Below are 48972 nucleotides of genomic sequence, written 5' to 3' on the forward strand. Positions count from 1 at the left end.
TCGGCGGGATCCGCCCGCCGATCGCGGTGCTGTCGGTGCTCCTGCTGTCGCTCGCCGGCATCACCGCACTGGTGCTGGGCCGCGTGGACAACGCCGGAGTGCCGAAGGCGGTGATGACCTCCCAGCAGCACTTCGCCGAGGACGGAGCCATCGCGCTGCGGGCCTCCATCGACGAGTCGGTCACCGACCTGACCCGGTCCGCCGCCCTGTTCAGCGCGGGGGAGCCGGTCTCCGGGGACGCCGTCCTCGACAAGCTCGGCAGCACCTACCAGAAGTGGGTGGGCACCGCCGTCGTCGAGGTGCGCAGCGGCAAGCTGGTCGCCGCCCGCGGCGAGACCGTCCCGCTGACCTCGCTGAACTCCGCCGCGCTCGGCGACGAGGGCGGACTCGCGCCCCGCATGGTCACGCTGAAGAACGGCGAGGTGCGCCTGCTGTCGCTGGCCCTGCTGTCCTGGCCGGGCAAGCCGCAGCTGCTGCTCGTCGCCTCCAGCAATCTGAAGTTCCCCGGCATCAGCATCGGTCAGTTCCGGTCCATCGCGGTCGTGGACGGCCGCGGCGCGATCCTGAGCAGCGACGGCATCGAACAGCCCGAGCAGGTGCGCACCAGCCTCGACCGCAAGGAGATCGCCGCCTCCAACAAGCAGCTCGCGGACTTCGCGCGGCGCGCGGCCCGGGCCGCCGGGCAGGACCCCCGCAGCAGCAAGGAGCCCGGCGCCGGCGGATACCAGGGCGTCAGCGGCAGCCTGGTCGGCGGCCGCCTGCTGAGCGACCGGTCCGTCGCCGGATACGCCACGCTCGCCGCGGCCGAGCCCGGCGAGGCCACCACCGCGACCGGCCTCGGCCTGTCCGTGGTGTCCATGGTCAAGGTCGCCGACGACCCCACCCGTACCACCTCACCCGTCTTCGGCCTGCTCGCCGGCAGCGCGCTGCTCCTGGTCGGCGGCATCGCGGTGGCGATGCTGCTGGGCACCGTGCAGCGCCCGCTGATCCGGCTGTTCCTGGAGTCCCGCCGCCTCACCCGCGGGGACCTGACCCGGCCCGTCACCGTCCCCGGCTACGGCGAGGCGCACCGCATCGGCCACGCCCTGGAGCGCCTGCGCCGCCAACTGCTCGGCGAGCCGGCCGACGCCACCGGCTCCGCGGCGCGCCCGCGCGGCCTGCGCCGGGTGGGCACCCGGGCCCTGCTCGCGATCTGCGCCGTGCTCCTGCTCGCCTGGGCCGCGCCGCTGATGCTGCTGCTCAACCGCGCCGACGGCACGGCCGTGGTGCCCCAGCAGCTCGTCAACGACCAGCGCGAACGCACCGACACCCTCAGCGACCGGGTGCGCCGCGCCCTGAACGAGGGCGAGGCCGACCTTCAGTCGGTGGCGTCCCTCATCGGCAACAAGACCACCGCCGCCGACATGGACAAGGTGCTGACGCGCACCTACGACGAGAGCCGCCGCTACCGCTCGCTCTACGTCGTCGACTCCACCGGCGAGGTCCTGGCCCGCGAGGGCAAGGGACCGCGCGTGGTGAAGTCCAAGCGCACCGCGGAGACCTCCATCCGGCTGATGGGCCAGGGCGGCAAGGAGCCCGTCGTCGTGGGCACCGCCGAGATCCCCGGCCGGGACGGCGCGGCCCTGGTCGGGGAGTTCCGGGTGGAGTTCCTCAACGCGCTGCTGACCCGGCCGGGCCTGGGTGTCGTCCGCCTCGTCGACGACAAGAGCAAGGTCATCGCCGGCAACACCGGCTTCCTCGCCTTCCAGTCCCTGCCCGACGACCACCTGAAGGATCTGGTCGCCGCCACCGGCCAGAAGCTCGGCAAGCGGGCGCGGGCGGGCGGCGTGCTCTACCGCGAGGGCGGGGTGCGCATCGCCGCCGCCGCGCCGTTCGCGGGCAGCGGACCGGCCGAGTCGCTGGGCTGGAGCGTGGTGAGCTGGCAGCGCGCGGACCGGCTGGCCATCCCGGAGTACGAGGAGCAGAACCGCACCGTGCTCGCGGGCCTGCTCGGCGCCGCCGCGGCCGCCGCCTGCCTCGGCTGGCTGCACATCGTGGTGGCCCGGCCGCTGCGCTCGCTCGCCGACCGGGCCGAGTCGCTGGCCGGCGGCGACCGCAAGGCGGTGCTGTTCCCGCAGCACCACGATGAGGTCGGCGCGGTCACCCGTTCCCTGGAGCTCATCCGCCAGCAGTTGCAGGACCAGCGCAGGCAGCAGCCGCCCCGGACGCCGTCCGACCGGCAGTACATAAGGAACTGATCTCCCGTGCTCTTCCTCTACACCGTGCTGCTGGTGTGCTGCGCGATCCTGCTCGTGGCGGGCATCGTCGAACAGCGGCGGCACTTCACCAACCTGGACAACATCCCCACCCGGGTGCTGGTCAACGGCATCCGCGGCAAGTCGTCGATCACCCGGCTGTGCGCGGGCGCGCTGCGCGGCGGTGACCTGGTCACGGTGGCCAAGACCACCGGAACCGCGGCCCGGTTCATCCACCCGGACGCCACCGAGGAGCCCGTCTACCGCAAGTTCGGCATCGCCAACGTGGTCGAGCAGATCGGCATCGTGCGCCGGGCGGCGGCGTACAACCCGGACGCCCTGGTCATCGAGTGCATGGCGGTCATGCCGGCCCTGCAGGAGATCAACCAGTCCAAGCTGATCCGCTCCACCATCGGCGTGCTGTGCAACGTCCGTGAGGACCACCTCGCCGAGATGGGCCCCACCCTGGACGACGTGGCCCGCTCGCTGTGCCGGTCGATGCCCGAGGACGGCATCTGCGTCACCGCCGAGAAGGACCGCTTCGACATCCTCCAGGAGGAGGCCGACGCCCGTAACTGCCGGCTGATCTACGCCGATCCGGAGACGGTCAGCGACGAGGAGCTGCGCGGCTTCAGCTGGTTCACCTTCAAGGAGAACGTCGCCATCGCGCTCACCGTCGCCGAACTCCTCGGCGTGGACCGGGAGACGGCGCTTCAGGGCATGTACGACGCCCCGCCGGACCCGGGTGTGCTGTCGGTGGAGCGCTACCTCACCCACGAGGACAAGAAGCTGCGCTTCGCCAACGTCTTCGCGGCCAACGACCCCGAGTCGACGCTGATGAACATCAACCAGCTGCTCGACCTCGGCGCGATCCACCGCCCGCTCAACGTCGTCATCAACTGCCGCCCCGACCGCGTCGAGCGCAACGGCCAGATGGGCGAGATCATCCCCGACCTCGACCCCGAGCACGTCTTCGTCATCGGTCACCCGGCCAAGTCCGCGATCGACGCGATCCCCGCCGAGTTCCGCTCGCGCGCCGTCGACCTCGGCGGCGACCGGCGCGACCCCGAGGAGTTCATGAACCGCATGCTCGGCATGCTCGGCCCCGACTCCTCCCTCGTCGCCATCGGCAACATCCACGGCCAGGGCGAGATCCTCCTCGAGCACCTCGCCGAACTCCCCGCGGACGACACCCCCGACGAGTCCGACCCGCCGGCCGCCCCGGCGCGCGCCGCCGCCCCGGCCGCCGCCGCGCCGGCCATGCCCGAACACGTCGAGACGATGCAGCTCTACGCGCCGCGCATCGACCCCTACCAGGGCTACTCCGAGGCCTACGAGGCCCGTTACGCCCACCCCCAGGTGCCACGGCAGGCGCGACGGCAGGACCACGACGACTGGCCGCAGCGGCAGGAGGTGCGGCAGGACGTGCGGCAGGGGGTGCGACAGCAGCCGCACCAGCCGCAGCAGCCGTACGGGACACGACCGCAGCAGCAGCCGTACGACGCACAGCCGCAGCGCGGACAGTTGCCGCGGCACCCGTCGCAGCCGCGGAACCAGAACCCGCAACAGCCGCGGCACGAGTCGCAGCAGCAGCACCAGCAGCAGCCGTCCGCCGCCCCTGAACAGGCGGCGCCGCGCGGCCTGTTCGAACCCCGCGTGCCGCCCACGCATCCCGCAGACGACGACCACCAGCAGTGGCACAGCCCAGGAGACCAGCGTTGATCCCCTCCGTCCTCACCCCCGAGATCGCCGCGATCGGCATCGGCCTGGGGCTGATGTTCTCCCTGATGTGCTACCTGACGACCAACCTGTCGCCGGGTGGCATGATCACCCCGGGCTGGCTGGCGCTGACCCTGATCGAGGACCTCCAGCGGGCGGCGCTCGTCGTCGGCGTGACCGTGCTGACGTACGTCACCACGCTGCTGCTGCAGAAGTTCGTGATCCTGTACGGCAAGCGTCTGTTCGCGGCCGTGGTGCTCAGCGGCGTGCTCATCCAGGCCACCGTGATCATCGTCCTCCAGATGGAGTTCCCGCTGCTCTACGCCAACCAGACCCTCGGCTTCATCGTGCCGGGCCTGATCGGCTACCAGCTGGTCCGCCAGCCCAAGGGCGCCACGCTGCTGTCCACCGGCTCGGTCACCCTCGCCACCTACGTCGTGCTGACCGCCGGCATCCTCCTCGGCGCCATGCCCACCGCCTGAACCCGCACGTCCCACCGCACACTGGAGTCCTCACATGCCGAAGCGCAAAGGCCGCCCCGTCCTCCACGCGGTGACGGTGCTGGCGCTGCTCACGGGCAGCGCGTACTTCACCTACGAACTGCGCAAGGACGAACAGGCGAAGGTCCCGGCCGCGCAGAGCGTCACCGACAACGCCGACCTGCAGAACTCGGGCGCCAAGGCCACCGGCAAGCAGACCTGGGAACGGCTGAACAACCCGGCGCGCTCGGTGCTGCGCGACGGCAAGGGCGCGGTCGTCGCCACCTTCACCGACGGCGCCCGCACCGCCACCCTCAAGGGCCCCTCGCGCACCTTCGCCGAGCCGGCCAACACCGCCTCCCGCGTCGTCACCGACGACTGGGTCCGCCTGATGCCCGAACCGTGGACCAAGGGATCCGAGAACGAGCAGTGGTTCAAGGACTGGTTCAAGCAGTACTACGGCAGCCAGGAGGACGACATCTTCGCGATCGCCTTCCAGTACGTCCAGGGTGCCCCGCTCAAGAAGGACTCCTCGGGCGTGCCGTACGCCGGTGACGCGGTGTTCGGTCCGTTCAAGGAGGACGGCGTGGACCGCCTGGAGCAGAACGACTTCTACGACTACCTCGGCATCCCCTACACCTTCCGCAACGGCACCACGCTGTACCCGCGCAAGGAGCGCTACCGCGCCCTGGACTGCTCGGGCTTCATGCGCATGGTGTGGGGCTACCGGGCCCGGTTCCCGCTGATGGCGTCCAACACCCTCGGCGACGGCCTGCCCCGGTCCGCCGACGGCATGGCCCGCTCGAAGACCGGCGTCGACATCATCAAGATCCAGGGGCCCTCGCCCTGGTACGTGCGCCCGGCGAACATCGACGTACTGCAGCCGGGCGACCTGCTGTTCTTCAAGATGGACCACCGCACCGGCAACCACATCGACCACGTGGGCCTCTACCTCGGCCTGGACACCGACGGCCACCGCGTCTTCATCTCCAGCCGCAAGGAGGTCAACGGACCCACGATGGGCGACAAGGGCGGCGCCTCCCGCATCGACGGCAACGGCTTCTACGCCCAGCTGTTCCGCAGCGCCAAGCGTCTGTGACGCGGCGGCCGTGGGAGCCGGGGACTTCTCGGCCGCCGGGCGCCTGTGACCAGGGGCCGGGCCGGGACGCGCGCCCGGCCCGGCTTACAGTGATCCGGTGAACGGCGACTGGCTCACCCGCGGCCGCGACGGCCGGCTCAGTGTCCACCTCCCCTCCTCCGACGCGGTGCTGTGCCGGGCGGAGCGGTGGCCCGGCGGCCCCTGGGACGCGCCGCGCCGGGTGGGCGGCGACCAGAAGCTGCACCCGGTGCTCGCCGTCGGCCAGGGCGCCGACCGCTACGCCCACCTCGTCTCCTGGCGGCCCACCGCGGCCGGCGAGTCGGGCCTGGTCCACTCCACGCACTTCCGTCCCCGGCTCGCGGCCCTGGACTGGAACCCGGTCGGCCACCCCGACAAGAAGGGCGACCGCACCGGCACGCCCGCCGTCGCGGTCGACGCGCAGGGACGCGCCCACGTCCTCGTCCGCAACAAGGGCGGCGGCGTGAGCATGCTGGCCCAGAAGGAGAAGGGCGGCTGGGACCCCTGGCGGGACCTGAAGGGGAGCGAGGTCCACGACGGCCTCGCGGCGGTCACGGGGGAGTCGGGTCTGGTCGAGGTGTACGCGACGGTCCCGGGCGGCCTGGTGCACTGGCGCCAGGAGGCCCCGGGCGCGGTGCCGGTGCTCGCGGAGGAGCGCGAGACCGGCGTGCGCCCCGGCACCCTGCACGCCCTGGCGACCTCCGCCGGACACACCACCCTCTTCTACACCGACGACTCCGGCGACCTGTGCGCCTGGCGCCCCGGCGGCGAGCCGGCCGTCCTGCTGCCCTCGGCGGGCCCCGGCCCGGTCACCGCCGTACGCTGCGAACTGGACGGCCACGACTGCACGTTGCTCGCCCAGCGCTCCGCCGCCGGCCGTGTCGCCTTCACCGCCTACCCCACCGAGGACGAGCCGGCCGGCGCCTGGTGGACCGAGTCCGGCCCCCAACTCCCGCTGGACGCCCGGGTGTTCCTGGCCACCGACGGCGAAGGCCGGGTAGTGGCGGCAACGTTGTCGCCCTCCACCGGCCGCCTCCTCCTCACCCGCCGCAAGGAGGAGCCGGGCCTGGCCCTCCAGGCGTGGCGCGAGGTCTGAGCCGGGCTCGCCGTGCCCGCTAGGAGTGCCCGCCGGTGGCCGGAGACTTCTTGGCGGACTCGGGGACGGGCGCATCCGCACGGATCGCCTTCCACAGCTCGGAGGCCTGCGGCTGGGCGGCGACCACCCGGTTGGGGTCCACCTTGTCGTAGCAGACCGGCATCATGATCGTCTCCATGGTGGCGGGGTCGATGCCGTCGAGGCTGCGGGAGAACTCGGCCAGCCTGCTGAGGGAGGCGAGGCCGGAGTCGGTGGTGAGCGACCTGGTGAGACTGTCGGCGACCCGGTACGCCTTGGCCGGACTGCCCAGCAGGTCCTGCTTCTTGATCTCGGAGAGCAGGGCGGTGAGGAACTTCTGCTGCAGGGTGATGCGGCCCAGGTCGCTGCCGTCGCCGTAGCCGTAGCGGGTCCGTACGAACCTCAGCGACTGGGCGCCGTCCAGCCGGTGCGTGCCCGCCTCCAACCGCAGCCCGCCCTTGCGGCCGTTGATCGGCTCGTCGAGGGTGACGGTCACCCCGCCGACCGCGTCCACCAGGTCCTTGAACCCGGCGAAGTCGATCTCGACGTAGTGGTCCATGCGAACCCCGGACATCCTCTCCACGGTCTTCACCGTGCACGCCGGACCGACCTGTGAGTACACGGAGTTGAACATCACCCGCTTCTCCGGGGCCACTTCACCCCCGTCCCGCCCGCTGCACGCCGGCCGGGTCACCAGCGTGTCCCGCGGAATGCTCACGGCGACCGCCTTGCGGCGGCCCTCGGGTATGTGGATCACCAGCGCGGTGTCGGAACGCGCCCCGGACACCTTCCCCGCGTCCAGCGCCGCGTTGGCGCCCGCCCTCGAGTCGGACCCCAGCACCAGGATGTTCTGCCCCGAGGTGGGCAACTTCTCCGGCCGGTCATCACCGATGGCCCTGTCGATGTCGACGCCCTTGATATTGGAGTCGAGCCCCCGGTAGAGCCAGTACCCGGCCCCACCCCCGGCCACCACCACGACCCCGATCCCCAACGCCACCCAACGCCACACCCGCCGACGCCGGGACGGCGGCACGGCCTCCGGAGCCTCGGCCGTTGCGTGGTCCGTCCCATTGTCGCCCGTCCCGGTGCGGGGTCGCGTCATGTCCCGGTCTTCTCTCTCAGTCAGTGGCGCGATGCCTTCGGCCGTACGAGGGGAGCAGGGCACGAGTGGGGGGAGAGACCGGGCCCGCGCGACGTGGAACGCCGCCGTGTGCCCGAACTATAGACCGATTACTGGACGATGGGGCAGATCCTGCCGGTTGGACGCACGACTGGGGCCCCCGCACGCGCGGGGGCCCCAGTCGTTGTGGGAACGATCAGGCGACTAGGCGGGGACCGAAGCCACGCCCGGCTGCAGGAATCGCTTGCCGTTCACTCGTTCCGAGACGCCCTCTCGGTCGAGGTACGGGGTGATTCCGCCGAGGTGGAAGGGCCAGCCGGCGCCGGTGATGAGGCAGAGGTCGATGTCCTGGGCCTCGGCGACGACGCCCTCGTCGAGCATCAGGCCGATCTCCTGGGCGACCGCGTCCAGGACGCGGGCGCGGACCTGCTCCTCCGTCAGGACCTTGTCGCCCTGCTTCAGGAGCGCGGCGACCTCCGGGTCCAGCTCGGGCTTGCCGCTGTCGTAGACGTAGAAGCCGCGCTTGCCGGCCTCGACGACCGCCTTGAGGTTGGGGGAGACCGTGAAGCGGTCCGGGAAGGCCCGGTTGAGGGTCTCCGAGACGTGCAGGCCGATGGCCGGGCCTACCAGTTCGAGCAGGACCAGCGGGGACATCGGCAGACCGAGCGGCTCGACCGCCTTCTCCGCGACCTCGACCGGGGTGCCCTCGTCGATGACGTTCTGGATCTCGCCCATGAAGCGGGTCAGGATGCGGTTGACCACGAACGCCGGGGCGTCCTTGACCAGCACCGCGGTCTTCTTCAGCTTCTTGGCCACCGCGAACGCGGTCGCCAGCGAGGCGTCGTCCGTCTGCTCGCCGCGGACGATCTCCAGCAGCGGCAGCACCGCGACCGGGTTGAAGAAGTGGAAGCCGACGACCCGCTCGGGGTGCTTCAGCTTCGAGGCCATCTCCGAGACGGAGAGGGAGGAGGTGTTGGTCGCCAGGATCGCGTGCGCGGGGGCAACCGCCTCGACCTCCGCGAAGACGTTCTGCTTGACGCCCATCTCCTCGAAGACCGCCTCGATGACGAAGTCGGCGTCCGCGAAGCCCTCGGCCTTGTCCAGCACACCGGAGACCAGCGCCTTCAGGCGGTTGGCCTTGTCCTGGTTGATGCGGCCCTTGCCGAGCAGCTTGTCGATCTCGGCGTGGACGTAGCCCACACCCTTGTCGACGCGCTCCTGGTCGATGTCCGTGAGGACGACCGGGACCTCCAGACGGCGCAGGAAGAGCAGGGCGAGCTGCGAGGCCATCAGGCCCGCGCCGACCACGCCGACCTTCGTCACGGGGCGCGCCAGGTTCTTGTCCGGGGCGCCCGCGGGGCGCTTGCCGCGCTTCTGGACGAGGTTGAACGCGTAGATGCCGGCGCGCAGTTCACCGCCCATGATCAGGTCCGCGAGGGCCTGGTCCTCGGCGTCGTAGCCCTGCTGCAGGTCGCCGTTCTTGGCGGCGGCGATGATGTCCAGGGCGCGGTAGGCGGCCGGGGCGGCGCCGTGCACCTTGGAGTCGGCGACGAAGCGGCCCTTGGCGACGGCCTGGTCCCAGGCCTCGCCGCGGTCGATCACCGGGCGCTCGACCTCGATCTCGCCCTTGAGGACGGCCGCGGTCCAGATCAGCGACTGCTCCAGGAAGTCGGCGCCCTCGAAGATCGCGTCCGCGATGCCGAGTTCGTAGACCTGCTTGCCCTTGAGCTGCTTGTTCTGGTTGAGGCTGTTCTCGATGATCACCGAGACGGCCTTGTCCGCGCCGATCAGGTTCGGCAGCAGGGTGCAGCCGCCCCAGCCGGGGACCAGGCCGAGGAAGACCTCGGGGAGGGAGAACGCCGGGATGGCCGCGGACACCGTGCGGTAGGTGCAGTGCAGGCCGACCTCGACGCCGCCGCCCATCGCCGCGCCGTTGTAGTACGCGAAGGTCGGCACGGCCAGCTTCGACAGCCGCTTGAAGACCTCGTGGCCGCCCTTGCCGATGGCCAGCGCGTGGTCGTGCTGCTTGAGCAGCTCCACGCCCTTGAGGTCGGCGCCGACCGCGAAGATGAACGGCTTGCCGGTGACGCCGGCACCGACGATCTCGCCGTCCGCGGCCTCCTTCTCCACCTGGTCGATCGCGGCGTTGAGGTTGGCGAGCGACTGGGGGCCGAAGGTGGTCGGCTTGGTGTGGTCCAGGCCGTTGTCGAGGGTGATGAGCGCGAAGCGCCCGGCGCCCAGCGGGAGGTCGAAGTGGCGTACGTGCGCCTGCGTGACGACCTCGTCCGGGAACAGCTCGGCCGCGCCCTTCAGGAGTTCAGCGGTGGTGCTCACTTGTCGCCTCCGTCGAAGTGCGGGTTCTCCCAGATGACCGTCGCGCCCATGCCGAAGCCGACGCACATGGTGGTCAGGCCGTAGCGGACCTGCGGCTGCTCCTCGAACTGGCGGGCCAGCTGCGTCATCAGGCGGACGCCGGAGGAGGCGAGCGGGTGACCGAAGGCGATCGCGCCGCCGTACTGGTTGACGCGCGCGTCGTCGTCGGCGATGCCGTAGTGCTCGAGGAAGGCCAGGACCTGGACGGCGAAGGCCTCGTTGATCTCGAACAGGCCGATGTCGGAGATGGACAGGCCGGCCTTGGCCAGCGCCTTCTCCGTGGCGGGGATCGGGCCGTAGCCCATGACCTCCGGCTCCACGCCCGCGAAGGCGTAGGAGACCAGGCGCATCTTGACCGGCAGGCCGTTCTCGCGGGCGAAGTCCTCGCTCGCGATGACGGAGGCGGTGGCGCCGTCGTTCAGACCGGCCGCGTTGCCCGCGGTGACCCGGCCGTGGACACGGAACGGCGTCTTGAGGTTCGCCAGGTTCTCCAGGGTGGTGCCCGGGCGCATCGGCTCGTCGGCCGTGACCAGGCCCCAGCCGGTCTCGCCGGCCTCCTCGTTGGTGCGGCGCACCGAGATCGGCACCAGATCCTGCTGGATCTTGCCGTTGGCGTACGCCTTGGCGGCCTTCTCCTGCGAGCGCACCGCGTACTCGTCGGCGCGCAGCTTGGTGATCTGCGGGTAGCGGTCGTGCAGGTTCTCCGCCGTCATGCCCATGAACAGCGCGGACTGGTCGACCAGCTTCTCGCTCACGAACCGCGGGTTGGGGTCGACGCCCTCGCCCATCGGGTGGCGGCCCATGTGCTCGACACCGCCCGCGATGGCGACGTCGTACGCGCCGAAGGCGATGGAGCCGGAGACCGAGGTGACCGCGGTGAGCGCGCCCGCGCACATGCGGTCGATGGAGTAGCCGGGGACCGAGGTGGGCAGGCCCGCGAGGATGCCGGCGGTGCGGCCGATGGTCAGGCCCTGGTCGCCGATCTGCGTGGTCGCGGCGACCGCGACCTCGTCGATCGTCTTCGGGTCCAGACCGGGGTTGCGGCGCAGCAGCTCCCGGATCGCCTTCACGACGAGGTCGTCGGCGCGGGTCTCGTGGTAGATGCCCTTCGGGCCCGCCTTGCCGAACGGGGTGCGGACGCCGTCGACGAAGACGACGTCCCTGACGGTACGAGGCACGATGGCTCTCCTCCAGGGTGCGGGATGGCACTGCTGCGTTGCGCTGAGCGCGCGCTCAGGCCCATGCTACTTACGAGTAACGTACCTGCCCAGTCCCTGCGCCTGGAGCGGCGAACGTCACACGGACGCAGTGCTGGATCTTGGCGCGATATCGCCGGGGGCGGGGGCGCCGGTTCGGGGGGCGGGGTGCCGGTTGGTTGGTGACGGTGGCGGTGGCGGGTGGCGGTGGCGGGTGGCCGTGGACGGTGGGTCGGCCGGTGCGTGGTCGTCCGGCCGTGCGGCCGGACCGGGTGCGCGTGGAGGTGCGCGGGTCGACGGCGCGTGCGGGAAGGCGGTGGCGCGCGCCGAGTGGGACGCGCCTGGAGTCGTCGGCGCGGCCGCGCCGGGATGCGGCGCGCGCCTCGGGACTCCTGTGCGGCAGTCGGTACGGGGCAGCGGTGCCGAAGGCGATGGCCCGCGGGCCCCGTGGGCTACGACGCGCCGGCCGCCGTTCCCGTCGTCAGCGCCGCCCAGGTGCGGTGCCCCGGGGCGGTCACGGTGTCTGGCCGTCGTCCCCCGCCGAGAGGGCCGCCACCAGGGTCGGGGTCACCTGTTCGACCTGCCACGGGCGTGCCCCGTAGGCGGTGAGTGCGGTTGCCACCGAGGTCGCGTCGGGGACCTTGGGGGGCTCCCAGCACAGCCGGCGCACAGTGTCCGGGGAGACGAGGTTCTCCTGGGGCATGCCGAGCTGCTCGGCGAGTGCGGAGACGCCGGCGCGGGCCGCGGACAGGCGGGCCGCGGCGGCCGGGTCCTTGTCGGCCCACGCCCGCGGCGGCGGGGGCCCCGTGACCGGCTGGCCGGGCTGGGGCAGCTGGGAGTCGGTGAGCGCCCTGGCGCGGTCCACGGCCGCCTGCCACTGCTCCAGCTGGCGCCGGCTCATCCGGTGCCCGAAGCCGTTCAGCGCGCCCAGCGCGTGCACGTTGACCGGGACGGCGAGCGCCGCCTCGACGATGGCCGCGTCGGAGAGCACCTTGCCCGGCGACACGTCCCGCCGCTGCGCGATGCGGTCCCGGGTCTGCCACAGCTCCCGTACGACGGCCAGCTGCCGCCGGCGCCGCACCTTGTGCATCCCGGAGGTGCGCCGCCAGGGGTCCTTGCGGGGCTCGGGCGGCGGCGCCGAGGCGATGGCGTCGAACTCCTGCAGGGCCCACTCCAGCTTGCCCTGCCGGTCCAGCTCCTTCTCCAGGGCGTCGCGCAGGTCGACGAGCAGTTCCACGTCCAGGGCCGCGTAGCGCAGCCACGGCTCGGGCAGCGGGCGGGTCGACCAGTCGACGGCCGAGTGGCCCTTCTCCAGTACGAAGCCGAGCACGCCCTCGACCATCGCGCCGAGCCCGACCCGGGGGAACCCGGCCAGCCGGCCGGCCAGCTCGGTGTCGAACAGCCGGGTGGGCACCATGCCTATCTCGCGCAGGCACGGCAGGTCCTGGGTGGCGGCGTGCAGCACCCACTCGACGCCCGAGAGCGCCTCCCCGAGGCCGGACAGGTCCGGACAGGCGACGGGGTCGATCAGCGCGGTACCGGCCCCTTCGCGGCGCAGCTGCACCAGATACGCGCGCTGGCCGTAGCGGTAGCCCGAGGCGCGTTCGGCGTCCACGGCGACCGGGCCGGAGCCGGCGGCGAACGCGGCGATCACCTCGGCGAGCGCCGAGGCGTCGGCGATCACGGGCGGAATGCCCTCGCGGGGCTCGAGCAATGGGATCGGCGTCCCCGTGTCAGACGATCCGCCGTCGTCCGGAGGGGCGCCTCCGGTGGTTCGCAGTGAGCTGTCTGCTGCGGTTTCGTGGGCGTCGGTCACCTGTCAAGGGTATCCGTGGATGGACGGCGCCCGTCGACGGAACGTTCCGTCGACGGGCGCCGGGGGGTCGTAAACCGGTCAGGCCGGTGACACGCCGGTTCACGACCGGTTGGGGGGACGGGGGCAAATGCGCTACGGGGGACAAGCGCTGCAGGGGTGGGACGCAGGCGGGGGGAAAGGGTGAGGGAGGGGAAGGGGCGTCAGTGGATGATGCCGGTGCGCAGGGCGACGGCGACCATGCCGGCGCGGTCGCCCGTGCCGAGCTTGCGGGCGATGCGGGCGAGGTGGCTCTTGACGGTCAGGGCGGACAGGCCCATCGAGACGCCGATCGCCTTGTTCGACTGGCCCTCGGCGACCAGCCGCAGCACCTCCACCTCGCGGCCGGACAGCTCGCGGTAGCCACCCGGGTGGCTCGGGGCACCCGGGGGACGGCGGTGGAGGCGGGCGGCGGCCGCGCCGATGGGGGCGGCGCCCGGCCGGGTGGGGAGCCCGACGTTGGTACGGGTGCCGGTCACGACGTAGCCCTTGACGCCGCCCGCGAGGGCGTTGCGCACGGCGCCGATGTCGTCGGCGGCCGACAGTGCCAGGCCGTTGGGCCAGCCGGCGGCGCGGGTCTCGGAGAGCAGGGTGAGCCCGGAGCCGTCGGGCAGGTGGACGTCGGCGACGCAGATGTCGCGCGGGTTGCCGATGCGGGGGCGGGCCTCCGCGACGGAGGACGCCTCGATGACGTCCCGGACTCCGAGCGCCCACAGATGACGGGTGACGGTGGAACGGACGCGCGGGTCCGCCACGACGACCATGGCGGTCGGCTTGTTCGGGCGGTAGGCGACCAGGCTTGCGGGCTGCTCGAGGAGAACGGACACCAGGCCTCCTGGGGGGTGGGGGTGGGGGGGACGGGGGCCGGCTTGTGGGGATCAAGCCGGGACGAACCGTGCTTGCAAGGTCACAGTCGTCTTCGGCACCAAACCCCGTGTCCTTTAGAGAATGATCACGATCTGGTGAGTTTTAATGCGTGCAATTCGGACATCTTGTCGACCGTCCGAAGGTCGAATCGGTTCGCTTGGGGCGGATCTGGGCCGTTCGAGGTCGGAACGTGCGCGAAAGTGGCCGTATCGACAAAGACACGGCAAGGAAGCGGTAAGTCGCCCGGACAGGTGTCCGCCCTTCGGTGTGCGCGTCCCGCGCGGGCGCCCGCCGGGCCGGGCTCAGCGCGCCGCCAGGTCCGGTCTCAGCGCGCCTGCGGGTCCCGCCGCTGCGGCAGCGTCACGACCGACGCGTCGCCCGGGCCGGCCGGCGGCAGCCCGGCCACCTGCGCCAGCAGATCGCACCAGGAGGCCAGATGGGCCGCCGTGTCCGGCACGCCGCCCAGGCCCTCGCGCGGCGTCCAGGAGGCGCGGATCTCGATCTGCGAGGCGGCCGGGCGCTCCGACAGGCCGCCGAAGTAGTGCGAACTCGCGCGCGTGACGGTGCCGCTCGGCTCGCCGTACGTCAGCCCGCGCGCCTGCAGCGCCCCCGTCAGCCACGACCAGCACACGTCCGGCAGCAGCGGATCGGCCGCCATCTCCGGCTCCAGCTCCGCGCGCACCAGCGTCACCAGCCGGAACGTGCCCCGCCAGGCGTCGTGCCCGGCCGGGTCGTGCAGCAGCACCAGCCGGCCGTCGGCGAGTTCCTGCTCGCCGTCGACGACCGTGGCCTCCAGCGCGTACGCGAAGGGGGCGAGACGTTTGGGCGGGGGCACCTGCTCGATCTCCACCTGCGGCCGCAGCCGCGCGGTCCGCAGCGCCTCGACGGCGGCCCGGAAGGGCAGCGGCGCCGGGTCCGCCCTGCTCGCATGCCCGTCCGCTCCCTTCGCGTCGTCCATTCCGCCAGCGCCGTCCGACAGTCGTCCCTGAGCCGCAGCCATGCCGGGAAGATTAAGGGGAAGCGGGCCTTCGTGCAGGGCAAGACACCCCGCCGTGGCCGGTGGCACCGCCCGGGGGCCGCACACCGGGGCCGCCGGGCCCGGCACGCCGTGCGAGACTTGCCACCGTGAGTGCCAACGAGACGCCCGCCAGCCACCAGCCGCCAGCCGCGACGCGCGACTCCGCCTTCCTCAGGGCATGCCGTCGCGAACCCGTGCCGCACACCCCCGTGTGGTTCATGCGGCAGGCCGGGCGCTCCCTGCCGGAGTACCGCAAGGTGCGCGAGGGCATCGGCATGCTCGACTCCTGCATGCGGCCCGACCTGGTCACCGAGATCACCCTGCAGCCGGTGCGCCGGCACGGCGTGGACGCGGCGATCTACTTCAGCGACATCGTCGTGCCGCTCAAGGCCATCGGCGTCGACCTCGACATCAAGCCCGGCGTCGGCCCGGTCGTCGAGCAGCCCGTCCGCTCCCGCGCGGACCTCGCCCGGCTGCGTGACCTCACACCCGAGGACGTCCCCTACGTCACCGAGGCGATCGGCCGGCTCACGAGCGAGCTCGGGCCGACCCCGCTGATCGGTTTCGCGGGCGCGCCGTTCACCCTCGCGAGCTACCTCGTCGAGGGCGGCCCGTCACGCACGTACGAGAACGCCAAGGCGATGATGTACGGCGACCCCGAGCTGTGGGCCGACCTGCTGGACCGCCTCGCCGGGATCACGGCCGCCTTCCTGAAGGTGCAGATCGAGGCGGGCGCGAGCGCCGTCCAGCTCTTCGACTCCTGGGCCGGCGCCCTCGCCCCCGCCGACTACCGCCGCTCGGTGCTGCCCGCCTCCGCGAAGGTCTTCGAGGCCGTCGCCGGGTACGGCGTGCCGCGCATCCACTTCGGCGTCGGCACCGGTGAGCTGCTCGGGCTGATGGGCGAGGCCGGCGCGGACGTCGTGGGCGTCGACTGGCGGGTCCCGCTGGACGAGGCCGCGCGCCGCGTCGGACCCGGCAAGGCGCTCCAGGGCAACCTCGACCCGACCGTGCTGTTCGCGCCCCGCGAGGCCGTCGAGGCCAAGACGCGCGAGGTGCTGGACTCGGCGGCGGGCCTTGAGGGCCACGTCTTCAACCTCGGCCACGGCGTCATGCCCGCCACCGACCCCGACGCGCTCACCCGGCTCGTCGAGTACGTCCACACCCGCACCGCCCGCTGAGCGCGGAGCCCGGCCGGGGCCCGGCAGGGCACCCCTTCCTCACCACGTGTGCCGGGGCCGGGCCTGCCTGCCGAACAGCAGGCGGCGCGGTTCCGGCGGCGGCGGGGTGCCCGGGCGCAGCGGCAGCGCGATCAGCATGCCCACGATGAAGCCGACGACATGGGCCGCGTACGCCACCGTGCCCGCCGACGAGACGCCCTCGCCCGCCGAGTAGAACGCCTGGAGCACGAACCAGAAGCCCAGCACCAGCCAGGCGGGCAGCCGCAGCGGCAGGAAGATCAGGAAGGGCACGAGGACCCAGACGCGTGCCCTCGGATACAGCACCAGATACGCGCCGAGGACGCCCGCGATCGCCCCCGAGGCGCCGATCAGGGGCTGGCCGGAGCCCGGGTTGAGCAGCGCGAAGCCGTACCCGGCCGCGTAGCCGCAGACCACGTAGAACAGCAGGTACCGCACGTGCCCCATGCGGTCCTCGATGTTGTTGCCGAAGATCCACAGGAACAGCATGTTGCCCAGCAGGTGCAGCCAGCCGCCGTGCAGGAACATCGCCGTGAACACCGACAGCGCGGGCGACTTGGCGTACGACGGCGGCGCGAGCACACAGCCCGGTCCGTGCGCGCCGAAGCCGGTCTCGCCCGTCGGCACCAGACGCGGCAGCTGATGGTGGATCAGCTCCCTGGGCACGAGCGCGTAGTGCTCGGTGAACGCCTGGAGGTGGCACAGCTGGGCGAGCGTGCCGCCGCCCGTCACCGAGCCGGTGACGCCGGGCGTGGACAGGAACACCACGAAGTTCGCGGCGATCAGGGCGTACGTCACCCAGGGGGTGCGCCGCGCCGGGTTCACGTCATGGACGGGGATGACCACAGGGAAGTACTGCCCCCGATGCGCCCGCCGAACCTGAGCGCCCGGGCCCGCGCCCGCCGGACCCATGCGCGCCGAACCGGCGCGCCCGCCGGATCCGCCGCGGGCTGAACGCGGCGGCGGGCGGCTGCGTATGTCTCCTCGACCGTCCGCGGCCCGGGCAAGGCGGGTCGCGGGGACGACGTGAGGATCAGGCGATGAACGAACGGGTTGCTCCGCCCATGCACGCCCTGCCCGACGGTGAGGCCGAGATATCCCTGGTGGTCCGGCTGCCCTGGGAGGACGTGGCCCGGCTCGGCCAGGAGGCCGGGCGGCTGGCCTCCCAGATGCAGCGCCCGGTGACGCTCGACGAGGCCGTCAGCCACCGCCTGCGCTCCACCCGCCCCTCCGCGGCCCACGCCAGACCGGCCGCCGAACAGCCGCCCGCGACGCCCACGTCGTCGACCAGCACCTCGGCCTCGGTCTCCTCCCTGCCCCGCCTGAACGGAACGGCGTAGCCGCCTGGCCGCCCCGTCGCACGGGCGCCGGAGCGGGCCGGCGCAGGGGCTATGTCGCCGTCGCGCGTACCTTCGCCGTGGCCTTGCGGGCCGCCACCAGGACCGGGTCCCAGACCGGGGAGAACGGCGGGGCGTAGCCGAGGTCCAGGGACGTCATCTGCTCGACCGTCATGCCGGCGGTCAGCGCGACCGCCGCGATGTCGACCCGCTTGGCCGCGCCCTCACGGCCGACGATCTGCACGCCCAGCAGTCGGCCCGTGCGGTGCTCGGCGAGCATCTTCACCGTCATGGGAGACGCCCCGGGGTAGTAGCCCGCGCGGCTGGTCGACTCGACGGTGACCGCCTCGTACCGCAGGCCGACCCGGCGGGCGTCCTTCTCGCGCAGGCCGGTGCGGGCGATCTCCAGGTCGCACACCTTGCTCACCGCGGTGCCGACGACGCCCGGGAAGGTGGCGTAACCGCCGCCCGCGTTGGTGCCGATCACCTGGCCGTGCTTGTTGGCGTGGGTGCCCAGCGGGACGTAGCGGTACAGCCCGGAGACCAGGTCGAGGACCTCGACGCAGTCGCCGCCGGCCCAGATGTTCTCGTGGCCGCGCACCCGCATCGCGCGGTCGGTGAGCAGGCCGCCGTGCGGGCCGATCGGCAGCCCGGCCGCCCGCGCGAGCGTCGTCTCGGGATGTACGCCGATGCCCAGCACCACCACGTCGGCCGGGTGCTCGGCGTCCTCGGTGGCCACCGCCCGCACCCGGCCGTCGTCACCGGTGAGCACCTTGGTGACCTCGGCGTCGTCCACCATGGTGATGCCCAGGCCCGTCATGGCCCGGTGCACCAGGCGGCCCATGTCCGGGTCGAGCGTCGACATGGGCTCCTTGCCGCGGTTGACGACCGTCACCTCGTAGCCGCGCTTGATCAGGGCCTCGGCCATCTCCACCCCGATGTAGCCCGCGCCCACGACCACCGCCCGGCTGCCACGCGCGCGTGCCAGGCTGCCGAGCAGCGCCTCCCCGTCGTCGAGGGTCTGCACGCCGTGCACCCCGGGCGCGTCGGCGCCGGGCATGTCCGGTCGAATGGGACGGGCCCCGGTGGCGATCACGAGTTTGTCGTACGACGTCCAGGACTCGGCCCCCGAGTCGACGTCCCGCGCGCGCACCCGGCCCGCGGCCACGTCGATCTCCGTGACCTCGGTACGCATGCGCAGATCGATGTCCCGCGCGCGGTGCTCCTCGGGCGTGCGCGCGATCAACCCGTCCCGTCCGGCGACGTCGCCGCCGACCCAGTACGGGATGCCGCACGCCGAGAACGAGGCGAAGTGGCCGCGCTCGAAGGCCACGATCTCCAACTCGTCCGGCCCGCGCAGCCGGCGCGCCTGCGACGCCGCGGACATCCCCGCGGCGTCGCCGCCGATGACGACCAGTCGTTCCCTGCCGCCCCGGTCCCCCGCACGCGCACGGCTCATGTCCATGTCCATGCGAACACGCTACGGCCTCAGGGCATTTCGGCTCAGTTCTCCGTCCCGGGCCCGCCGGCCGGCTGCTCGCCCTGCCCGGCGCCGCCCGTGGCCGGGTACGGGACGTGCGGGGCGCCCTGGAGCGGGCCGAGCGCGGTCATCACGGGCGCGCCGGCCGGCGTCCGGCGGCGCGGCAGCCGGGGCCGTACGACCCGGAGCCACACCACCGTGAGCAGCGCCGCCGTCGCGGCGAACGGCAGTACCGCGCCGAGGACCAGGACGATCCAGCGCAGGACGGCGACGAACACGTGCCAGCCGCCCGCCAGCGCGTCGGTGAACCCGGGCTCGTGGTGCGCGGCGGGCTCGGCCACCGGCTTCTCGGTCAGCGACAGGGTGATGGTGGCCAGGCTGGTGCGGTCCTTCAGGGACGCCTGCTGGGCCAGCAGCGCCTCGAGGTCGGACTCGCGGCGGCTCAGCTCGCCCTCCAGGGTCACCACGTCACCGAGCTTGGTCGCCTTGTCCATCAGGGCGCGGACCCGGGCCACGCTGGCGCGCTGCGACCTGATGCGGCTGTCCACGTCGACGACCTGGTCGGTGACGTCCTGCGCCTTCGCCGTCCGCTCGACCAGCTTGCCGGTGCCCGCGAGGCCGGTGAGCACCTCGTCGTACCGCGCGGAGGGCACGCGCAGGACGACCCGGGTCTCCTCGTGGCCGTCCTCGTCGCGGCTCGTGGTCTCGTCGCCGACGTAGCCGCCCGCGTTCTCGGCGGTGCCGCGGGCCGCGTCCAGGGCCTTGGGCACGTCCTTGACCTGCACGGTCAGCGAGGCGGTACGGATGATGCCGCTCGGGGTCGGCTTCGGCGCGCCGGTGGCCTTGGAGCCGGAGGCCGTGCCGCCCGCGCCCCGGGCGCTCTCGGCGCCGTCGGCGGCCCGGGCGCCGCCGCCCGCCTCCGCGCGCCTCGCGGTGTCGCCGGCCGCCTTGCCGGACGAGGAGGCGCCCGAGTCGCCGCCCGCGCCGCATCCGGTGAGCGCGAGCGCGGCGGCGAGCAGGAGCCCGGCCAGGGCCGGAACGGGTCGAACGGTACGTCGTACGCGCATGTGGGCCTGCTCCCGAGGGTGTCGTGTGGACTGACGCCACTTCGACGCCCGGACCCGGCGGGACGTTGGCCGAAAACGGTTCCGATGAGGTCACGGTCGGGACTCGCACCGGACACCGGGGTCCCGCCCGGCCTCGCGTGCCCCGCGCCGGGGCGGACGGGAGTGTCGGCGGGGTCTGAGAGAGTGGGGACATGAGCGCAACGGGCAGTGCGGGCAGGGGACACGTCGTCGTCGTGGGAGCCGGTATCGCGGGGCTGGCCGCCGCGCACCGATTGCTGCGGCGCGGGCTGCGGGTGACCGTCCTCGAGGCCTCCGAGCGGGTCGGCGGCAAGCTGCTGCCCGGCGAGATCGCGGGCGTCCGCGTCGACCTGGGCGCCGAGTCGATGCTGGCCCGCCGGCCCGAGGCGGTGGACCTGGCCCGCGAGGTGGGCCTCTCCGACGAGCTCCGGCCGCCCGCGACCGCGAGCGCCTCCCTGTGGACCCGCGGCGCGCTGCGTCCCATGCCCAAGGGCCACGTCATGGGGGTCCCCGGCAACGCCTCGGCGCTCGCCGGGGTCCTGTCCGACGAGGGCCTCGCGCGCATCGAGCGCGACGCCGAACTGCCCCGCACGGAGATCGGCGACGACGTGGCGGTCGGCGAGTACGTGGCGCGGCGCCTGGGCCGCGAGGTCGTCGACCGCCTGGTCGAACCGCTGCTCGGCGGGGTCTACGCCGGCGACGCCTACCGCATCTCGATGCGCGCCGCCGTCCCCCAGCTCTTCCAGGCCGCCCGCGCGCACGACTCCCTGACGGAGGCGGTCCGCGACATCCAGGCCAGGGCGGCCGCCGGCCAGGCCTCCGGACAGGCGGCCGGCCCGGTCTTCCTGGGCGTCGAGGGCGGCGTGGGCCGGCTCCCGCTCGCGGTCGCGGACGCGGTGCGGGCCCACGGCGGCGAGATCCTCACCGGCGCCCCGGTGACCGGGCTGCGCCGCGAGGACGACGGCGGCCGGACGGCCTGGCGCGTCACCACCGGGGACCGCGTGCTCCACGCCGACGCGGTGATCCTCGCCGCGCCGGCGCCCGTCGCCGCCCGCCTGCTGCGTGGCGAGTCCCCAGAGGCAGCGGCGGAGCTCGACGCCGTCGAGTACGCCTCCATGGCCCTGATCACCCTCGCCTACCGCCGCGCCGGCACCGCGCTTCCCCAGGGCAGCGGCTTCCTCGTGCCTCCCGTCGACGGCCGGACCATCAAGGCGTCCACCTTCGCCTCCCAGAAGTGGGGCTGGATCGCCGACGAGGACCCCGACGTGCTGGTGCTGCGCGCCTCCGTCGGGCGGTACGGCGAGACGGAGGTCCTCGGTCGCGAGGACGACGAACTCGTCGAGGTCGCCCGCGCCGACCTGCGCGAGGCCACCGGCCTCGCCGCCACCCCCGTCGCCACCCGCGTCACCCGCTGGACCGACGGCCTGCCGCAGTACCCGGTCGGCCACCACACGCGCGTGGCCCGCGTCCGCGAGCACCTCGGCAAGCTCCCCGGCCTCGCGGTGTGCGGGGCGGCCTACGACGGCGTGGGCATCCCGGCGTGCATCGCGAGCGCGTACGAGGCCGCGGACCGGGTCCAGGACCGACCCGGCACTGTGCAGGAACTCACCACGGGGCCGGTGCCGGGCCCGCATCGCGGAGCGGGAGAATAGCCCCATGAGTGACGACGCACCCACCACCGAGCCCGGCAGGATCCCCAACAAGGGCAAGCTGGCCAAGGACCTCAACGAGGTCATCCGCTACACCCTGTGGTCCGTCTTCCGGCTGAAGGACGCGCTGCCCGAGGACCGCGCGGGCTACGCCGACGAGGTCCAGGAGCTGTTCGACCAGCTCGCCGCCAAGGACGTCACCGTCCGCGGCACCTACGACCTGTCGGGCCTGCGCGCGGACGCCGACCTCATGATCTGGTGGCACGCCGAGAGCAGCGACCAGCTGCAGGAGGCGTACAACCTCTTCCGTCGCACGAAGCTCGGCCGCGCGCTGGAGCCGGTGTGGTCCAACATGGCGCTGCACCGCCCCGCCGAGTTCAACCGCTCGCACATCCCGGCGTTCCTCGCCGACGAGACGCCGCGCAACTACGTCAGCGTCTACCCCTTCGTGCGCTCCTACGAGTGGTATCTGCTGCCCGACGAGGACCGCCGCCGCATGCTCGCCGACCACGGCAAGATGGCCCGCGGCTACCCGGACGTGCGCGCCAACACCGTCGCCTCGTTCTCCCTCGGGGACTACGAGTGGCTGCTCGCGTTCGAGGCGGACGAGCTGCACCGCATCGTGGACCTCATGCGCCACCTGCGCGGCGCGGAGGCCCGCCGGCACGTGCGCGAGGAGATCCCGTTCTTCACGGGCCGCCGCAAGGAGATCGCCGACCTGGTCGCCGGACTGGCCTGACGGCGGCGCGGGTCCGGCACCCGCTCGCGGCCCGGTCAGCCCTTCAGGGCGTCCCGCAGCTGCTTGCGGCGGGCGTCCTGGAAGGAGGGGCCGTCCGGACGGGGCTCGGGGCGCGGCGCGCAGTCCGCGTCCCGCCCCGGCAGCCGCCCCTCGAGCAGATAGGCGTCCACGTAGGCGTTGACACACCGGTTCGGGCCGTAGGCGATGCCGTGCGTGCCCGCGCCCCGCTCGGTCACCAGCACCGCGCCGGCCAGCCGCCGCCGCAGCTCCAGGGCGCCGGAGTAGGGCGTCGCCGCGTCCCGCTCGGCGGCCAGCACCAGCGTGGGCGGCAGCGCGCCCGGCGCGGTCCGCACGTCCAGGGGCCGCTGCCGGGGCGCCGGCCAGTAGGCGCAGGGCAGGTTCGTCCACACGTTGTCCCAGGTCTCGAACGGCGCCACCCGCGCGAGGGACGTGTTGTCCCGGTCCCACACCCGGAAGTCCGTGGGCCACGGCGCGTCGTTGCACTCCACCGCCGTGTAGACCGCGGCGGCGTTCTCCGCCTCGGCGGCGCCCGCGCGGTACGGCGCGGCCAGCCCGGCCAGCGGCCCCTCGTCGCCCCTCAGATACGCCGACAGGGCCGCGGCGGCGCCCGGCCAGTACGCGTCGTCGTACCCGGCCGCCAGGAACACGCCCTGCAACTGCCCCGGCCCGACCGTGCCGCCCGCGGGCCGCGTGGCCAGCCGGTCGCGGGCCCTGTCGTACGAGGCCCGCACCGCCCGCGCCGTACGGCCGAGGTGGTACACGCCGTCGTAGCGGGCGATCCAGCGCCGCAGGTCCGCCCAGCGCTTCTCGAACGCGGCCGACTGGTCGAGGTTGTCGCGGTACCAGATCCGCGCCGGGTCGGGGTTCACCGCCGAGTCGAGGACCATCCGGCGCACGTGCGAGGGGAACAGCGTGGCGTACAGCGCGCCGAGGTACGTGCCGTAGGAGCCGCCCATGAACGTCAGCCGGTCCTCGCCGAGCGCCGCGCGCAGAACCTCCAGGTCACGGGCGTTGTTGAGGGAGTTGTAGTACCGCAGGGCGCCGCCCGCGCGCCGCGCGCAGCCGCTCGCGTAGGACCGCGCCTCGGCGGCGCGCTTCTTCTTGTACGCCGCCGAGGGGTTCACCGGGGCCGGCGTCGGCGCCTTGAAGAAGACCTTGGGGTCCTCGCAGGACAGCGGCGCCGAACGGCCCATCCCGCGCGGGGCGTAGCCGACGAGGTCGTAGGCGGCCGCGACCCGCTTCCACTCGGGCAGCAGGCCGATCAGCGGGAAGGACATGCCGTCGCCGCCCGGGCCACCCGGGTTGAAGACCAGGGCGCCCTTGCGCGGCACCCTGCGTTTGCTGTTGTGCGGGTCCTTGTGGGTGGCGGCCGCCCGGCTGACGGTGAGCCGGAGGCGCCGGCCGTCCGGGTGCGCGTAGTCGAGGGGCACCTCCACCGTGCCGCAGCGCATCGTGCCGGGCATGTCCCCCGCGTGCGGGCAGGCCCCGAAGTCGATGCCGGCCGCACGGGCCCGCGCGGCGGCCACGAGGGTGCCGCGCAGCTCGGCCGGCACGCCGGGCGCTCCCTCGGCGGTGGCCGCCGGGGCGGTGGTGCCGAGGGCGGTCAGGAGCAAGGACCCGGCAGCCGTCCAGACGGCGGCAGCTCTCATCGCGTATCCCTTCGGCGCGCGGCAGCGACAGAAGGGATGTTTCGTTCACGCCCGGGGGAAGGCAAGCACCGCCCGGCCGGTGTCGTCGCCGATGCGCCCGGCACGCCCCGCGCGGACGGCGTGTGCGGGTGCACGGCAGGCTGCCCGTGTGCCCTGCGGCGGCGCCCGTCAGTCGCGCCAGGGCTGGTCGCGGTGCGCGAAGGCGGCGCGCAGCTCCGGCTCACCGATCGCACGGATGCCGCGTACGGCCACGGAGGCCAGGTACGTACGGTCGTCCCCGTCACCGCCCCGGTCGCCGCCGGTGCCCCTGCCGTCGGCCCGCCGGGTCAGCGCGGTCAGCAGCCGCTGCCCGGCGGGGGAGGCCCAGCGCGCGTGGGGCGGGATCTCGACGCGGGCTATGGCCAGGCAGCTCAGGGTGAGCGCGAGGGGCAGCGAGAACCAGAGGGCGACGAGGTCGCGGGGCATACCGGTCGGGCCGGGCAGCAGCAGCGCGGTCGCGCCCAGCGCCGGCACCACGAGCGCGGCGGCGCGCACCTGGCGGACCCCGGCCGCGACCGTCGAACCGGTGCCGTCCGGCACCGCGAGTCCGGCGCTGACGAGGCGGTCGGCGAGGCCGCGCACCGCGTCGGCGGCGGCGGTCGCCGCCCGCACCGGCGCGATCCGGGACTGGCCCTCCGGGCCGATCGCCCCTATGACCGACCGTTCCATCTCGTCCCGCCCGCGCGGGTCGACGACCGTGGCCCAGCCCGTGTGAGCCAGCAGCAGACGGCGCTGGCGCGCCATGGAGACGAGGGTCACGTCGGCGACCCGCGCGGGGCCGCCCGAGAGGAACGCGGCCTCGTAGAGCGTCAGATCGTGTCCGCGGAGCGCGACCGCGTCTTTGGGCTCGGCGGCCGCCGCGCGTACGGCGGCCAGGCACAGCCGCGTGCAGGCGGCGCCGGCGACGGCCCAGGCCAGCAGCAGGAGGAGGACCCAGAACATGACGCGTTTGTATGCCAGGGGCCTGGGAAACGCCATGCCCTTTTCACATTGCGGACCTGGTGTGACCGGTATGTGACGTTCCGTTCGCCGCCGTGGTCAGGGGGTCCGCGGGGGCGGGCTGGACTCGGCCGGCGGCAGCGGGTACGTCGGGGAGGCGGACGGGGTCACCGGCACCACCTGGCCGGGGCCCGCCATCGGCCCGGTCGCCGCGGGGGAGTCGGTGGCCGTGGGGCCGCCGCTCGCGGCGAGGTCCCGGGCCAGGGCGGCGAAGTCGACGAACCCGGTCGCCTCCAGGACCTTGATGTGGTCCAGCACGGTGCTGCCGGCGTCGTCGGCCAGCGCGCGCACGAGCGAGTTCTGGGTGCCGGCGCGGACCTCGGCGGCCAGGGCGAAGACCTTTCCGTCCGCCAGCCGCAGGGTGCCGGCGAACTCGCGGTCGTAGTCCTCGCCCCGCGCCGCGTCCAGGGTGGCGAGCCACTGCTTCTGCCGGGCGCTCGGCTCGTTGGGCAGGTCCAGGCCGAGCTTGGCGGCCACGTCGCGGACCCGCTGGTCGAGGAAGGTGTGCCCCTGCACGAGGTGCTGCCCGGCCGTGCGTACGGCGTCGGTGGTGCCCTTCTCCTCCGCCTGCTGTCCTGCGGGCAGCTCCCACAGCCCGGCGAGCCGGACCCTCGTGATGAAGTCGCGGTCCAGTTCGGACAGCGGCCCGTACTGCGTCGCCACGGTGCGGGCGCTCAGCAGGTCCGCGTCCTGGGCCGGGCGGTGCACGGCGGACCAGATCGGGATGAGCAGAGCCACGACGGTCCCCGTCAGGACGGCGAGGATGATGCCGGTCCCGCTGAGGATGCCTCGGCCCTTGACGGGGGGTCGCGGTCGCGGTCGCAAGGGGTGCCTCCTGTCGCGGCACCGCACGTCAGTGCGTCTCTGGGTGCGTTCTGTGGTGCGTTGTGTGGTGCGTTCTGTGTGGGGGAGTTGGCATATTACTTCGGCGGGCACAAAGGTCACCGGCCCGCCTGCGGTGCCGCATAGCGCGCACAACGCACGCAAACGGGCATGCCCGGCGCGAGGTCACCCGGTAGAAACGCCAAGAAACCCGGACATGCCGACCCGTCGGCGCCCGCCGCGTGTTGAACGGGGCACATCGGCACCCCGGGGTCGAGCGGTGGGCGTGGGGCGGGCGTCAGCGGCGCAGCAACGCCCGGCGGGCCGCGTGGGCCGCCCGGGTCGCGCGGTGGCGGGGCCTCGGGGCGGGGCCCGAGCGGTCCAGCCACCAGTTCCGCAGTTCGCGCCGGGCCGCCGCGTCCTTCGGGGCGCCGGCGAGCAGCAGGGACGCCGCGAAGTCCAGGGCGTCGCGCCGGTAGCCGCCGCTCATGGGCCGCGCCTGCGCGTAGGCGAGGAACGCGGCCCGGTAACCCTCCCCGAGGATCACGGGCAGCTCCGGCGCCACCTTGGCCACGACATCCGCCCGCTTCGCCGCCAGGGCCCGCGCCTGCACCCCCACCCGCACCCGGTCGAACCCCTCCGGCACAGGCGTCCCGCCGACCAACGCCGACAACAACGCGGCCTGAGCAAGCCCGAGCCGCTGCCGAGCCGCCGCACACCCGGACACGGGCCGAGCGGGCCCGGCGTCCGGCGCCTGCGGGCCGGGCCCGGCGCCCGGGGCCCGCACGGCAGGCCCGGTGGCCGGGGTCTGCCGATTGCGGGTTGCGCGGCCCGTTGTCACCGCTTTGCGGATGGATTCCAATTCCCCTTCCAGCACGGCTGGTTCGGGGAAGTGGTCGTCTCGTTCCAGGAGTACTCCGGGTGGGGAGACACGGGAGGTGAGGTCGGTCAGGATGTCGAGGACAGGTCGCGGGACCGGGTGGGCGTGGCTGTCGTGCCACACGCCGTCCCGCTCGAAGCCGCCCGCGACATGGACGTAGGCGATGGCCTCCAGCGGCAGCTCGGCCAGGGCCGCGGCGGGGTCCTCGCCCCGGTTGACGTGGTTGGTGTGCAGGTTGGCCACGTCGATGAGCAGGCGTACGCCGGTGCGGTCGGCGAGCTCGTACAGGAACTGACCCTCGGTCATCTCCTCGCCGGGCCAGGACAGCAGCGCGGCGATGTTCTCCACGGCGAGCGGCACGGGCAGGGCGTCCTGGGCGATGCGCACGTTCTCGCACAGCACGTCGAGGGCGTCACGCGTGCGCGGCACCGGCAGCAGGTGCCCGGCCTCCAGCCCCGGGGAAGCGGTCAGCGCACCGCCCGCCCTGACGAACGCGATGTGCTCGGTGACCAGCGGCGAACCCAGCGCCTCGGCCCGCTCGGCGAGCGCGGCGAGCCGGCCCTCGTCGGGGCCTTCGGCCCCGCCGAGGCCGAGCGAGACCCCGTGCGGCACCACGGTCACCCCGCGTGCGCGCAGCCGCAGCAGCGACTCGGGGAGGTGCCCGGGGCACACGTTCTCGGCCACGACCTCGACCCAGTCGACGCCGGGCATGTGCTCCACGGCGTCCGCGATCTCCGGCCGCCAGCCGATCCCCGTCCCCAGCCGCTGCCCCCGTGGCTCTCGCTCTCCCGGTCCCGGCATCGTCTCCTCGCCCCCCTCTCGCGCCGTGCGTGGCGTGACGGGGGTATGGCCCCGGCGCCGGGCGCCGAACCCCGCGGCCCCCGGCTTCAGAGCAACATTTGAGGTTCGCCGCCAGGCTCCGGCCCGGCCCCGATCCCGGGACCGGCCTCGATCCCGGCCCCGGCCCTTCGGACCGGGCCTACCGCCGCCGCGCGCCCCTCACCGCAGCGCCGGATGGTCGGCGACCACCGTGCAGGAGCCGGGGGCGACCTCCGTGAACCCGGCGTCGCGGACCAACGGCAGCCCGCCGCGCACCAGTTCGCGCCAGTGGCCGGGCGGGGCGGTGCGCACGGCGAGCGGGAAGCAGGCCTCCCGCCAGGCGGCGCGGTCCGCGTCCGACAGCTCCCACCAGGCGAGCTGGGCGCCGTGCCCCGCCTGGGCCATGGCCTTGCCGGCCGACATCCCGACCTCCGGGCTCATCCACAGCACCGGGAGGTCCGAGCCGGCCTCCGCGGGCGGCTCCGGGTCGTCGAGGTCGGTGCCGGAGACCTGGAGCCTGGCCAGGTCCTTGGGCCAGTCGTCCACGGGGACCGGCGGGAAGACCCGTACCTCGGCCTCGCGGCCGGTGACCGTGATGCCGGGCAGCGCCTCCGCCCGCCGCCACTCGGCGCCGCGCGCCCGCCGCACCACCTTGCGGATCCGGGCGTCCTGCCAGTCGCGCACGGCCCGCGCCCACTCGCCGTCGTCGAGGGACCGCTCGTCGCCGAGCAGCACCAGCACCGCCCGGGCCGCCGTCTCCAGCGCGTCCGTACGGGCCGGGGGCGCGGCCCGCTCGATGCGCACCACCAGCGGCAGCACGAACTGCCGCGCCTGGTCGCGGGCGTCGTCCCGCGGCCGGAAGGGGCTGTCCTCGGGGGCGGTGTACGCGGTGCTCTCGTCGGTGCTCACGCCGTTCAGTCTGCCAGGCGCCCGCACACCGGCCTCAGCCCGAGCAGGCCGTGCGCTGGGCCTCCTGCCACTCGCAGACCGGGCACAGGGTGATCCCCTTGTACGACTCCGGGTACTCCGTGGGCTCCCGGCACAGCACGCACTCCGCGTACGGCGGCCCGTCGGCCTTGGGGAGCCTGGCGGTGTCGATCAGGCAGTAGTCGCCGTCGTCGTCGCTCATGGCTCCCAGGGTAGGCCGGTCAGGAGCGGCCGGTCGCGGCCCCGATCAGGTCGGACACCTTGACGAAGCGGTAGCCCTTGGCACGCAGCTGCGGCACGACCTGCCGCACCACCCGCTCCGTGGTCGGCGCGGCGCTGCGCGTGCAGTGCATGACCACGACCGAGCCCGGCTTCACCCCGTCCAGCACCTGCCGGGCCACGGCGTCCGCGTCCGTGGCGAACGCGTCGCCGCTCACCACGTCCCACTGCACCGCGGTGATCCCGAGCCCGCTGAGCGCCCGCAGCGCCTGCTTGTCGTAGCAGCCGCCGGGGAAGCGGAAGTACGGCATCGGACGGGGCACGCCCGCCTTGCGGAACGCCGTGTACGCGCGCTCCACGTCCGAGCGCATCCGGTCGGCGGAGACGGTCGGCAGGCCGTAGCAGTCGCCGGTGAAGGCGTAGTGGCTGTAGGAGTGGTTGGCCAGCTCGAACTGCGGGTCGGTGCCGATGGAGCGGGCCTCGTCCGGGTACTCGTCGGCCCACCGGCCGGTCATGAAGATGGTGGCCGGCACCTTCAGCGCGCGCAGGGTGGCGATGAGCGCCGGGTTGTCGAAGTGCTCGCCCGCCGCCGCGCGCGGTCCCTGGTCGGCGGTCATGTCGGCGTCGAAGGTGAACGCGACCGTCTTGCCCTTGGTCCGCGGTCCGTTGCTGAACACGGGGGTCAGGCCGCCGGGACCGGGGGTGAGGGTGGGCGGCCGGGACGGGGAGGGGCTCGCGGTGGCGGTCGTGGCGGCGGTCTTGGAGGGGGCCGGGTGTCCGGCGCGGGGAGCCTGGGCGGTGCCGCAGGCGGCGAGGCCGGCGAGGGCGGTGCCCAGGGCACAGGCGGCCGTGAATCGTCTGACAAGTCTGATCACCAGATGAACGTAGGCCGCGCCCCGGTCATTTGAACGGCGGCGCGGCCGCGTGATCACCCGGCCGGTGGCCGGGTGCGCCTCATTCCTCGACGGCGGGTACGGCGGGCCGGGCCGAGACCGCGTCCGCGGCGGACCGCACCGGGGTGAGAGCGGAGTCGTCCTGGGACTCCTCGGGCCCCTCGACGGCGGGCGCCGCCGTGTGCTCGGGGGAACGCCCGGGCACACCGGCCGGGGGCGGCGCCGGCGGCCCCGGCTGGGCCTTCTCCAGGAAGCGCAGCAGCTCCACCGGGAACGGCAGCACCAGCGTCGAGTTCTTCTCCGCGGCCACCGCCGTCACGGTCTGCAGCAGCCGCAGCTGGAGCGCGGCGGGCGTGTGCTCCATCTGCTGCGCCGCCTCCGCCAGCTTCCTGGAGGCCTGCAGCTCCGCGTCGGCGTTGATGATGCGGGCCCGCCGGTCCCGGTCGGCCTCCGCCTGCCGGGCCATGGAGCGCTTCATCGCGTCCGGCAGCGAGACGTCCTTGATCTCCACGCGGTCGATCTGGACGCCCCACCCGATGGCCGGACTGTCGATCATCAGCTCCAGGCCCTGGTTGAGCTTCTCGCGGTTGGACAGCAGGTCGTCCAGGTCGCTCTTGCCGATGATCGAGCGCAGCGACGTCTGCGCCATCTGGGAGACGGCGAAGCGGTAGTCCTCGACCGCGACGACCGCGTTCGCCGCGTCGACCACCTTGAAGTAGACGACCGCGTCCACGCGCACCGTCACGTTGTCCCGCGTGATGCCCTCCTGGGCCGGGATCGGCAGCGTGACGATCTGCATGTTGACCTTGTAGAGCCGGTCCACGAACGGGATGATCACCGCCATGCCCGGAGCGCGCACCTCGCCGGCCAGCCGTCCGAGCCGGAAGACCACACCGCGCTCGTACTGTTTGACGATCCGCACCGCCGCGGCGAGGTACACGAGCCCCGCGCAGCCCACGCCGATCAGAGCGCCCACCACTTCCTGCACCATGACGCGACCCCTCAGTCAGCCGCCCGTGCGCCCGTATGCGCCTGTTTCAACGATAGGCCGGTACGGGAGAAGGGTCGAGCCTCGCTACAGGGCGGTGAAGGTGTCCGTGTCCGGGTGGTGCGCGCGTACGGCGCCGGTGTGCACCTCGTAGTACCAGGCGTGCAGGTTCAGCCGGCCCTCGGCGAGCCTGCGCTCGACGCACGGGTACGAGCGCAGCCGCAGCACCTGCGCCAGGACGTGGCTCTGCACTCCCTCGGCGACCGAGGGGTCCTCCGGGGTGCCCTTGGGCCGGGGCGTCGCGCCCACCAGCCAGTCCCGCACGGCCGGCACGGCGTCGAGGTCGTCGCCGCGGACCAGGGCGCCCACGGCGCCGCAGTGCGAGTGGCCGCAGACGACGACGTCGCCGACGCCGAGCACCTCGACGGCGTACTCGATGGTGGCGGCCTCGCTGGTGGGGTGCACGGAGGCGTACGGCGGGACGATGTTGCCCGCGGTGCGCAGCTCGAAGAGCTCGCCGGGGCGGGCGCCGGTGATCAGGGCCGGGACGACCCGTGAGTCGGAGCAGGTGATGAACAGGACCTGCGGGGACTGCCCTTCGGCGTGCGCGGCGAAGTCCGCGGGGCGCTGTCCGAAGGCGCGGGCGTTGTCGATGAGGGGCTGCATGGTGACTCCTCCTGGCACGCGGTGGGGCGCGCCGGGTCTTCGGCTGGTGGGGGGACGAACGGCGTGTTCGCTCAGCAGCGGAAGACCTGGAGGGCGGCCGGGGTACGGCCCGGCTGGGGCCTCGGGGTGCGGGAGTCCGGGACGCCGGGTGCGGTGCCCGCGCGGGAGGCCGCGGGGTCGTGTCTCAGTGCCGAGCGCTCGGGGGCCTCGGGGCCGCAGTCGACGGCGCGGTGGCGGTCGCGGGTGCGCAGGGGCCCGGTCGGGTTCCCCGCCGGGCCGCAGTCCCGGAAGACGGCCCGCTCCACGCGCGGCACCGGGGCGGCGGGCACGGCTCCCGCCGGGCTCCTCACCTCGGTGTGACGCCCCGCGTGCGCGAACCGGGCGGCACGGACCGGTGCGGACGCCCGCGCGGACGCGGAGGGTCGGACCGGTGCGGGCGGCGGGGCGTAGGCGAGCGGACGGACCGGTGCGGGCGGCGGGGCGGGGACGAGCGGATGGACCGGTGCCAGTGCCGGGAGGGCGAGGAGGACGGTGGCGATGAGCGTGAGGACGGTTCCGGCCGTCTTGCCTCGTGACAACGCGCCTCCCTCCGCCCGTCCCGGCGATTGGTCAAGAGCCGGTCAAGCGACACGGTAGCCGAGAGGGGGCGTCCGTCGGCCGATCTTCGCGTCGCGTGGCGAAGAGAGAGGACGGCGTCAGCGGCTCTCGACGAGCCCCTTGGCGTCCCGGGCGAGCGCGGTGAGGCGGGATATCGCGCGGAAGTACTTCTTGCGGTAGCCGCCGTTCAGCATCTCCTCGCTGAACAGCCGGTCGAAGGGCAGCCCGGAGGCGAGCACCGGCACCTCGCGGTCGTAGAGCCGGTCCGCGAGCACGACCAGCCGCAGCGCGGTCGACTGGTCCGGCACCGGCCGCACGCCGGTGAGGCAGACGGCCGCGAGGCCGTCGGTCAGGGCGCCGTAGCGGCTGGGGTGCACCTTGGCCAGGTGCTCCAGCAGGTGCGGGAAGTCGTCCAGCGAGGCGTCCGGCGTCGCGTACGCCGCCTTCGTCACCTGCTCGTCGGAGTACGGCGCCGGCGCCTCGGGCAGGCCGCGGTGGCGGTAGTCCTCGCCGTCGATGCGCAGGGTGCGGAAGCGGGCGGACAGGCCCTGGATCTCGCGCAGGAAGTCGGCGGCCGCGAACCGGCCCTCGCCGAGCTTGCCCGGCAGGGTGTTGGAGGTGGCGGCGAGCGCCACGCCGTTGTCGACCAGCCGGCCCAGCAGGGTCGAGACCAGCACGGTGTCGCCCGGGTCGTCCAGCTCGAACTCGTCGATGCACAGCAGGCGGTGGCCGGAGAGGGTCTCGACGGTCTTCTGGAAGCCCAGGGCGCCGACCAGGTTGGTCAGCTCCACGAACGTGCCGAACGCCTTCAGCGCGGGCTCGGCCGGGGTGGCGTGCCACAGGGAGGCGAGCAGGTGGGTCTTGCCGACGCCGTAACCGCCGTCGAGGTAGACCCCGCGCGGGCCCGCGGGCGCCTTGGCGGCCCGGCTCCTGCCCTTGCCGAAGCCGAAGAGGCCCCGCCTGGCGCCGCCCGCCGCGTGCGCACCGCCGAGCCCGGCGGCGAAGTCCTCCAGGACGCCTACCGCCTCGGTCTGGCTGGGCTGCTTCGGGTCCGGTATGTAGGTCGCGAAGCGCACCGCGTCGAAGCGGGGCGGCGGCACCATCTCGGCGACCAGCCGGTCCGCCGGGACGTGCGGCTCGCGCTCGCACAGGGAGAGCGGTGCGGAGGCGGTCAGGGTGCTGAGCCCGGAGGCGGCTGTGGAGGACGACACGGTTCCCCATGGTAAGCGGCGTGGAACACTGCACGTCATGCGACGCCTGTTCCCTGTGACCGACGAAACAGCAGCCCAGGTCCCGGACGGGGCGGACGGGGCCGGTGGGGCGAGCGTGCCGGGTCCCCTCGTGGACCGGGAGTGGACCCTCGCCGAACTGGCCGCCGCCTACGCCTATCCCGAGCGCGGGCCGGGGGGCCGCGAGCCGTGGTTGCGCGCCAACATGGTGGCCACGCTGGACGGCGCCGCCCAGCACGAGGGCCGCTCCCAGCCCATCTCCAGCGCCACCGACATGCGCGTCTTCGGCACGCTGCGGGCGCTGGCGGACGTGGTGGTGGTCGGCGCCGAGACCGTACGGCAGGAGGGGTACCGGCCGGCGCGGGCGCGGGAGGAGTTCGCGGCGCTGCGCACGGCGGCCGGGCAGGGGCCGGCCCCCGCGATCGCGGTGGTCACCGCGAGCCTGGAGCTGGACTTCTCGCTGCCGCTGTTCACCTCGCCCCTGGTGCCCACGCTGATCCTCACCGGCGCGGCGGCGGCCCCGGACCGCGTGGCCGCCGCGGAGAAGGCGGGCGCGCGGGTGGTGGTCGCCGGTGACGGCATGGGCATCGACCCGCCGCGCGCGGTGCGGGCCCTGGCGGAGCTCGGCCACACCCGGCTGCTCACCGAGGGCGGGCCGCGCCTGCTCGGCCAGATGGTCGCCTCCGGCGTCCTCGACGAGCTCTGCCTGACCGTCTCCCCGATGCTCACCGCGGGCGACGCCCAGCGCATCGCCGGCGGCCCCTCGATCACCGTCCCGCAGCGCTTCGCCCTCGCCGGGCTGCTGGAGGACGAGGGCTTCCTGTTCAGCAGCTACCGGCGGCAATGAAGCGTGGGCGGCGGCGCCGTGGCGCGAGGCCCGTCGGCGCTGTGGTGCGAGGCCCGTCGACGCCGTGGCACGGGGCCCGATGACACCCTGCTGCGGGTGGCCGACGCCGTGGTGCGGGGGCCGTCGACGCCGTGGTGTGGGTGGCGGACGACCCCGTGGTGTGGGTGGCGGACGACGCCGTCGGGACGGGACCGGCGGCGGCCACCGGCGGGCACGAGGTCCCGGTGCGGGCGGCCGTCCGTCCCCGAAGTGGGGGCCGAGTGTCCCGACGTCGGCGGAATTGGTCATTCCGGCCGACTCGGCACGGGCACACTGAATCCCGGCGATAGCCGTTGCGATCACGGGGCAGGATGGTTTCCGCAGGGGCTGGTACGGCCCGCCGCGGCTAGGAGAGGGCTCGGGGCCCTCGGAGGAGAAAGGGCGCCTGGTGTTCACAAGCGTACTGATGATCGAGAAGGCCCTGACGTCCGCCGACGTGGAGTTCGTCACCACCTTGCACGGCGATGAGCAGGTCTTCTTCCACGTGCTGCTCCAGCCGCGCGGCGACCAGGCGGACCGGCTGCTGCGGGCCATCGACGACATCGCGCTCGGGGAGATCGACGAGGCCGCGCGCGAGGGGGAGACACCCGAGGGCGACGACGCCAAGAGCGCGGGCGAGCAGGCCCTGGACGTGTCCCTCAGGGCGCTGCACGCGGCCGGCAGCGAGGCGGAGGGACGGCTGGTCGAGAACCACCCGCTGGACGCCCTGAAGACCCTGGTCGCCGAGGTCGACGCCGACGAGGTGATCGTCCTGACCGACCCGCACTACGTGGAGGAGTTCTTCCACCGCGACTGGGCCTCCCGGGCCCGTCACAAGGTCGGCGTACCGGTGCTGAAGCTGTTCTCCCACAGCAAGGCATAGGCTTGGGCGGCGCCCCCGGCCGCGGGTGTGCGCAACCTCGTACGCCCGTCGCAGCACCTGGGGAGAAAAGCGCATGGCACCCGGCCTTCCTACCGCCATGGACCGACCGCACTTCATCGGCATCGGCGGAGCCGGAATGTCGGGCATCGCCAAGATCCTCGCGCAGCGCGGCGCCGAGGTGGCCGGCAGCGACGCCAAGGAGTCGGCGACCGCCGAGGCGCTGCGCGCGCTGGGTGCCACCGTGCACATCGGGCACGCGGCCGGACACCTGGCCGACGACGCCACCTGCGTGATCGTCTCCTCCGCCATCCGCGCCGACAACCCGGAGCTGGTGCGCGCCGCCGAGCTGGGCATCCCGGTCGTGCACCGCTCCGACGCGCTCGCCGCGCTGATGGAGGGCCTGCGCCCGATCGCGGTCGCCGGCACCCACGGCAAGACGACCACCACCTCGATGCTCGCCGTCTCCCTGTCCGAGCTGGGCCTGAACCCCTCGTACGCCATCGGTGGCGATCTGGACGCCCCCGGCTCCAACGCGCTGCACGGCGAGGGCGACATCTTCGTCGCCGAGGCCGACGAGTCCGACCGCTCCTTCCACAAGTACGCCCCCGAGGTCGCCATCGTCCTCAACGTGGAGCTGGACCACCACGCCAACTACGCCTCGATGGACGAGATCTACGAGTCCTTCGAGACCTTCGCCGGCCGGATCGTCCCCGGCGGCACACTGGTGATCTCCGCCGACCACGAGGGCGCGCGCGAGCTGGCCCGGCGGCTGGCCGGCTCGGTGCGGACGGTGACGTACGGCGAGGCGGAGGACGCCGACGTGCGGGTGCTGTCGGTCGTGGCGCAGGGCCTCAGGAGCGAGGTCACCGTGCTGCTGGACGGCGCCGAGCTGACCTTCACGGTCTCCGTGCCCGGCCGCCACTACGCCCACAACGCCGTCGCCGCGCTGGCCGCCGGCGCGGCCCTCGGCATCCCCGCCGCCGAACTCGCCCCCGCGCTGGCCGCGTACACCGGTGTCAAGCGCCGTCTCCAGCTCAAGGGCGAGGCGGCCGGCGTCCAGGTGATCGACTCCTACGCCCACCACCCCACCGAGATGACCGCCGACCTGGAGGCGATGCGCGCGGCCGCGGGCGACGCCCGGATCCTGGTCGTCTTCCAGCCGCACCTGTTCTCCCGCACCCAGGAGCTGGGCAAGGAGATGGGCCAGGCGCTGGCCCTAGCGGACGCCTCCGTGGTCCTCGACATCTACCCGGCCCGCGAGGACCCGATCCCCGGCGTCACCAGCGAGCTGATCATCGAGGCCGCGCGGGCCGCCGGCGCCGATGTCACCGCCGTCCACGACAAGGCGGAGGCGCCGGACGTGGCAGCGGGAATGGCGAAGGCGGGCGATCTCGTTCTCACCATGGGCGCGGGCGACGTCACCGACCTCGGACCGCGCATCCTGGACCGCCTGACCGAGAAGTGAGGGGCTGAGGGCTCATGTCGTACGACGTCGAGAAGCCGGACGAGCAATGGCGCGCGGAGCTGAACCCGGCCGAGTTCGCCGTGCTGCGCCAGGCCGCCACGGAGCCCGCCTTCACCGGTGAGTACACCGACACCAAGACCGAGGGCGTCTACTCCTGCCGGGCCTGCGGCGCGGAGCTGTTCACCTCCGAGACCAAGTTCGAGTCGCACTGCGGGTGGCCGTCCTTCTACGACCCGAAGCAGACCGACGCGGTGGAGCTGGTGGAGGACCGCTCCCACGGGATGGTGCGCACCGAGGTGCGGTGCGCCCGCTGCGGATCGCATCTCGGACACGTGTTCGAGGGTGAGGGCTACCCGACCCCCACCGACCAGCGGTACTGCATCAACAGCATCTCGCTGCGGCTGGCACCCGCCGGGGAGTAGGGCCCGGGGGCCGTCCGGGCGGGACCGCCCCGGCTCCTCCCTTTGCGGCGAACGTCGGGGGTGGGACACTGTGTGACACGGGTGGCGTTCAACGCGTCACCGGACAATCTTCACTTTCCTCGGTGGAGGTGGGTGGAAAACATGGTCATAGCGTCCTACACCGTCCTGGCCGCGTCCTCGCACCAGTGGGCCGTCCTCGGCGCCTTCATCATCGGATTCTGCGTCGTGGTGGGCGGCCTGGTGTGGGCCGTCTGGATGGGTATCAGGGTGATGCTCCGCGAATCCGACCGGCCCAAGGACACCGAGCAGCCGCATCTGCCGGTGACCGGGGCCGTGCACGAGATCAGCGAGAGGCGGGAGCCGGACGAGGTGCACTGCGAGGACGGTGAGCGGCTCATGCCCTACGAGCTGCACGCCGCGGGCAGCAGGCGCAGTGAGGACCAGCACCGGCAACGCTGGGCCCCGGGCAGCAGCGGCTCCTTCGGCAGCGGCGGCCCGGGCCGCACCTGAGCCGCGGGCCGCGAGGCCCGTGGGCCGCGCAGGAGGCAGTGGGCGGGCCGTGTCCGAAAGGACGCGGCCCGCCGCGCTCACCCGCCAAGGCCCGTCAGCGAACGGCGTCTAGACTCTCCCCGCAACGGCCCGTGCGACCGTGGCCGAGAGCGGGCAGCTACTGCCAGACCCGAAGGGCATTCGGCGTTTTGATACGGATAGATTCAGTCACGAAGCGGTATCCGGACGGCACGGTCGCGGTCGACCGGCTCTCGCTGGAGATACCGGACCGCTCGATCACCGTCCTCGTCGGGCCGTCGGGCTGCGGCAAGACCACCACCCTGCGCATGATCAACCGCATGGTCGAGCCGAGCGAGGGCCGCATCCTCCTCGACGGCACGGACATCCGCGAACAGCCCGTCAACACCCTTCGCCGCTCGATGGGTTACGTCATCCAGAACGCCGGGCTCTTCCAGCACCGCACCATCCTCGACAACATCGCGACCGTGCCCCGGCTGCTCGGCTGGAACCGGCAGCGCGCCCGGGCACGGGCGGCCGAGCTGATGGAGCGCGTCGGACTCGACTCCTCGCTCGCCAAGCGGTACCCCTACCAGCTCTCCGGCGGCCAGCAGCAGCGCGTCGGCGTGGCCCGGGCGCTCGCCGCGGACCCGCCCGTACTGCTGATGGACGAGCCGTTCTCCGCCGTCGACCCGGTCGTCCGCAAGGGACTCCAGGAAGAACTGCTGCGCATCCAGGACGAGTTGGGCAAGACCATCGTCTTCGTCACCCACGACATCGACGAGGCGATCAAACTCGGCACCATGGTCGCGGTGCTGCGCACCGGCGGCCGGCTCGCCCAGTACGCCCCGCCCGCCGAACTGCTCACCGCGCCCGCCGACGACTTCGTGGAGGACTTCCTCGGCACCGACCGCGGCATCCGGCGGCTGTCCTTCTTCGCCTCCTCCGCCCTGGAGTTGACGACCACCCCGATCGTCGCCGTCGACTCCACCGCCGAGCAGATCGCCACCCGCGGCGCGGGCGAGGCGCCCTACCTCCTCGTCACCGACCTCGACGGCCGGCCGCTCGGCTGGGGAGAACCGGGCGAGTTGACGGCGGGACGGATCGACCCCGGCCGACTGCTGCCGTACGGAAGGCCGTTCGAGCACGGGCGGGAGTCGCTGCGCGCCGCGCTCGACGGGGCCGTGCTGTCCCCGACCGGCTGGGCGGTCGGCGTGGACGGCACCGGCCGCGTGGTCGGCGTCGTCTCGCAGCAGACCATCGGCGAGGCCATCCGCAGCGCCCACGCCGAGGGCGGCGACGCGGGAGCCACCGCCGGGGCGGAGGCCAGGGTCTCCGGATGAACCGCTTCTTCGACCTCCCCAGCGACCTCCAGCACAGCTGGTTCGGACTCATCGGACTGCACCTGCGCGAGGCTCTGCTGCCGGTCCTGGCCGGCCTGCTGGTCTCCCTGCCCGTCGCCCAGCTGTGCGTGCGGTTCCGCTGGCTCTACCCGCCCGTGCTCGGCCTGACGACCGTCCTGTACGCCATCCCCTCGCTGGCCTTCTTCGTCGTCCTCATCGACTACACCGGCCAGACCGAGCTCACCGTGATGATCCCGCTCGCCGTCTACAGCCTGGTCGTGCTCGTCCCGGCCATCGTGGACGGCGTGCGCTCGGCGCCGCAGGAGACGCTCGCCGCCGCCACCGCCATGGGCTTCGGACCCGTACGGCGCTACTTCCAGGTGCAGTTGCCGATCGCCGTGCCCGCCATCGTCGCCGGCCTGCGCGTGGCCACCGTCTCCAGCATCAGCCTGGTCAGCGTCGGGATGCTCATCGGCAACCAGGGCGCGCTCGGCAACCTGCTCAACGACGCCAACATCTACCACCGGCCCGAACTCGCGGTGAACTCCGTCGTCACCACCGCCGCCCTCGCCATCCTCGCCGACGCCGCGCTCGTGCTCGTACGGCTCGTGCTGACCCCCTGGATGCCGCGCGGCACCCGCCGCGTCCGGCGGGCCAGGACCGCCACCGCCCGGCCCGAGCCGGCCGCGCAGCCCGTCCTGGAGGACGCCGTCCGGTGAACGTACTGAACTTCGTCAACGCGTTCTTCAGCGACGGCGCCCACTGGCACGGCTACGACGGCATCCCCACCCGGCTCGCCGAGCACATCCAGTACTCGCTGATCGCGCTCGCCATCGCGGCCGCCGTCGCCCTGCCGGTCGGACTGGTCACCGGCCACTACGGGCGCGGCGGCAACGCGCTCGCCTTCATCGCCACCGCCGGGCGCGCCCTGCCCAGCTTCGGCCTGCTGGTGCTCATGGTCATCCTGGTCGGCTTCGGCATGGTGCCGGTCATGGTGCCGCTGGTCGTCCTCGCCGTCCCGCCCATCCTGGTGACCACCTACGAGGCGCTGCGCTCGGTGGACCCCTCGCCCGTGGACGCCGCCCGGGGCATGGGCATGCACGAGTCGCGGATCCTGTTCCGGGTCGAACTGCCCGTCGCGCTCCCGCTGATCCTCAGCGGGCTGCGCTCGGCGGCCATCCAGATCGTCTCCACGGCCACCATCGCCGCGTACATCGGCATCGGCGGCCTGGGCCGCTACATCATCGACGGGCTCTACCAGCGCGACTACGAGAAGGTGGTGGGCGGCGCCACCCTGGTCGCGGTGCTCGCCCTGGCGACCCTCGGGCTCTTCTGGGGCGCGGCCCGGGTCGCGGTGTCACCGGGGGTGCGGCGCGGCGCCTGAGGGCGGCCCGCGCGCGGGCAGCGGGCCGGGACGGACGCTTCGTACCGTCAACCGGCCCGCAGCTGCGGGTATGTGACGCTGTGTCAGCCTTCGGTGCGGGCGAGGGCCAGTTCCAGTACGACGAGCAGCGCGTCGCGCACCGAGCCGCGCTCGCGGGCGTCGAAGACGACCACCGGGACGTGATCGGAGACGTCCAGCGCCCAGCGGACCTCCTCCAGCGAGTGCTCCACGCGGCCGTCGAAGGCGTTCAGGGCGACCGCGAAGGGGATCCGGCGGTGCTCGAAGTAGTCGACGGCCGCGTAGCAGTCGTCCAGGCGGCGGGTGTCGACGATGACCAGCCCGCCGACCGCGCCCTCGACGATGTCGTCCCACATGAAGCCGAAGCGTTCCTGCCCCGGTGTGCCGAACAGGTACAGCTTCAGGGTCGGGTCGATCGTGATGCAGCCGAAGTCCATCGCGACCGTGGTGGTGGTCTTGGCCGGGGTGTGGGTGAGGTCGTCCACGCCGGCCGCGACCTCGGTGATGGCGGCCTCGGTGGTCAGCGGCTCGATCTCGGAGATGGCGCCGACGGCGGTGGTCTTGCCCACGCCGAAGCCGCCCGCGATCACCATCTTGACCGGCAGCGGCGGTCGTACGGCGGGCTGCTCGGCCGCACCGCCGCGGACGAGAGGTTCAGTCGGTGTCACGGAGTACTCCCCGGGAGTCGGGGATGGCCCGCAGGCCATCGATAACCCTGCGCAGGACGGCCGCGTCGTGCGTGGCGCCGGAGTCGGGCACGTGCACGGTCAGCTGTCCGGCGGCGCGCAGGTCCTCGGCGAGGACCCGCACCACGTTCAGGTGCAGCCGCAGCCGGGCCGCGAGTTCCGCGATGGACTGCGGCCGGCGGCAGGCGGCGACGATGTCGTGCCGCTCGAAGGCGAGCCCGTCCAGCGCCTCCAGCCCCGCGGCGGTGGCCACCACCTGGGTCTCCACGGGCACCGGCCGGCCGGACGCGGTGGGCGCCACCCGGCCGGCGGTGACCAGGAACGGCCGTACGGCGGGGGCGGGGCGCACCGGATCGCCACCCGGAGGCGTGAGGCCGTCCGCCATGGGTGTGTCTCTTCCTTCCTCGACCGGCGGTGGCCGGTCAGCGCGCCGGCGTGGCGCCGACGCTGTTCTTCAGTTCGAGGACCAGCTGGGGGCTGAGCGCGGCGCCGGCGCGGTTGGCGAACAGCGTCATCTCGTAGGCGATGTTGCCGAGTTTGGCCTCCTTGTCGGCGACCACGCCGAGCACGGCGCCGTTGCCGATCGCAGAGACCAGGACGTGGCCGCCCTCCAGGTCGATGATGACCTTGTTGAGGCCGCCCAGGCCGTAGTTGCCGGAGGCGCCGGCGGCGAGGCTGGTGATGCCCGAGACGATGGCGGCCAGCCGCTCGGAGTCGGCGTGCTCGCGCAACTGCGAGACCGCGATGAGCAGTCCGTCGGAGGAGACGGCGATGGCGTCCACGACGCCGGCGGTCTCGGTCGCGAAACGGTTGAGCAGCCAGGTGAAGTCGGCTGCGGCGGCCTGCAGATCGGTCGGCGGGGTGCCTCCCGTCGGAGTGTCACCTGTCGACGTGCTCACTGCTCGGCTCCTTCCGGGAGGTCGTTCCGGTCGTTCCGGTCGTTTCGGTCGTTTCGGTCGTTGTTCCGGGGTGGTGCGGGGGTGCTGCTGGACGTGGTGGGCTCCGCGGGCTCCGCGGGGCGCTCGTGGGTGCCGGTGTCGCTGTCGCGCTGGGCCCGTGCCACGGCGGCCTCGAACTCCTCGAGCGCGGACCGCACCGCCTCGGCGTCGGCGGGCCCCACGGCACCCTGCCGCACCCCTTGCTGAGCGCCGGCCTCGCCGCTCGTACGCAGCGTGGCCCCTCGAACGCGCCGGCGCAGGGGACGGGGGGACGCGGGGGAGGGCGCGGGCTCGGGGGCGGGCGTCTCGGAGTCCGTGCGGGCCCGGGGGATGAACGGCTGCCCACCCGCACGGGACGGTGCACCGGTTTCCGGCGGGGCCGGGGAGTCCTCGGCGGTGGCGGGTGCGTCCCGGCGGGGAAGGCGCGGCAGCGTGGACGCGTCGTCCGTGGCGGATCGGTCCGATGCCGGGTGCGGCTCGGGGGCGGCGGCCGGGGTGTCCGCCTGGGGGGCGGGCGCGTCGGCCTCCGGTGAGGTCTCGGTCGCGGGTGCCTCCCGGCGCGGGAGGCGGCGGGGCAGCGCGGACGGCTCGTCCGTGGCGGGCCGGTCCGCCACCGGGCGCCGCCCGGAGTCGGCCGCCCTCGCGGCGGCCACGGCGTCCGTACGGTCCGGGCCCGCGCCGGCGTCCGAGCCGGTGCGGGAGGCCGCCTCCGAGTCCGGGCGGGCCGCCGGGCTCGGATCCGCCTCCGAGCCGGCGTGCGACGCCGTACCCGAGTCCGCGTGCGTGGCAGCGCTCTTGACGCGAGCCGTGTCCCCGGCGGTGGCGGCAGCCGTGCCCGCGTCCGGGGCGGGAGTCGTGCCCGCGCTGACGGTGGTGGTGGGCTGGGCGGGGGTGGTCATGGGGCTCATGGTCAGCAGGAGGGTGGAGGGGATGGTGACCTCCGCCGTGACGCCGCCGCCCGGGGTGCGGGAGAGGGCGGCGGTGATGTCCCAGCGGCGCGCAAGGGTGCCGACCACGAAGAGGCCCAGCACCTTCGTCGGGACCACGTCGAGGCGCTCGCGGCGGATCAGGCGGGCGTTCTCCTCGGCGAGGCGCTCCGCGCTCATGCCCAGACCGTGGTCGGCGACCACGATCGACGCCCCGTCGCCGCCCGCCCGCACGGACACCTCCACCGGGCTGCCCGCAGGCGAGAACGACACCGCGTTCTCCAGGAGTTCGGCCACCATCAGCGTGAGGTCGCCGATGATGTCCGGCTCGACCATGATCTCGGTCCCGGCGTACAGCTGGACCCGCTGGTAGCCCTCGATCTGGCCGAGCGCGGCGCGCACCACGTTGGTGAGCTCGGTGGGACCGGAGTCCAGGACGGTCTCGCGGATCCCGGCGAGCAGCATCAGGCTGTCGGCGTTGCGGCGCAGGCGTACGGCGATGTGGTCGATGGAGTACAGCCGCTCCAGCAGGGCCGGGTCGGTCTCGCCCCGCTCCACCGCGTCGATCAGAGCGAGCTGACGCGTCGTCAAGTTGCTGACGCGGCGGCCGACGTTGCCGAACATCTCGGCGACGTTGCGCCGGCTGAGCACCTGCCGCTCCAGCAGCGCGGCGGCCGTCGTCTGCACCTGGTTGAAGGCCTCGGCGAGGTCGCCGATCTCGTCCCGAGCGGTGACGGGCACGTCCCGCAGGCGCGGCGGCCCCGAGTCGTCGGCGTCGTCGTCGGCCACCCGGGCCAGTTCGCGGCTGGTGGCCGCCGACACCTCCTGCGCGGCCCCGGTGAGCGCCTGCACGGGCCGTACGACCGAGCGGCGCACCGCCACCGAGAAGCCGAGCCAGAGCAGGAAGCCGATCACGGCGGCGCCGAGCAGCGCGGCGGCCCGCCACCAGGCGTCGGAGGAGGCGCCGGCGGCGTGGCCGGCGATCTGGTCGATGAGCGAGGAGGCGATCCTCAGCCGCTCCGCGGCCTGCGCCGGGTAAGCGGGGTAGTCGTTCAGCGCGTCCCGGAACGCCTGCCGGACCTCGGCCGGGGTGCCGGCCTGCAGTCCGCTCGGGTCGATCTGCAGCTCGGCGTAGGCCTCGGCGATCTTGCGCTGCGCCGCGCTGTGCTCCATCTCCGCGAGCTGGTCGGCCTGCGCCTCGGTGGCGAACCGGGCGAAGCGGTCGGCGTGATAGGTGTAGAGCTGGTAGGAGCCGACCGCGGCGGTGAACTCGATCAGCGCGTTGCTGTCCCCGGTGGTCGCCGAGAACACGCTGGTCTCGAAGGAGCTGTGGGCGGCGTCGGCGCGCAGCAGCGAGTCGAGCAGGTTGCCGGTGAAGGTGGCCGCGAGGGCGGCGTTGCGGTCGAGGCCGAGACCGTCGATCAGGTTCTTGGCGGCGCCCGTGTAGGCGGGGTCGATGTTGTCGGCGGGCAGATAGCTCTGCTCGATCGTCTGGCGCAGGCTCGTCAGGCCCTCGATCTCCTTGAGCGCCTGCGCCTCGGTGTCCGGCAGCCGGTCGCCGAACGTTCGTCGCACACGGGCGACTTGGGCGTCCACCGCGGCCTGCGCCTTGCGGTAGGCGGTGAGCGGGGGACGGGCGCCGGGGCCCTGGGACTCGAAGCGCACGGAGAGCAGGATGGCCTGCTGGTGCTCCGCCTCCACCCGGTCGACCAGCGCGGCCACTTGCGCGCTGTCGCGCACCAGACGAGCCGCGGACGCCGCCTCGCGCGCCTGGCCCACCTGATCGGCGATCAGATAGGTGAGCAGCACGGCGACCACGGCCAGCGGCACGCCGACCAGGACGTTGAGCTTGCGCCGGAAGGGCCACCGGTCGGCGAACGCGCCGGGGCCGCCCGGTTCGGGCGACGAGGACGGCGGGGCCGGACGGGTGGACGCGTCCACCTCGTTCGTGGACACCGGGGCCTCCTTCTGAGGTGTCTCCACCCGGGAGTCTCCACCCGGGGACGGTCGTGACAACGGTGATGCGCAAGGACACCGAAGCGGCCCCCGTATACCGCTGTGGCCGACGCCAACTGCCCTGAAACCTACCGCTTCTTCACAGGTCCGTTCGCCACGACCAATGTCAAGAATGTGTTACGAAGCCGACCCTCCGCCTCCACAACTGGCCACTGATCGAAGCCAATCGGTGACCCAGGGCCTCTTGACTGACTGAGAAGCCGCTGGATTGGATCAGTAAAGTGCGGTGCCCGCGCCCCGTGCGCCCCTGCCACTGGCAGTGCTCCACCACCTGCCATCAACTTCCGAGCCCGGAACGGGAATTGTGACTTCTTACGCGAAGAGCACCAGGTCCAGTACGAGACACCCCGGCGCGGCCGCCGTCGCACTCGCCGCAACCGCGGCGCTCGTCGCCGGGTGTTCGTCGTCCTCCGACAACAAGTCCGACAACCCCCTCTCGGGCGGCGGCAAGGCGAGCGGCGGCACCGTCGTCGTCGGCTCCAACAACTTCGCCGAGAGCATCCTGATCGCCGACATCTACGGCGAGGCCCTCAAGGCCAAGGGCGTCAAGGTCACGTACAAGCCCAACATCGGCAGCCGCGAGACCACCTACGGCCTGCTCAAGAACGGGTCCGTCACCGTGCTGCCCGAGTACAACGGCGCGTTGCTGGCCTACCTCGACAAGAGCGCCGCCCCGAAGACGGTCGCCGCCACGACGGCCGCCATCAACGCCAAGCTCGACCCCAAGCTGACGCTGCTGGAGCCGGCGCCCGCGCAGAACAAGGACTCCGTCACCGTCAACCAGGAGACGGCGAAGAAGTACAACCTCACCGCCGAGTCCTCCGTCGCCGACCTCAAGGACGCGGCGAAGGACCTGGTCATCGGCGGCTCGCCGGAGTTCCAGACCCGCCAGCAGGGCCTGCTCGGCCTGAAGTCGGTCTACGGGCTCGAGTTCAAGTCCTTCAAGGCGCTGGACGCGGGCGGTCCGCTGACCCAGGCCGCGCTGAAGAAGAACACCGTGCAGGCCGCGGACATCTTCACCACGGACCCGACGATCCCCAAGGAGAAGTTCGTCGTCCTCCAGGACCCGAAGAACCTGTTCGGGTTCGAGAACGTCCAGCCGCTGGTCTACAAGAGCGGCCTCGACCAGAAGGGCGTGGACGCGCTCAACGCGGTCTCCGCCAAGCTGGACACCGCGACCCTGCTGGACCTGGACATCCAGGTGCAGTCGCAGAACAAGGACCCGTTGGACGTGGCCAAGGCCTGGCTGAAGTCCGCGGGTCTCGTCTGACCGACCGCAGTTGGACGGCACCACCAGCGAAGCGGCGCGGGTGTCCCAGGACGCCGGGGACACCCGTGTCGTGCTGGACGGGCGCGGTCTCGGTCTGGCCGACGTGGTCCGTCTCGCCGACGCGGACGCCGATCCGGCGGTGGCGCCGGAGGCGCTCGAGCGGGCCGATCGGTCCTGGCGGGCCGCGGCCCGGCTCGCCGTGGGCGGACGGCTCTACGGCCGGGGCACCGGCGTCGGCGCACACCGCTCGGTGCCGGTCGACAGCCACGACGAGACGGAGCACGGGCTGCGGCTGCTGCGCAGCCACGCGGGCGGCGCCGGGGCCCTGGTGCCCGTCCGGCAGGTCCGGGCGATGCTGGCGATCCGCGCCAACCAGCTGCTGGCCGGCGGCTCCGGCATCCAGCCCGCCTTCGTCACCGCCCTCGCCGAGGCACTCCGCCTGCGCGTCCACCCGGCGGTCAGCGAGTACGGCGGCCTCGGCACCGGCGACCTGACGGCTCTCGCCCAGACGGGTTTGACCCTGATGGGCGAACACCCCTGGCGCCCGGACGTGGGCGAACACCCCTGGCGCCCGGACGTGGGCGAACACCCCTGGCACCCGGACACGGACAACGCCCCGCGTCCGGCCCCGACTTCCACGAGACCTGGCGGTCCCACCGGGCCCGCGGTCATGCCCGGTCGGCGTCTGGGGGACGGTGACCGGCCGGAGAGGGAGGCCGCGCTCGCGGGCCTGCCCGCGCAGTGGCGTGGCGAACCCGGCGGGACCGGCGCGGACCGGGCGACTGCCGTCCTGCCCAGGCAGTGGCGCGGCGACGAGGGCGCGGCAGGCCCCGGGGCCGTACCGGCGGCCGGTCTCCCCGCCCAGTGGCGCGGCGCCGACAGCGAGGAGCCCCACCCGGCGACAGGACCTTCCGCGGCACCGGCGGACCGCCCCGGTCCGCAAGCAGGCGCCACCTCGTCCGGCCCGCCCGCACGGGTGATCGCCCACGAGCCGCCCGCGGCGCGCGAGCGCGGGCTGCCCGCACCCACCCCGAGCGACCCGCCGGCCCCCGGCGTCCCCGGGCTCCCCGCCCCCGTCCTCCCCGGCCCCGGCGACGCGCTGGCGTTGCTCAGCAGCAACGCGTTGACGCTCGGGCAGGCCGCCCTCGCCTGTCACGATCTCGATGTGCTGCTGCGGGCGGGGCACGCCGTGGCGGCCTTGTCGCTGGAGGCGGTCTCCGGGTCTGCGGACGCCTACGCCGCCGAGGTGCACGCGTTGCGGCCCTATCCCGGGGTCGCCCGCGCCGCCGCCGAGGTGAGGCGGCTGCTCGGCCCGGGGGAGCGGCCGGGCGCGCGCGTGCAGGACCCGTTCGGCTTCCGCGCCTTCCCGCAGGCCCACGGTCCCGCCCTCGACGCCGTCGACGCACTGCGCCGCATCGTCGAGGTGGAGGCCAACTGCCCCTCCGAGAACCCGCTCATCGCCCCCGACGGCACCGCCGCCTACCACCACGGCGGCTTCTACGCGGCCCCGCTGGGCCTCGCCCTGGACGCCCTGAACCTCGCCGTGCTGCAGACGGCCCAGCTCTCCGCCGCCCGCCTCGCCGCGCTGGGCCGCCCCGGGCTCACCGGCCTGCCGGCCTTCCTCGCGGCCGGCCCGGCCGGCAGCTCGGGCACGATGATCCTGGAGTACACCGCCAACTCCGCGCTCGCCGAGCTGCGTTCGTGCGCCGCGCCCGCCTCGGCAGGTCACGCGGTGCTCTCCCACGGCCTGGAGGAGGCGGCGAGCTTCGCCTCCCAGGCGGCCAGGCAGTCCCTGCGCGCGGTGGACGCCTACGCCACCGTACTGGCCTGTGAACTCGTCAGCGCCGTACGGGCGTTGCGGCTGCGCCCCGGCGAACCGGACGCCGTCGCCTTCGCCGTGGCGGACGCCGCGCTGCCCGCCGGGACCGAGGACCGGCCGCTGACGGCGGACGTCACGGCCGCGGCCGCACTGCTGCGGGTGCTGGCCGGGCTCTGAGGAAGCCGTCCGGCCCGCACCCGCGGACGCCCACGTCCTACAGGTCGAACTCGTGCGGCGGGAGGTCCAGCGTGTAGCAGGCCTCGCGGACCACGGCCTGCTCGGTCTTGTCGAAGTCGCCGTCCGCGCCGCCGATGACGATGCCGATCTGGACGACCGCGCGCGCCTCGGCCGGCTTCTTCTTCGCCTTGGCGATCTCCTGGAGCACGCTCACCTTGCCGAAGTCGAAGTCGGTGGTCAGCCTGTCCAGGTTCTCCTCGAAGCGGCGGCGCAGGTCGTCCGCCGGGAAGTTCTGCAGGACCTCGTTGGTGGCGATCAGCTGGGCGACGCGCTGCCGCTCGGACGGGTCGATGGTCCCGTCGGCGGCCGCCACGAGCGCGCACATCGCCATGCTCGCGTCCCGGAAGGCACCGCTCTTCAGATCGTTCTTCTTCGCCACCATCTGGGTCTGCATCTGCGTCGCGGACTCCTTGATGCGGTCCCACAGGGCCATGTGCTCTCCAAGTGTCGTGTCGGTCTCGTACGAGAACGCGATAGATCTACAGCAACGTAGAAACTACCGGGGCGGCGGAGAAGTTCCGGCGGCCTCGGGCCGTTCCGCGCCGCCTACACTGGTGCGGCCCGGACGAGGGCGCAGACCCCGCGCGGGGTGGCGGAACGAGGAGGACGACGACCGTGGCGGCAGCCGGCCGAGGCTTCGAGGACCCGCCCGCCGACGTGCTCGCGGAGGCGGCAGCGGCCTTCGGGCTGCTCGCCTCGCCCGCCCGCCTGCACATCGTGTGGGCGCTCGCCCAGGGCGAGAGCGACGTGAGCGGGCTCGCCGAACGCGTCGGCGGCGCGCTGCCCGCGGTCAGCCAGCACCTGACCAAGCTGAAACTCGCCGGCCTCGTCCGCTCCCGCCGCGAGGGCCGCCGGCAGGTCTACTTCGTC

General features: G+C 73.4%; 45 protein-coding genes. 20 read left to right on the forward strand and 25 right to left on the reverse strand.

The genetic code is table 11. The annotated features are described in order from the left end of the window. The 5 genes from IE249_RS13900 to IE249_RS13920 all read left to right on the forward strand — a co-directional run. The coding region (locus IE249_RS13900; RefSeq protein ID WP_189705117.1) for a HAMP domain-containing protein at window positions 1-2237 on the forward strand (2237 nt) is incomplete at its 5' end. Window positions 2238-2243: 6 nt separating this feature from the next. Then, a complete protein-coding gene (gene pgsB, locus IE249_RS13905; RefSeq protein ID WP_189705118.1) occupies window positions 2244-3956 on the forward strand; it encodes a poly-gamma-glutamate synthase PgsB in 1713 nt (570 codons plus the stop codon). Continuing rightward, window positions 3953-4435: a poly-gamma-glutamate biosynthesis protein PgsC/CapC gene (locus tag IE249_RS13910; RefSeq protein ID WP_189705119.1), complete on the forward strand. Its 483-nt coding sequence runs from the start codon at window positions 3953-3955 to the stop codon at window positions 4433-4435. The genes pgsB and IE249_RS13910 overlap by 4 nt, the downstream gene beginning before the upstream one ends. Window positions 4436-4469: 34 nt before the next feature. Further along, window positions 4470-5531, forward strand: a complete 1062-nt coding sequence (locus IE249_RS13915; RefSeq protein ID WP_189705120.1) for a C40 family peptidase — start codon at window positions 4470-4472, stop codon at window positions 5529-5531. Window positions 5532-5628: 97 nt separating this feature from the next. Further along, on the forward strand, window positions 5629-6645 hold the full coding sequence (locus tag IE249_RS13920) for a PLL family lectin (RefSeq protein WP_189705121.1): 1017 nt from the start codon (window positions 5629-5631) through the stop codon (window positions 6643-6645). A gap of 19 nt (window positions 6646-6664) precedes the next feature. Here the strand turns inward: IE249_RS13920 and IE249_RS13925 are convergent, their stop codons facing one another. From IE249_RS13925 to IE249_RS13950, 6 genes are all read right to left on the reverse strand, one after another. Next, window positions 6665-7765: an LCP family protein gene (locus IE249_RS13925; RefSeq protein ID WP_189705122.1), complete on the reverse strand. Its 1101-nt coding sequence runs from the start codon at window positions 7763-7765 to the stop codon at window positions 6665-6667. A 222-nt stretch (window positions 7766-7987) separates the two neighbouring features. After that, window positions 7988-10117, reverse strand: coding sequence for a 3-hydroxyacyl-CoA dehydrogenase NAD-binding domain-containing protein (locus IE249_RS13930; RefSeq protein ID WP_189705123.1), 2130 nt, complete (start codon window positions 10115-10117; stop codon window positions 7988-7990). Further along, entirely contained in the window at window positions 10114-11334 is a 1221-nt protein-coding gene (locus IE249_RS13935; RefSeq protein WP_189705124.1) for a thiolase family protein, read from the reverse strand. Before IE249_RS13935 ends, IE249_RS13930 begins: the two co-directional genes overlap by 4 nt. Window positions 11335-11866: 532 nt before the next feature. Next, window positions 11867-13168, reverse strand: coding sequence for a ribonuclease D (locus IE249_RS13940; protein ID WP_189705125.1), 1302 nt, complete (start codon window positions 13166-13168; stop codon window positions 11867-11869). A 200-nt stretch (window positions 13169-13368) separates the two neighbouring features. After that, window positions 13369-14031, reverse strand: a complete 663-nt coding sequence (locus IE249_RS13945) for a response regulator transcription factor (RefSeq protein ID WP_003972894.1) — start codon at window positions 14029-14031, stop codon at window positions 13369-13371. 365 nt (window positions 14032-14396) lie between these two features. Continuing rightward, complete coding sequence (locus tag IE249_RS13950) at window positions 14397-15071, reverse strand: DUF3000 domain-containing protein (protein ID WP_189705126.1); 675 nt, start codon at window positions 15069-15071, stop codon at window positions 14397-14399. Between the two features lie 125 nt (window positions 15072-15196). Here IE249_RS13950 and hemE point away from each other — a divergent pair, with 125 nt between their 5' ends. Further along, window positions 15197-16267, forward strand: a complete 1071-nt coding sequence (gene hemE / locus IE249_RS13955; RefSeq protein WP_189705127.1) for a uroporphyrinogen decarboxylase — start codon at window positions 15197-15199, stop codon at window positions 16265-16267. Window positions 16268-16306: 39 nt separating this feature from the next. Here the strand turns inward: hemE and IE249_RS13960 are convergent, their stop codons facing one another. Continuing rightward, window positions 16307-17131, reverse strand: coding sequence for a rhomboid family intramembrane serine protease (locus IE249_RS13960; RefSeq protein WP_189705128.1), 825 nt, complete (start codon window positions 17129-17131; stop codon window positions 16307-16309). Window positions 17132-17325: 194 nt separating this feature from the next. Between IE249_RS13960 and IE249_RS13965 the strand changes: the two genes are divergently transcribed. Then, window positions 17326-17625 carry a hypothetical protein gene (locus IE249_RS13965; RefSeq protein ID WP_189705129.1) on the forward strand — a complete coding sequence of 100 codons (300 nt, stop codon included), beginning with the start codon at window positions 17326-17328 and terminating at the stop codon, window positions 17623-17625. 49 nt (window positions 17626-17674) lie between these two features. On the opposite strand, the gene IE249_RS13970 is transcribed toward IE249_RS13965, so the two are convergent. Continuing rightward, a complete protein-coding gene (locus IE249_RS13970; RefSeq protein WP_189705219.1) occupies window positions 17675-19087 on the reverse strand; it encodes an FAD-dependent oxidoreductase in 1413 nt (470 codons plus the stop codon). 38 nt (window positions 19088-19125) lie between these two features. Then, window positions 19126-20169 carry a DUF4349 domain-containing protein gene (locus IE249_RS13975; protein ID WP_189705130.1) on the reverse strand — a complete coding sequence of 348 codons (1044 nt, stop codon included), beginning with the start codon at window positions 20167-20169 and terminating at the stop codon, window positions 19126-19128. A 191-nt stretch (window positions 20170-20360) separates the two neighbouring features. Between IE249_RS13975 and hemG the strand changes: the two genes are divergently transcribed. Together hemG and hemQ are read left to right on the forward strand one after the other, a co-directional pair. Then, a complete protein-coding gene (hemG, locus tag IE249_RS13980; RefSeq protein WP_189705131.1) occupies window positions 20361-21839 on the forward strand; it encodes a protoporphyrinogen oxidase in 1479 nt (492 codons plus the stop codon). 4 nt (window positions 21840-21843) lie between these two features. Beyond that, a complete protein-coding gene (gene hemQ, locus IE249_RS13985) occupies window positions 21844-22575 on the forward strand; it encodes a hydrogen peroxide-dependent heme synthase (protein ID WP_189705132.1) in 732 nt (243 codons plus the stop codon). Between the two features lie 35 nt (window positions 22576-22610). On the opposite strand, the gene IE249_RS13990 is transcribed toward hemQ, so the two are convergent. The 11 genes from IE249_RS13990 to zapE all read right to left on the reverse strand — a co-directional run bounded on the left by IE249_RS13990 (window position 22611) and on the right by zapE (window position 33305). After that, window positions 22611-24245, reverse strand: coding sequence for an alpha/beta hydrolase (locus tag IE249_RS13990; RefSeq protein WP_189705133.1), 1635 nt, complete (start codon window positions 24243-24245; stop codon window positions 22611-22613). A 168-nt stretch (window positions 24246-24413) separates the two neighbouring features. Beyond that, window positions 24414-25226, reverse strand: coding sequence for a TIGR04222 domain-containing membrane protein (locus tag IE249_RS13995; RefSeq protein WP_189705134.1), 813 nt, complete (start codon window positions 25224-25226; stop codon window positions 24414-24416). A gap of 96 nt (window positions 25227-25322) precedes the next feature. After that, window positions 25323-26108: a DUF4142 domain-containing protein gene (locus tag IE249_RS14000; RefSeq protein ID WP_189705135.1), complete on the reverse strand. Its 786-nt coding sequence runs from the start codon at window positions 26106-26108 to the stop codon at window positions 25323-25325. Between the two features lie 295 nt (window positions 26109-26403). Continuing rightward, complete coding sequence (locus IE249_RS14005) at window positions 26404-27786, reverse strand: MbnB/TglH/ChrH family RiPP precursor modification enzyme (protein WP_189705136.1); 1383 nt, start codon at window positions 27784-27786, stop codon at window positions 26404-26406. A 198-nt stretch (window positions 27787-27984) separates the two neighbouring features. Next, window positions 27985-28722: an aminoacyl-tRNA hydrolase gene (locus IE249_RS14010; protein WP_189705220.1), complete on the reverse strand. Its 738-nt coding sequence runs from the start codon at window positions 28720-28722 to the stop codon at window positions 27985-27987. A 25-nt stretch (window positions 28723-28747) separates the two neighbouring features. Continuing rightward, window positions 28748-28933, reverse strand: a complete 186-nt coding sequence (locus IE249_RS14015) for a hypothetical protein (protein ID WP_189705137.1) — start codon at window positions 28931-28933, stop codon at window positions 28748-28750. A 19-nt stretch (window positions 28934-28952) separates the two neighbouring features. Next, on the reverse strand, window positions 28953-29825 hold the full coding sequence (locus IE249_RS14020; protein ID WP_189705138.1) for a polysaccharide deacetylase family protein: 873 nt from the start codon (window positions 29823-29825) through the stop codon (window positions 28953-28955). Window positions 29826-29904: 79 nt separating this feature from the next. After that, entirely contained in the window at window positions 29905-30834 is a 930-nt protein-coding gene (locus tag IE249_RS14025; protein ID WP_189705139.1) for a slipin family protein, read from the reverse strand. A gap of 84 nt (window positions 30835-30918) precedes the next feature. Then, entirely contained in the window at window positions 30919-31497 is a 579-nt protein-coding gene (locus tag IE249_RS14030; protein ID WP_189705140.1) for a carbonic anhydrase, read from the reverse strand. Between the two features lie 71 nt (window positions 31498-31568). Beyond that, entirely contained in the window at window positions 31569-32075 is a 507-nt protein-coding gene (locus tag IE249_RS14035; protein WP_189705141.1) for a hypothetical protein, read from the reverse strand. A 117-nt stretch (window positions 32076-32192) separates the two neighbouring features. Then, a complete protein-coding gene (gene zapE / locus IE249_RS14040; protein WP_189705142.1) occupies window positions 32193-33305 on the reverse strand; it encodes a cell division protein ZapE in 1113 nt (370 codons plus the stop codon). Window positions 33306-33342: 37 nt separating this feature from the next. Between zapE and IE249_RS14045 the strand changes: the two genes are divergently transcribed. From IE249_RS14045 to IE249_RS14080, 8 genes are all read left to right on the forward strand, one after another. Next, window positions 33343-34170: a pyrimidine reductase family protein gene (locus IE249_RS14045; RefSeq protein ID WP_189705143.1), complete on the forward strand. Its 828-nt coding sequence runs from the start codon at window positions 33343-33345 to the stop codon at window positions 34168-34170. A 427-nt stretch (window positions 34171-34597) separates the two neighbouring features. After that, on the forward strand, window positions 34598-35071 hold the full coding sequence (locus tag IE249_RS14050) for an indole-3-glycerol phosphate synthase (protein WP_189705144.1): 474 nt from the start codon (window positions 34598-34600) through the stop codon (window positions 35069-35071). 73 nt (window positions 35072-35144) lie between these two features. Beyond that, a complete protein-coding gene (gene murC, locus IE249_RS14055) occupies window positions 35145-36536 on the forward strand; it encodes a UDP-N-acetylmuramate--L-alanine ligase (protein ID WP_189705145.1) in 1392 nt (463 codons plus the stop codon). Window positions 36537-36550: 14 nt separating this feature from the next. Continuing rightward, window positions 36551-36958 carry a peptide-methionine (R)-S-oxide reductase MsrB gene (gene msrB, locus IE249_RS14060; protein ID WP_189705146.1) on the forward strand — a complete coding sequence of 136 codons (408 nt, stop codon included), beginning with the start codon at window positions 36551-36553 and terminating at the stop codon, window positions 36956-36958. 141 nt (window positions 36959-37099) lie between these two features. Further along, a complete protein-coding gene (locus tag IE249_RS14065; RefSeq protein ID WP_189705147.1) occupies window positions 37100-37468 on the forward strand; it encodes a DUF6479 family protein in 369 nt (122 codons plus the stop codon). Window positions 37469-37656: 188 nt separating this feature from the next. Then, window positions 37657-38808, forward strand: coding sequence for an ABC transporter ATP-binding protein (locus tag IE249_RS14070; protein WP_189705148.1), 1152 nt, complete (start codon window positions 37657-37659; stop codon window positions 38806-38808). Further along, on the forward strand, window positions 38805-39527 hold the full coding sequence (locus IE249_RS14075) for an ABC transporter permease (RefSeq protein WP_189705149.1): 723 nt from the start codon (window positions 38805-38807) through the stop codon (window positions 39525-39527). Before IE249_RS14070 ends, IE249_RS14075 begins: the two co-directional genes overlap by 4 nt. Next, window positions 39524-40192, forward strand: coding sequence for an ABC transporter permease (locus IE249_RS14080; RefSeq protein WP_189705150.1), 669 nt, complete (start codon window positions 39524-39526; stop codon window positions 40190-40192). Before IE249_RS14075 ends, IE249_RS14080 begins: the two co-directional genes overlap by 4 nt. A gap of 83 nt (window positions 40193-40275) precedes the next feature. Here the strand turns inward: IE249_RS14080 and IE249_RS14085 are convergent, their stop codons facing one another. The 4 genes from IE249_RS14085 to IE249_RS14100 are packed head-to-tail and all read right to left on the reverse strand — an operon-like array spanning window position 40276 to window position 44716. Further along, on the reverse strand, window positions 40276-40878 hold the full coding sequence (locus tag IE249_RS14085) for a GTP-binding protein (RefSeq protein WP_189705151.1): 603 nt from the start codon (window positions 40876-40878) through the stop codon (window positions 40276-40278). Further along, on the reverse strand, window positions 40865-41281 hold the full coding sequence (locus IE249_RS14090; RefSeq protein WP_189705152.1) for a DUF742 domain-containing protein: 417 nt from the start codon (window positions 41279-41281) through the stop codon (window positions 40865-40867). The genes IE249_RS14085 and IE249_RS14090 overlap by 14 nt, the downstream gene beginning before the upstream one ends. Window positions 41282-41318: 37 nt before the next feature. Beyond that, window positions 41319-41795, reverse strand: coding sequence for a roadblock/LC7 domain-containing protein (locus tag IE249_RS14095; protein WP_189705153.1), 477 nt, complete (start codon window positions 41793-41795; stop codon window positions 41319-41321). Continuing rightward, entirely contained in the window at window positions 41792-44716 is a 2925-nt protein-coding gene (locus IE249_RS14100) for a sensor histidine kinase (RefSeq protein ID WP_189705154.1), read from the reverse strand. The genes IE249_RS14095 and IE249_RS14100 overlap by 4 nt, the downstream gene beginning before the upstream one ends. 364 nt (window positions 44717-45080) lie before the next feature. Here IE249_RS14100 and IE249_RS14105 point away from each other — a divergent pair, with 364 nt between their 5' ends. Both IE249_RS14105 and IE249_RS14110 read left to right on the forward strand, forming a co-directional pair. Then, window positions 45081-46046 carry an ABC transporter substrate-binding protein gene (locus IE249_RS14105; RefSeq protein WP_189705155.1) on the forward strand — a complete coding sequence of 322 codons (966 nt, stop codon included), beginning with the start codon at window positions 45081-45083 and terminating at the stop codon, window positions 46044-46046. Window positions 46047-46056: 10 nt separating this feature from the next. Then, complete coding sequence (locus IE249_RS14110) at window positions 46057-48042, forward strand: aromatic amino acid lyase (RefSeq protein ID WP_229858418.1); 1986 nt, start codon at window positions 46057-46059, stop codon at window positions 48040-48042. A 37-nt stretch (window positions 48043-48079) separates the two neighbouring features. Here the strand turns inward: IE249_RS14110 and IE249_RS14115 are convergent, their stop codons facing one another. After that, on the reverse strand, window positions 48080-48535 hold the full coding sequence (locus tag IE249_RS14115; RefSeq protein WP_189705156.1) for a tellurite resistance TerB family protein: 456 nt from the start codon (window positions 48533-48535) through the stop codon (window positions 48080-48082). Window positions 48536-48717: 182 nt separating this feature from the next. On the opposite strand from IE249_RS14115, the gene IE249_RS14120 reads away from it, so the two are divergent. Then, the coding region (locus IE249_RS14120) for an ArsR/SmtB family transcription factor (RefSeq protein WP_229858419.1) at window positions 48718-48972 on the forward strand (255 nt) is incomplete at its 3' end.

The organism is Streptomyces anandii JCM 4720 (assembly GCF_014650655.1).
Taxonomy (GTDB): Bacteria; Actinomycetota; Actinomycetes; order Streptomycetales; family Streptomycetaceae; genus Streptomyces; species Streptomyces anandii.

What these genes read in the sequence shown, in the direction of transcription:
- IE249_RS14015 (WP_189705137.1), bottom strand. Translation starts at nt 28,933, where the DNA reads ATGAGCGACGACGACGGCGACTACTGCCTGATCGACACCGCCAGGCTC.
- IE249_RS13990 (WP_189705133.1), bottom strand. Translation starts at nt 24,245, where the DNA reads ATGAGAGCTGCCGCCGTCTGGACGGCTGCCGGGTCCTTGCTCCTGACC.
- hemQ (WP_189705132.1), top strand. Translation starts at nt 21,844, where the DNA reads ATGAGTGACGACGCACCCACCACCGAGCCCGGCAGGATCCCCAACAAG.
- msrB (WP_189705146.1), top strand. Translation starts at nt 36,551, where the DNA reads ATGTCGTACGACGTCGAGAAGCCGGACGAGCAATGGCGCGCGGAGCTG.
- IE249_RS14075 (WP_189705149.1), top strand. Translation starts at nt 38,805, where the DNA reads ATGAACCGCTTCTTCGACCTCCCCAGCGACCTCCAGCACAGCTGGTTC.
- IE249_RS13970 (WP_189705219.1), bottom strand. Translation starts at nt 19,087, where the DNA reads ATGGACATGAGCCGTGCGCGTGCGGGGGACCGGGGCGGCAGGGAACGA.
- IE249_RS13975 (WP_189705130.1), bottom strand. Translation starts at nt 20,169, where the DNA reads ATGCGCGTACGACGTACCGTTCGACCCGTTCCGGCCCTGGCCGGGCTC.
- IE249_RS14090 (WP_189705152.1), bottom strand. Translation starts at nt 41,281, where the DNA reads ATGGCGGACGGCCTCACGCCTCCGGGTGGCGATCCGGTGCGCCCCGCC.
- murC (WP_189705145.1), top strand. Translation starts at nt 35,145, where the DNA reads ATGGCACCCGGCCTTCCTACCGCCATGGACCGACCGCACTTCATCGGC.
- IE249_RS14065 (WP_189705147.1), top strand. Translation starts at nt 37,100, where the DNA reads ATGGTCATAGCGTCCTACACCGTCCTGGCCGCGTCCTCGCACCAGTGG.
- IE249_RS14045 (WP_189705143.1), top strand. Translation starts at nt 33,343, where the DNA reads ATGCGACGCCTGTTCCCTGTGACCGACGAAACAGCAGCCCAGGTCCCG.
- IE249_RS13995 (WP_189705134.1), bottom strand. Translation starts at nt 25,226, where the DNA reads ATGTTCTGGGTCCTCCTCCTGCTGCTGGCCTGGGCCGTCGCCGGCGCC.
- IE249_RS14005 (WP_189705136.1), bottom strand. Translation starts at nt 27,786, where the DNA reads ATGCCGGGACCGGGAGAGCGAGAGCCACGGGGGCAGCGGCTGGGGACG.
- IE249_RS13950 (WP_189705126.1), bottom strand. Translation starts at nt 15,071, where the DNA reads ATGGCTGCGGCTCAGGGACGACTGTCGGACGGCGCTGGCGGAATGGAC.
- IE249_RS14030 (WP_189705140.1), bottom strand. Translation starts at nt 31,497, where the DNA reads ATGCAGCCCCTCATCGACAACGCCCGCGCCTTCGGACAGCGCCCCGCG.
- IE249_RS14025 (WP_189705139.1), bottom strand. Translation starts at nt 30,834, where the DNA reads ATGGTGCAGGAAGTGGTGGGCGCTCTGATCGGCGTGGGCTGCGCGGGG.
- IE249_RS13925 (WP_189705122.1), bottom strand. Translation starts at nt 7,765, where the DNA reads ATGACGCGACCCCGCACCGGGACGGGCGACAATGGGACGGACCACGCA.
- IE249_RS13915 (WP_189705120.1), top strand. Translation starts at nt 4,470, where the DNA reads ATGCCGAAGCGCAAAGGCCGCCCCGTCCTCCACGCGGTGACGGTGCTG.
- IE249_RS14115 (WP_189705156.1), bottom strand. Translation starts at nt 48,535, where the DNA reads ATGGCCCTGTGGGACCGCATCAAGGAGTCCGCGACGCAGATGCAGACC.
- hemG (WP_189705131.1), top strand. Translation starts at nt 20,361, where the DNA reads ATGAGCGCAACGGGCAGTGCGGGCAGGGGACACGTCGTCGTCGTGGGA.
- IE249_RS13965 (WP_189705129.1), top strand. Translation starts at nt 17,326, where the DNA reads ATGAACGAACGGGTTGCTCCGCCCATGCACGCCCTGCCCGACGGTGAG.